Below are 57671 nucleotides of genomic sequence, written 5' to 3' on the forward strand. Positions count from 1 at the left end.
TCCACGGCACCAAGGTCAGCGACATCGTCGCCGAGGCAGGGTTGAGCCAACCGTCTTTCTATCTTTATTTCGATTCCAAGGAGTCGACTTATGAGACCCTGGTAGAGGAGTTCCGGGAGAGTCTGCGGTTCGTTACGCTATCAAACCTGATCGCCCCCGATACTCAGAAGGCCGAGCTTGAAGAGCGGGTTGCGGTAAGTTTTCGGAGGTTTCTGGATTTTATGGCCAGCGATCGCTCCTTGACGGAGATCGGCTTTTTCCATCCTCCAGGCTGCTCGGTGACGAAACAGCAGATGGTCGACTGGGTTGCTGACAATATCCGAAAGGAGCAAGTCCACAGAATCTTCCGCAAGGACATCACCGCCGAAGAAATCGCCAAACTGTTGGTCGGCATTCTCGATCAGTTCGGCCGGATTGATGCCGATGAAGCAGAACGGCAGCGGCTGGCGGATGTTTGCGGCAAGCTCTTCTGTTCAGGGGCTGGCTCCTGAGCGGACGACCGAGATCCCGCTCCGCTGGCCACGCGTCGCGCCCGCAGGGCTATCAGCCTGCCGACATCTCCAATCTTGCCGCCGCCGTGGCTGCGTCGCCATTGTCGAGCGGATTTGGCAGCCCGAGTTCGTTTGTCAGCCATGCGCAGAATTGGCGCACTGAGCGTCTCGACTTGCTGCTGGACGGCACCACGAGATAGTGACCGTGATACTGGATATCGCTCGACTTGCCCTGCAAGAGCGCAACAAGTTGACCGCTTTCGAGCTCTCGCTCAACGAGCCGAAGCGATTCCAGCGCAACCCCGAGACCGTTAACGGCTGCAGAAATCGACATGTAGCTGCGTTCGAACCTGAAGCTTCTTCTGGCCGGTCCGCTGAGGCCGTTTGCGGCAAACCAATCCTCCCATTGAACGCGCTTCAGTTCGCTGTCTATGAGGTCGTAATCGAGAAGATCTGATACCAACCGGATGCGGCTTGCGATTTCCGGCGTACAAAGCGGACAGACAGTTTCGAGGCCAAGCGGAATGCTGATCAGGCCCTCGCCCTTCGGTGGCCCGTAAGAAATATCGATATCCATATCGTCGCCATGAAACCGGTAGGATAGCGACGATGACGATAACCGGATCTCCAGTTCAGGCAGGTCTTTTGCAAGCCGCGTCAACCGCGGTGTCAGCCATTGAGCCGCCATTCCCGGCGCGCAATGCAGCCGCAAAAGATTGGATGCACGTCCGTCGGCCAGTTCCATCCCTTCGCGCAGGTCGTCAAACGCACGGCCGACACGGGAATACAGCGATTGCCCGGTTGATGTCAGTTCTATTACCCGCCCGTGACGCTCGAAGAGGGCCGATCCGATCAGGTCCTCGAGCTTGCGGATGGCGTGGCTGACAGCGGAGGCGGAGATCGACAGCTCCTCCGCCGCCACTCGAAACGAACGGTTGCGCGCAACCGCCTCGAACGTTTGCAAAGAGGACACGGGAAGAATTGACATCAATCAGGCCTGAATGGCATTCACGTCCAGATGCAATAATGCCATTTGAAGTTCAATTCAATCGACCGCTCCTGAGACTGCCCGGTTCTCACCATCCGAGCTAACGGAGTGCGACGACTGTATCCGCGGCGACGTTTCGCAGCAGGATCGCGGGCGGCGGCGCAGCTGGAACAATTGCAATTCCGCTGTGGCAATCCGCCGCCGGCGGCAACATCAGGCACGGAAAAAAAACGAATACCCGTCATGATCCCGTGCCTTTCAGATCAGAACAGGACGGGTTCGTCGCCGTCCGGCTGTGCATAGCGGTTGATTTCCATGCCGCAGCTGACTTCGACGAACTTCGGGGCGTTCCATTTCATGTCAATGTCTCCTGTTTTGGCTGTCCCTCGCTTGCGCCGAGGGCAGGCTCGGACAATTGAAGGACATTTTGACACAGGTCCAGTAGCGCACCGATTGGCGAAACGCATTTTAGCAGGACTACACACTCGTGAAGAAATACTAACAGCCGTATGGTCGTCTTTTCTTTGACAGATTGTCGCAGGCAAAATAGGCAAAGCCAAGCTTGGGCCCGAGCTTTAAATTTTTATCAAGCTACGGAAGTCATTATGACACTCACTCGGAACGCCGCATTTGCGGACGGGCCCGCTGCCGCGCGTCGTGGCGGCGCCTGGCGCATTGCCGCGATACTTCTCTCGATCGTTCTCGCACTGTTCGGCATCGTGCTGTTCGGCGGCGGACTTTGGCTGATCTGGCTCGGTGGAAGCTGGTATTATGGCTTGGCAGGCGCTGGCCTGCTTGCGACGGCCTACCTCGTGCTGCAGCAGCGCATGGCCGCGCTGAAGCTCTATCTTGTCGTCTGGGTCCTGACCCTCATCTGGGCATTCTGGGAAGTAGGCTTTAACTTCTGGGCTCAGATCCCGCGCCTTGTCGCACCGACTGTCGTTCTGGTGTTGCTTCTCGCAATCCTCCCAGCCCTGCGTCCCCGCCGAACCTAAGGAACTTCCCATGACGAACTTACTCCGCGTCAGCCTCGCGGCTGCGATGGCGACGGCATTGGCAGGCACGGCGCTTGCCCAGGAAACGGCTGTAAAGCCGGCAGCACCCCAGCCGCCAGTCGGTGCCGATTGGCCGTTCTACGGCGGCGACGAGAACGCCAGCCGCTACAGCCCCCTCTCCCAGATCACACCGGAAAACGTCGGCAAGCTCGAGCGCGCCTTCGTTCTGCATACCGGTGACGTTCCAAGCCCCAAGGCCCGTTACTCGCCCGAGACGACGCCGCTCAAGATTGGCCGTTCGCTTATCATGTGCTCGGCCAAGAACATTCTGGTTTCCGCCGATGCGGCGACGGGCAAGGAAAACTGGCGTTATGATCCGGGCGTTCCGGATGCGGCTATCCCGCACGCCGCCGCCTGCCGCGGCATTGCCACCTATACCGCGCCGGAGCTTGCCGAAGACGCCGCCTGCAAGACGCGCGTCATCGAAGCGACACTCGATGCCCGCCTGATCGCGGTCGATCTGAAGACCGGTCAGCCTTGCCAGGATTTCGGCACCGGCGGCCAGGTCGATCTGTGGAACGGTATCGGCAAGCGCGTACCCGGCTGGTATGCAGTGACCGCGCCGCCGACCGTCGTGCGTGGCGTCGTCGTCACCGGTGCACAGGTCAAGGACGGCCAGGATGAAGATGCGCCATCGGGCGTCATGCGTGGCTTCAATGCCGTCACCGGCCAGCTTGCATGGGCCTGGGACATGGGCAACCCGGCAAACAAGAATGGTCCTGCCGAAGGCGAGACCTATACGCGTGGCACGCCGAACAACTGGGCGGCTGGCGTCGCCGATGAGAAACTCGGCTATGTTTACATCCCGACGGGCAATTCCTCGATCGACTATTACGGATCGAACCGCAAGGATTACGAAAACGAATTCTCCACCTCGCTTGTCGCACTCAATGCGGCCACCGGCGATGTCGTATGGCACTTCCAGACCATCCACCACGATGTCTGGGACTACGACCTCGGCAGCCAAGGCACACTGATTGACTTCCCCGGCGCGGACGGAAAGCCGGTTCCGGCCATCCTCCTGCCGACCAAGCAGGGCGATATCTATATTCTTGACCGTGCGACCGGCAAGCCGCTCATTCCGATCGGTGAAGCCAAGGGCCAGAAGGGCGGATCCGTAGAACCGGATTACATTGCAGACAGCCAGCCGACTTCGCTTTGGCATACGCTGCGCAAGGAGCCGCTGGTCGAATCGGACATGTGGGGTTTCACGCCGATCGACCAGATGATGTGCCGCATCCAGTTCCGCAGCGCCAATTACGAAGGCTACCTGACGCCGCCTTCGGCCGACAAGCCATGGATCCAGTATCCCGGCTACAACGGCGGCTCCGACTGGGGTTCGGTTGCCATCGACCCGGTCAACGGCGTCCTCATCGCCAACTACAACGACATCCCGAACCTCAACCAGCTCATCGAACGTCCGGAAGCAGATAAGATGGGCGTACGCCCGATCTATGCGCCAAAGACCGATGCGCCGGCACCGAAGTCGACCGGCGGCGAAGGCGGCGCGTCGATCTATCCGCAGATCAACGCGCCCTATGCGATCAAGGTCAATTCGGGATGGCGTAACTGGGGCACCGGCGTTCCCTGCTCGGCACCTCCTTACGGCGGCATCCGCGCCGTCGACATGAAGACCGGCGAGACCCTGTGGGATGAACCGCTGGGCACCGCCCGCCGCAACGGTCCGTTCGGTATTCCGTCCTACCTGCCGTTCACGATCGGCCTGCCGAACAATGGTGGCTCCGTCATCACCGCAGGCGGCCTGATCTTCATCGGTGCGGCCACGGACAATCTGTTCCGCGCCATCGACGTGAAGACGGGTGAAGTTCTCTGGCAGGACGTTCTTCCCGCCGGCGGCCAGGCAAACCCGATCACCTATGAGGTGGACGGCCAGCAGTATGTGCTGATCGCAGCATCGGGTCATGCCTTCATGGAAACCGGTCGCGGCGACGCACTCGTGGCTTACCGACTGCCCAAATAAGATTGCAAAGGGGCCGGGCCATCCGGCCCCTTTGTCTTGTCAGGACCGACAGAAAACCTCGCAATCGGATTGCGAGAGTTGGCCGGCGATCAAGAACTTCCTTGGCCGGCGCCGCAATAGACCTGTTTTATGGGTGACATCACATGTACAGACTTCGGTTTTGTCAAACCTGCAAAAGCCCATGAAGTCACTGAACCTGAACGCTACACAATATTTCGAGGCTGTCGCCCGCCTTGGCGGCGTCACACGCGCGGCCGAGGAATTGCAGGTTTCCCCGTCAGCGGTGAGCCAGCAGATCAGGCTTCTGGAGCAGCAACTGGGCGTGAAGCTTTTCACGCGCTCCAAACAGGTCCTGTCGCTGACCATCGACGGGGAACGTCTCTACCAGACGACCACGCGCGCGCTGCAATCGATCAAGGATGTGCATGGCGCGATCGTGCGTCAGCGTGAAAATCTCGGCCTCAGCATCCGCGTCAGCCCATCAGTTGGCGAAAAATGGCTGGCGCCCCGGCTCGCCTCGTTCGTCGACAGCCACCCCGACTGGCATATCCGTGTCGACGGCACGCCGAACTTTACCGATTTTGCCAACGAGATCGTCGATCTCGATATCCGCTATGGCCGCGGCAATTGGGACGGTGTCCATGTGGAGCATTTGCTGACGGATTACGTGGTTCCGATGTGTTCACCGGCATACCGGGACAGACTGGCGAAAATCTCATCGGATCCGATCGTCCAGCTTCAGAATGCAAGGCTTGTCGACAGTATCAAGGCCTATGTGCGCTGGGATCAGTGGCTGGAATTCAACCCGATCGAACATGTCGCAATGGCCTATTCGTACCATCTGGAGCGGTCGTCGATGTCCATCGAGGTCGGCAGGCAGGGCGGCGGCCTCATCCTGGAAAGCGCGACCCTTGCCCATGAAGAATTGAAACGCGGAGACCTCGTTCCGCTGTCAGCCGTGTTCTCCGCCATTCCGGTACGTGCCTACTGGATCGTCTGCCCCAGCCGCCACCTGTCGCGCCGGCCCGTGCGAACATTCATAGACTGGCTCTCAGCAGAAGCGCTGGTTCAGCAGGATGAGGTGAAGACGCTGCTGTGCTCAGCGGGCATCTCGATCCAGGCGCCTGATGTGCACAAGGCCTGATCCGTATCGCGGAGGATGCTGGGAGCTTTCAGGCTTCAACAGGAGAGGAATCGAAATCCAACCCGATTGCAGCAGCTGATCCAATGGCAAGGCTGCTGGTTGCCGCTCTCGAACTCATTTCCAACAGGCCATGGCAATGTCGCATCGTCGGCAGTGACGGTATGCGCCGGACATCGGCGGATGCCTGCGGAAACAGATCGACCATGTGGGCCTTGCCTGCCTGATCGTCGTGACCGGTGACGTGGAGGACATTGGCGCTGAATACCACCATGGGATATTCTTGTTTTATCTGACACTGAGTAATTTACACCAAAGGAATTAGTCGATCCGAACCAAGTAACGCTTTGTTTTCTTGGAAATTCCATTGCTTAAATGAATTTTTTAACGCTAAAACAGCAACAATTCACACTCACTTAATTATGCAAGCTTCCGATAAATTAAGCGGAACATGAAAGACTGAGGGCTCTTCGGAGGGATATGAAATCACTCTGCGCATGAATATGAAATTGAATATCAGACAGCGTGCCCAGGTATGATCAATTCGATCCTGACCCTCTTTCGCGTGAGGGGTGACGATCCCACCCTTGCAGTCGCCCAAAAAGCGGCGCTCTCCAAGCAGATCCCGCTCATGTATTTTATCCTTCTGGTAAATACATGGGGCGTGGCCATCACGCATATGCACGTTGCTCCGGCTTTCCTGACGATTGCCGTTCCCACGTTGATGACTGTCGTTTGCAGCATGCGGCTTCTTCAGTGGTGGTATCGAGCTGGCCGCACGGAAACGGATCCGACAAGGGCCATCGCCGATCTGCGTCGGACAAACCGGATTGCCTGGGTGCTTGCAGCCGTATTCGCCACTTGGGGCGTAGCGCTTGCACCTTACGGCGACAGTTTCATGCAAAGCCATGTGGCGTTCTATATGGGCATCACGGTCATTGGCTGCATTTTCTGTCTGACCCACCTCCTGTCTGCCGCGATCGCCGTCACTCTCGTCGTCAACATCGTGTTCATCGCCTATTTCGGGATGACCGGGAATGACATTTTCATCGCGATGGCCGTCGATGTCGGTCTCGTTTCGCTGGCGATGCTGATGGTCCTGTGGGTGCAATATCGGGATTTCACCAACCTGATTGTCTCTCGCAGGGAACTGGAGATGAAAAAGAATGCGCTGGAAAAGCGCGAACTGGATCTGATCGAGGAACAGAAGCAGACGCAGGCTCTGAGCGACGAGAACAAGAAGCTGGCCAATGTCGACAGCCTGACAAGCCTTGCAAACCGTCGGTTTTTCTTTGGCAAACTGGATGAAGCGATTGCCGCCAGCCAAGCGCAGGATGATCCTATCCATGTCGGCATCATCGATCTGGACGGTTTTAAGCCGGTCAATGATGCCTACGGGCATCGGATCGGCGACGAACTCCTGGTTCAGCTGGCTTTTCGCCTTTCGCATATCTGCCGCGGCAAGGCACTTGTGGCCCGCCTCGGCGGCGACGAATTTGCATTTTTACTCTTGGCAAAAAATCACGCCGCGGCTCAGGAACTTGCCGAGGAGATCTGTGAAGCCTGCCGGGAACCGTTTTCGATTGCCAATATAATCGTTCAGATCGGCGCCTCCGTCGGCATTGCAAGCAGCGACCTTTGTGACGATGCTGCAAATCATCTGTATGAGCATGCTGACTTTGCCCTTTATCAGGCAAAACGCGACGCTCCGGGCACTGCCGTCGCATTTTCAGATGAACATCACCGTAGCCTGTCGCGGGTCATGATCATCGAGCAGGCATTGCGTGATAGGTCCATCGATCGTGACATCGCACTGAACTTCCAGCCGATTTTCGACATTCAGCAGCAGTCGGTCACGGCGTTCGAAGCGCTGGCCCGGTGGCAGCACCCCGTGCTTGGCTTTGTATCTCCGGCGGAATTCATTCCAGCGGCAGAACGGCTGGGATACATCAACCATCTCAGTCGTCTGCTTCTCACGAAAGCCCTGCATGAAGCACAGACATGGCCAGACAATATCCGGCTTTCGTTCAATCTCTCGGCCAGAGATCTTTCCTCCAGCGAACACGCCATGCGCCTTCTGGCGATCATCGGCAATAGCGGCATCACACCTACTCGCATCGATCTGGAAATTACCGAAACTGCGATTTTGACAGATCTCATGCGCGCCCAAACGGTTGCGCAGGCATTCATATCGGCAGGTGTCGGCGTGTCTCTGGATGACTTTGGCACCGGATATTCCAGCCTGACGCATCTTCATTCGATGCCGCTGACGAAAATCAAGATCGACCGCAGCTTTGTCACCGGCATCGACCGTGACCCTGCAAGCGCGAAAATCGTCAAATCTCTCATCAGGATGGCGGATGATTTAAATCTCGAATGTATCATCGAGGGTGTCGAAACTGCCGGGGAGATGGATCAGGTTCGTGAACTCGGCGGACGTTTTGTGCAAGGCTACCACATCTCGAAACCGCTCGGCGCAGCAGACGCCCGCAAGCTGGTGCTTGCAACCGGACAATCAAATCATGCCGCAGCACGGTAATGGGCTATCCGGCTATTGGCCACCGTAGATCAATCCACATGATTTACATCTCATCGGCAAACGAACGCATTGGTATTTACGTATTCTACAATGTTGATCGCTAATTTTGCCAAATGTCATTTCGTGGGGGGATGACAGCTCTGATGACAGCACCACGCACGTGCCGTCATCCATAATCAAGGCGCTTCAATGCTTCAGCAGGTCACTGACGACGTTTCCACACAAGGTGATATTGCGGCTTTCGAGCAAGCTATGGCACGCGTCGCGATTTCCGCCGACGGAACGATCTTGCGCACCAACATGCTGTTTCTGGCATTGTTCGATTACCGCGCCTGGGATCTTGCCGGACGCAACCGAAGCATATTCCTCCCTTCAGAGGCCGATCCGAAAACCGAAGATGCAATCCGCCAGGTGCTTGAGGACGGCATCGAATTAAGAGGCGATATCAGAGCTGTCCGGCGCGATGGGGCCGAGCTCATCGTGGAGGCCTTTTTCCATCCGGTAAAGGATGCGACCGGCAATGTGCAAGAGGTCGTCATCTTGATGCGCGACATTACCGAACAGGCGCGACGTTTGGCGGATGAAGGCGGTCAGATCGCCGCGATCAACACCTCGCAGGCGGTCATCCATTTCGCCCTTAACGGCACGGTCATCGATGCCAATCAGCGTTTTCTGCAGGCTATGGGATATAGCCTCGCCGATATCATCGGTCGTCATCACAGCATATTTGTCGATGAGGAAGAGGCCGCATCGGCAGAATATCAGAACTTCTGGCAGGCGCTCGGTGAAGGCCGTTACAATGCCGGAGAGTTTCGTCGGCTTGGCAAGGGTGGGCGCCCGGTCTGGCTGCGCGCCACCTACAGTCCTGTCCTTGATGGCGACGGCCAGCCTTTCAAGGTCGTCAAATACGCAACCGACGTGACAGCGGAAAAGCTCAACCATGCGGACTACGAAGGCCAGATTGCGGCCATTCACAAGTCCCAGAGCGTCGTCACCTTCGACATGGACGGCACGATCCTGGATGCGAACGATAATTTCCTGCAGGCCGTCGGCTACAGCATGGAAGAAATTTCCGGGCGCCACCACCGCATGTTCGTTGACCCCTCCTATGCCCATGGACTGGAATACGAAGTATTCTGGAGCGATCTGGCGGACGGGCGCCATCGGTCGGGTGAGTTCAGGCGTATCGGCAAATCGGGCCGCGATGTATGGTTGCAGGCGACCTACAATCCCGTATTTGATCAGTATGGCAATCCGTTCAAGGTCGTCAAATATGCAACGGTGATCACCCGCGAAAAATTGCGCCAAGCGGATCATCAGGGCCAGATTGCCGCCATGCACAAGTCGCAGAGCGTCATATCCTTTGCACTCGATGGCACGATCATCGACGCCAACGACAACTTTCTCACCCTCACCGGCTACCGTCTGTCCGAGGTCCGCGGCCAGCATCACCGGATGTTCGTACCGGCCGAAGAAAGAGACAGTGCCGACTATCAGGAATTCTGGCGCCGCCTTGGTGCCGGCGAGCACCAAAGCGGCGAGTTCAAACGCATCTGCCGCAATGGCGCCGAAGTCTGGCTGCAGGCCAGCTACAACCCGATCTTCGACATGAACGGCCGGGTGTTCAAGATCGTCAAGAATGCCGTCGACGTCACCGCAGAAAAGCTCCGTCAGGGCGACCACGAAGGCCAGATTGCGGCGATCAGCCGTTCGCAATGCGTCGTCACCTTCGATATGGACGGCATCGTACTCGACGCCAATGACAACTTTCTCGATGCGATGGGCTATGCACTCGACGAAATCGTCGGCCAGCATCACAGCATTCTGGTCGAGCCGAGCTTTGTCGAAAGCGAACAATATCGGCTGTTCTGGAAGAACCTGCGCGACGGGACCTTCCTCTCGTCCAAGTTCCGCCGGACCGGCAAGGATGGAAGAGAGGTCTGGATACAGGCCTCCTACAATCCGATCCTCGATCTCAACGGCAAGCCGTTCAAGATCGTCAAGATCGCCACCGACATCACCGCCGATGTGGCGCTTGCAGCTGATCTTTCGAAGGCACGGCAGGAAGTTCTGCATGACGGCCTGACGGGGTTGCCGAACCGCATGGGTCTTGCCGATTTCATGCGCAAGAGCCTTCAGGCGATCGACGCGAAACTCTCGCTTCTTTACCTCGACCTCGACCATTTCAAACCGATCAACGACACCTTTGGCCATCATGTCGGCGACCACGTGCTTCGCGAGATTGCGGCACGGCTGAAGCTGACGCTGGAGGCAGATCAGATCGTCGCGCGAGTCGGTGGGGACGAGTTCGTCGTCGCGGCGCCTGATCTTACCCGTGAAGAGGCTGCAGCGCTTGCAACCCGGCTTATCAGCGTGGTGAAGGATCCGATCCGCCACGACAGCAGCAGCCTGACCGTGGGGCTTTCCATCGGCATTGCCCAGGCCCCGCACGACGCGCGAACAGAGGATGAGCTTCTACGCTTTGCCGACGTCGCCCTCTATCGCTCGAAAGGCGGCCAGAAGGGCACGTACAGCTTCTTCTCCGATCCCGATGATCAGAGAAAGGAAGAGGATCGCCATCTCTCGCATGAGATGCAGTTCGGCATCAAAGCCAATCAGTTCCGGCTGTTCTTCCAGCCACGCTTCAGAGCGGATGATGGCGTTCTTGACGCTGTCGAAACCCAGGTCGAATGGGATCATCCGGAACGCGGCAACCTGACCGCCGAACACTTCCTTCCTCTGGCGGAAGTGAGCGGGCTTATCGTACCGCTGGGCGACTGGACATTGCGCACAGCCTGCAATGCGGCGCTGGACTGGCCGCTGATTACCGTGTCGGTCGCGGTTTCGCCGGTGCAGTTCATGAGCGGAGACCTCCCCCGCGCCGTCAAGCTGGCGCTGCGTGAAACCGGCCTGCCGGCAAACCGACTTGAGATCCGCGTGGACAAGAGCATCGGGTCCTTCGATATCCCCAATCTGCGAGCAGAACTCGAGGCACTCAAGAAAATCGGCGTTCGCATCGTCGTCGCAGGTCAGCTTGTCGGCGAGGACGCGACAAGCGGTCGCGAATCCTGGCCGGTGGACTACGTTCTCATCGACGACCGGACCAGGGCCAGCCTTGAGCGGCAAAAGCATGAGAGCCTGAAGGAAATCGCCAAGATCGAGGCGGCTCTCGATGTTGCCGATGGCGGCCACTCTTCGTCGGATGCCCGCAAGCGTCTGAGCCTGTGGCTTGATCGAAATGCGAAGCTGCATGCTTTCCTGTCGACGCCGCCGCGCTCGGCCGAAGATGTTCCGGCTCTGCTTCCGAAAAAATCTGCCTAAGGGACTGCAACTTCATGGCTTGCTGCACGCCGTAAAATCCGAGGCACAGCAAAGGCCTGCGGATGTTTATCGCAAGCTTTTTCTCTTCGGTGCGGGCACACATATCGAGCCAGATCAACGACGTCTCGCGCGCCGCTAATCCTTGATGACGAGCATTGGGGTTGCGGATTCGGGATCCTTGATGATCGAGCAATCGATTGAAAACACGTCATGCAGAAGCTCAGGTCGGGCAACCGCATCGGGACGACCGGAGGCCACCAGCTTGCCGCCCTTCATCACCGCAATGTTGTCCGCATAACGAAAGGCCTGATTGAGATCGTGCAGGACGGCGACCACCGTCTTGCCCTGCGCTGCCAGACTGCGCGCAAAGCGCAGAACCTCGACCTGATGGTTGATGTCGAGAAAGGTCGTCGGCTCGTCAAGCAGGATGATCGGCGTCTGCTGCGCGACGATCATGGCGATCCACACCCGCTGGCGCTGGCCGCCCGAGAGATCCGCGACATAGCGGTCAGCGAGTTCGGTCACCTCCAGCTGTGCAAGTGCCGCCTCGATGGCGGCTGTGTCGCCGCCACCCAGACGACCCCAGATATCATTATGAGGACTGCGGCCATAGGCGACCAGCTGGCGCACGGTAATCCCGTCGGGAACCGGCAGAACCTGCGGCAGGAATGCAATGTTTCGGGCCAGCGCCTTGGCGCTGTAATCGCCCATGGGTATTCCGTCGATTGCAATGCTCCCCGTCACGGGAGGCAATATCCGCGTCAGGCTTTTCAGAAGCGTCGATTTTCCGCAGCCATTGGGACCGATAAGCGCGGTGAAGGCGCCTTTCGGAAAATCGAGCGACAGATTTTCGATGATCGGGACGGAGCCATATCGCAGCGTCAGATCAACGACGGAGATGGCGGGGTTCTGCTCCAACCGGTCTTGTGAATGATTGTTTGAAATCTGCATCTATCGAATCCGGAACAGGAGCCAGAGGAAATAAGGCGCGCCGATCACTGCCGTCAGAACGCCGACGGGTATTTCCATCGGCGGCGCAAGACCGCGGCCGAGTGTGTCGGCGAGCACGACGATGATGGCACCGGCAAGTGCCGCGGTCGGGATCAGCGTCAGATGCGCGCCGCCGACCAGCCGTCGGGCAAGATGCGGCGCCATTAGCCCCACGAAGGTGACCGGGCCGATAACCGACACCGAGATGCCGGTCAGCAGAACAGAAAGCGCAATGGCAAACAATCGCACAGGCCTCAACCCTACGCCCAAGCCCGTCGCCGCTTCATCTCCCAGCCCGATGAGATCAAGCGGCTTGGCCAGGAGAAACCCCGCACCGATCAGCGGAACGAGCAGCAGCGATGGCGCAAGATGTGTCCAGCCGCGTGCCCAGAGGCTGCCGGTCAGTGCGAGAAGCGCGGTGTTGATTTCCACCGGATAGGTCAGCAGCAGGAATTCCGTGACGCTGGCAAAGGTCAGGGAAACGGCGACGCCCGACAAGGCGAAGCGAACCGGGGAAAACGCCATTCCACTGTTATAGGCCGTCAGCAGCAAGGCACCGCCGGCGCCGCCAAGGCAGGCGATCAACGGCAACCAGCCCTGCGCGCCTGACTGTACGAGCAACAACACCACCGTTACGGCCAGACCCGCGCCCTGGGTGACACCCAGAATATCCGGCGAAGCCAGCGGATTGCGGATGACGCCCTGTATAAGCGTGCCGGCGGTACCAAGTGCTGCGCCGATGAGGATGGCGATCAGACTGCGCGGCAGACGATGCTGCCAGATCACAAAATCCGCAGCGTCGTGCAACCACGCCATTTTGACGGCAGCAAGCGGCGAGATCATCGTTACGCCGATACAAAGCGCGGCGAGAGAAGACGCTGCGAGCAGGAGTATCAGAGTGGCAATCACCGGCACCGCGCGCATCATCTCTGCCCCCGCGCCATCAGCAGGAAGAAAGGAGCGCCGATCAGCGCCGCGACAGCGCCTGCCGGCGTCTCGGCTGGAAATGCCACGGCCCGGCCAGCGATATCGGCAGCCAGCAACAGGATTGCCCCGACGGCAGCGGTCATCGGAACGAGTGGCCGGTAATCGGCGCCGACGAAGAGCCGTGCGATATTCGGCGCCATCAGGCCGATAAAGCCGATAGGCCCGGCGACAGCGACCGTTGCACCGGTCATGATGCAGCCGGCGACAAAAACGATTGCCCGCAGCAGTTTCAGCCGCACGCCAAGCGCATGCGCCGTCTCATTACCGAGATTGACGAGGTTGAGGCGCGACGCGACGACACTGGCCAGAAACAGTCCGGCAACGAACACCACGGCCATGATCTGCACTTCGGGGAAGCGGATATTGGACAGCGACCCCGCCAGCCAGTTCAGCATGCCCAGCGCCCTCTCCTCAGCCAGAAGCACGAGCAGCCTTGTGAGCCCGCCGCAGAGCGCAGCAACCGTAATGCCGGCCAGAATGAGCCGTCCTTTGGAGGCATCCATGGACCAGGCTGTACCGAGCAGAAAAACGAGAACCCAGGCAAAGGCACCGCCGAGAATGGTGGCGATCAGCGCATCGTGCCCAAAAGGCAGGGCAATCAGGCCGGTCGTCACGAAGGCGAGCCCGAGGCTTGCCCCGCCGGTGACGCCGAGCAGCGTCGGCGATGCCAGCCTGTTGCGCGTGATGCCCTGCATCAGCAGGCCACACAGCGCCAGCGTGCCACCGATCAACGCCGCCGCCAAAGCGCGTGGCAAACGGATATGCGCAACGATCCGTGCTGATGTTCCGGCACCCTGCCCGCCGTTGAAGACACCGGCCCACGCGTCGGCCGGGCTGATCGCGAATGTCGAGAAAGCCGACAGCGACCACCAGAACAGCCCGACGACCAACAGAATGGCCGCCCCGATGGAAACGAGGCGGCGATCAGCGCATGGGATCGGCATCGACATTGCCTTACACCTCAAGCATCATTCGACGGGCGTGAACTTGCCCTGCATGATCGCCAGCGTATCGCTCGCGATCTTTTCCGCCGAAAGAATGCCGCGATTGCGCGCCCAGACATTGGAATCGACGGCGACGACCTTGTCCTTGGAGGCACGCAACACGCTCCACAGGTCTTCCTTGCTCCACTTGTCGACGATGTTGGGATGGCGGTAGTTGCCGACGAACAGCCATTCCGGATCGAGGCTCAACAGCTGTTCGATGCCTGCAAATTCGGTCGGAGCACCCTTGTCGCGCATGGTCGGCACGGTTGCACCGAGGCTGATCAGCACGCTGCCGGCATAGGATTCCGGGCCATGGACGGAAAAGCTGTCTTCGCGGGCCGCACCGAACAGGATCGAGATACCCTTGGGCATCTGGGCGGCGATGCCGGCCATCAGTTCCTTGTGCTTGACAAGACGCGCTTCCATTTCCGGCGCCTTGCCCACTGCCTGTGCGATCAGTGCCGCAGATTTCAGGCTGCCCTGATAATCTTCGCCACGCGAAGACAGCAGAAGCGTCGGCGCAATGGCGCTCAATTCCTTGTAGACGGAGGCGTGCCGGTCGAGATCGGCAATGATAAGGTCAGGCTTGAGACCGGCAATCGCCTCGATGCTCGGCTGGCCGCGGGTGCCGACAGACGTCCAGGTGCCGATGATATCGCGCACTGCCTGCGGCAGGCGCTTGGCATCCTTGTCATCGGCAACACCGACAGGCGCGACACTGACCGCAGCCAGAGCATCTGCGAAGGAGAATTCGAGGACGACGATACGCTTTGGAACGTCAGGGATCGTGATCGTGTTGGTGCCGTCATTGACCGTAATCGGTGCGGCAAAAGCGACCGGTGCGATCAGAGAAAGGCCAAGAGCCAGGCAGGCCAGAATGCGCTTCAACGGAAGTCTCCTGATTAAGCAACAAATTCCTCCCGCACCCGACCTATGAAACTGGCGTATAATCGTCAACTTTAACCGGAGCTGCAAACCGGCTGCGACGACATTCCCACAGGCTCTGTCAGCCTGCCGACAGTTTGGCGCCGTAAAGTCGAGATATCCCGGCGGCGGTGTTGCATCCACTTGCCTTTTTCAGGGACATCGTGCGTCTCTTGATGCGATCTCCTGCAGACCACCGAACCGCGCGGCTTTTACGAGATCGTCAACCGGTTGAACATGGACGCGACGTTCTATGAGAGGAAACAGCGGCTTGCGGCTTTTGCTGGTCGAAGACGACAAGGATCTGGCGCTCTGGTTACAGCGCTCGTTGCAGCAGCGTGGGCTGTTCGTGGAATGGGAAGAGGACGGCATGCAGGCGGATCGCCGCATCGCCGCCGAAACCTTCGACGCCATCATCCTCGATCTGAACCTGCCCATGCTCGGCGGCGCGCGACTGCTCGACAAGATGCGTGACCGTGGCGATGCAACGCCATTGATCATCATCACCGCCAAGGATGACCTGCCCGACCGGATCGCCCTGCTTCATGCCGGCGCAGACGATTTTCTGGCAAAACCCTTCTCGGTGGAAGAATTGGAAGCACGTCTCGTCGCATTGGTGCGGCGCAGCCGCGGGCACGGGCGAGGCGTTTACGATTGCGGTTCGCTGAGCTTCAACCAGTCGCAACAGCTTTTTCTGCTCAACGGAACGCGTCTGGCGCTGAGCGCGCGCGAACACGCGGTGCTCACCATCCTGATCCAGCGCGTCGGCGAGCCGATTTCCAAACAGCAGATTCTCGACCGCCTCATCAGTTCAGACGAGGAGATGCAGCTGGAGACCGTCGAGGTCATGATGTATCGCCTGAGAAAGCGCCTCGAAAATTCCGATGTCCGCATCATTACGCTCCGGGGCCTTGGATATTTTCTCGAGGCGCTCGATGGCCAGGGGTAAGATAAAGGCAGAGGCAAGATCGGCTGGACGGTCTCTGCTGTTCACCGTGACGATGTGGGTTGCGCCTGCACTCGTTGCTCTCGTTGCCGGAACGGCCTTCATCACAGGTTCGACAGCGACCAACCTTGCCGATAGCGCCTATGACAGGTCTATTGCCGGTGCCCTGCGCGCCATCGATCTCAACATTTCCACCGAGAGCGGCGGCATCGGCGTGGAACTGCCCTACCCGCTGTTCGAGGCTTTCGAGGCGACCGCGTCCGGCGCCGTTTATTTCCGTGTCGCGACCGAAGACGGAATGGTGGAGATCGGCGACAGTTTTCTGCCGCGCCCTCGGGATTTTTCCGGCACCGGCTTTCATTTCTACAATGACGAATTCCTTGGCGCGCCGATCCGCATGGGAATTTTCAAACGGAAGCTGAAACAGCCTTTGTATGGCGCGGCGGAACCGCAGACGATCGTCCTGCAGGTTGCCGAAAGCATGCAATCGCGTGACGCGTTCCGGTTCGAGATCATCAAGAGCACGGCTGCCTTGAACCTTGCCTGCGTCTTCGCCGTCATCATTCTTCTGCTTGCCGGCCTCACCCGCGCCCTGTCACCGCTATCTGCCTTGAGGGCCGGGTTCGAACGGCGCGATCCGAACGACCTTTCACCCGTGGATGCTTCAGCACTTCCACGCGAAATCCGTCCGCTGGTCGATACATTCAATCGGCTGCTGGGTCGCCACACGGCGCAGGCCGAAGCACAGCGGCATCTGCTGGATGACGCCTCCCACCAGTTGAGAACACCGATCGCCGTCCTGCGAACGCAGATTGATTACGCGCTTCACACCAGCGCCGCCGAGGAAAGGATCTCCGTTCTTCAGGCCATGCGCAAAATCGTCGAGCGCGCATCGCGCACCACAACGCATTTCCTGACGATGGCGCGCATCCGCAATTTCGCCAGCGACACCGCTCCGGACACGCACAGGCCGGTCGATATCAAGGCATTGCTGACGGAACTCGCGCGTATGCGGCTGGCGGATGCGCGCCGGCAACGCGTTGACCTCGACCTCGATCTTCCCGACCAGGACGTTTACGCAAACGGCTCTGAAATCCTCATATTCGAAGCGCTTAGCAACCTTCTCGACAATGCGATTCGCCATTCTCCCAAGCAGGGAAACATTACCTTCCTGCTTGAGCCTTCAGATGGTCTCCTCCGCATCACCCTGATCGATCAGGGGCCGGGCATGAGCCAGGAGATGATCGACAGGATCGGCGAGCGCCATCTCGACCCGGCCCATCATCGCGAGGGCGCCGGCCTCGGCCTGGCCGTGGTCGTCGAGGTCGCACAGGCGCATGGCGGTGCCCTCACGCTCCGCAACCGGACAGAGGGCGGACTGGAAGCGGCGCTCACACTTCCGTCACCGGCAACTGCGGCAAAAAACCGCACATTGACAGCTTCCTGACAGCCATGATGCGTTATCCGTGCCCAAACTTGTTCAGATCGACGTTCTTTGGGAGGGGGCGGTGAGCATAAGATACCTTATCATCCTGGCCGCCGCCCTGCTCTGTTCGAGCCTTGCCGTCGCGGCCCCCGCCAATCCGGTCTGCATTGTGCCATCGGAACCGGATGGTGCCTTTCAGCTGACATGCGAGCTTGCGAAAGAAGCCATTGCGGCGACAGGCGACCTGCCACAGCCGATAGTGCTCGAGCGCATGCCAGGCGGTGTCGGCGCCATCGCATTCAACGTTTTCACCAGCACGCGCCGAGCAGAGCCGGGCAGCCTCGTGGCGTTTTCCGAAGGCTCGCTCTTCAACATTGCCCGTGGCAAATTCGGTCCGCATGACTGGACCGATGTCAGATGGTTGGCCGTGCTGGGTGTCGATTATGGCGCCGTTGCCGTTCAAGATCAGGCGCCGTGGCGCACGTTGCCGGATCTCGTCGAGGCCATCAGGGCCGCGCCCCGATCGATCGCGATCGGCGGCTCGGGCACGATCAATGGCCGCGACTGGATGCGTGCCGCCAGCCTCGCCAAGCTGGCGGGAGCCGATATCCGCACCATGCGTTTTGTCGCCTTCGAAGGCGGTGGAGACTGTATGGCGGCACTGGTCGGCGGCCATGTGCAGGTCTGCATGAACGATGCGGCGACAACGCAGAAGCGGATCGACCGGGGGCAGCCGGTGCGCCTGCTTGCCGTTTACGCCAGGGATCGGCTCGAAGGGAAACTGAGCGGCGTTCCAACCGCGCGGGAACAGGGGTTCGATATCGTCTGGCCGGTTGTTCGCGGTGTTTATATGGGGTCGGATGTCAGCGACGCGGATTACGCGTTCTGGGCGGATGCCTTCAGGAAGGCCTTGGCGCAGCCGGCTTATCAGAACCTGCTTGCCGACAATTATCTGCAACCGTCCCCCCTCATCGGTGATGAACTCATAAAATTCGTTCGCGAGCACGCGGCATCTGCGGCCAAAGAGCGGGAGCCACTCTAGCCTCACCTGCATCCATCGTCGGCCATCGCGTCGACACCGCCCCCAAATCCAACGAAAGCAACCGAGTATCCACCTGCCTTGGTGGATGCCACAGGAGGTCTTTTGCTTACAGTTCTTGCTTATTCGATGATCGCAACCTTTATGGCGCTCATCATGACCAACCGCATGTCGGCATTGATCGCCCTCATTACCGTTCCGATCGCATTCGCCATCATCGGCGGCTTTGGACCGCAGATCCCGGAGATGGCCATGGCAGGCGTCAAGGGAATTGCTCCGACCGCCGTTCTCCTGCTTTTCGCCATTCTCTATTTCGGACTGATGATCGATCTTGGACTGTTCGATCCGCTGATCCGGGTGGTGGTCCGCATCTGTCACGGTGATCCGCTGCGCATCATCGTCGGCACCGCGATCCTGTCGACGGTGATTTCACTCGACGGTGACGGCTCGACGACATTCCTGCTGGTGGTCAGCGCCATGATGCCGCTTCATCGCCGCATGGGTATCAACCCGCTGATCCTGCCGGCGGTCACGGTTCTGCCGAATGCCATCATCAACATCGCCCCCTGGGGCGGCCCCACCGCCCGCGTCATGGCGTCCCTGAAGGTCGATGCCAGCCAGGTCTTTCTGCCCCTCGTGCCGGCCATCATTCTCACCTGCATTTCAGCCATTCTGATTGCCGCCTATCTGGGCCTCAAGGAGCGCCGCCGGCTTGGTGTGATCACCATGAATGGCGAAGCCGAGGAAGAGGCCCGCAATGCTGCCGACGCGGCCATGCAGGCCGTGGTCTCGCGCACGCCGATGCTGCAGCTTTTCAACGGCTTGCTCACAGTCGCCATTCTCGTGCTGCTCGTCATGGACGTCCTGCCGCTCGGCCTGATTTTCATGGTCGGGTTCGCCATTGCCCTGACCGTCAATTTTCCGGGTATCAACGCACAACGCGAGCGTATCGAGGCGCATGCGGGCAGCGTGCTGATGGTCGTATCGGTGGTGTTTGGCGCCGGTGTCTTCACCGGCATCCTGTCGGGCACCGGCATGACCACGGCGCTTGCCGAAAGCGTCGTCAACGTCATCCCCACCGCTGCCGGCGAATATATTCCGCTGATCACCGCACTGCTGAGCGGGCCATTCACCTTCTTCCTGTCGAATGATGCCTTCTACTTCGGCGTCGTGCCCGTGCTCGCTCACGCCGCCGCCGCTTACGACATCCCGCCGGAAGTCATCGCCCGTGCATCGCTCATCGGCCAGCCGGTGCATATGCTAAGCCCACTTGTGCCGGCCGCCTATGTTCTGACAGGCCTGTCAAAAGTGGAATTCGGCGCGCACCAGCGCTTCACGCTCAAATGGGCAGCCCTTCTGGCGCTGATCATGCTGTTCGGTGCGGTTGTAACCGGCGCAGTGCCTATCTTCTGAGCGCATTCCTGCATCAGGACGGCGATGTCTCTTGAGATGCGGAGGCATCGCCGGATGCAGGTCTTCGGTCATGCCCTCGAAGTAATCAGCGCGGCTTCGCCAATGATCATCACGCCGCTTTACCACAAGCCTGCCAGCCCTCGGCAATTGACAACCGTCCGGCCATCGGACAGTTTGCGGACATGAATGAAATGGCTGACTGGTTGTCGGAAAATAGCCCGATCAGCCGCAAGAACGCGGCTGAGGCGGTATTCGATGAATTGCGCTCTGCAATTGTCTCCGGCCGTATCGAGGTCGGCACACGCCTGCCATCCGAAACGCATCTCGCAAAAAGTTATGGCGTAAGCCGTCCGGTCATCCGCGAGGCGCTGCGATCCCTGCAGACACTCGGCATGACGCAAACACGCACCGGCAGCGGCACGTTCGTGACCACGTCGGCGCCTTCAGCCAATCTCAGCTATAGCGGGTATTCCGCGCGCGACCTCATCGAGGCCCGCCCGTTCATCGAAGTGCCTGCCGCCGGCTGGGCCGCACTGCGCCGCAGCGCGCAGCAGGCAAGCAGCATGTTGCAACTGTGCGACGACATGGACGCCGAGGAAGACCCGCACCGGTGGGTCACGCTCGATTCGGAATTTCACATGCTGCTGGCAAAAGCATCCGGCAATGCCGTCTTCGAAAAGATCGTCACCGACGCCCGCGATGCCCTGATGCAGCAATCGGAACTGGTCAACATGATGGCCAGCCGCCGTCTGGCCTCCAATCGCGAGCATCGGGCCATTGCCATCGCCGTCGATGCAGGCTCGCAAGAGGATGCCTCGCGAGCCATGGAAATTCATCTGGGGCAGGTCAAGCAGGTTGTGACCGATATTATCGGGGCAAACCAGACGCTTCGTTGAGCTTCTCTACAGACGGCTGAACATTGGCCAGAACTTCCGGACGCAAAGCCTTGTCCAGCTGCTCGACGGTCAGATAACCGCGTTCAAGCACAACCTCGACAATCGTTCGACCGGTTGCGAGCGCCTCGCGGGCAACCTCGGTGGCGGCATAATAACCGATCAGCGGATTGAGTGCGGTTGCTAGGCCGAGCGACTGCTCCAGACGCAGGGCCATGATGCCCGGATTGGCCGTGATGCCATCGACGCAGCGTTCTGCGAGTATCCGGCAGGCCGAATCGAGATGGGCAATGCTGTCGCTAAGAGAGCGCACGATCACCGGTTCGAATGCGTTGAGCTGAAGCTGACCGGCTTCAGCCGCCATCGTGATGGTGATGTCATTGCCGATCACCGAGAATGCCACCTGATTGACAACTTCGGGGATCACCGGATTGACCTTGCCCGGCATGATGCTGGATCCCGCCTGCATTGGCGGCAGGTTGATCTCACCGATGCCGGCGCGCGGGCCGGATGACAAGAGACGCAGGTCATTGCAGGTCTTGGAGAGCTTTACGGCGACCCGCTTCAGAACACCGGAGAGATGCACGAATGCGCCCGGATCCTGCGTGGCCTCGATGAGGTCGGCCGCAGTGGTAAGCGGACGGCCTGTCAGGCGGACGAGGTGCTGGCAGGCCAGCGCCGCGTAGCCTGCAGGGGCGTTGAGGCCCGTGCCGATCGCAGTTGCGCCGAGGTTGATCTCGTGCAGCAGCGCTGCGGATTCCAGCAGACGCGCCCGGTCCTCACCAAGCATCACCGCAAACACGCGAAACTCCTGACCAAGCGTCATCGGTACGGCATCCTGCAGCTGCGTGCGGCCGACCTTCAGGATGGCATCGAATTCCTTTGCCTTGCGCTCGAAAGCCGCCTGCAGGAATTCCATCGACGCTGCCAGCTGATCGATGGCTTCGATCGTGCCAACATTGATGGCTGTCGGATAGGCGTCGTTGGTGGATTGGCTGAGGTTGACGTGGTCGTTCGGATGAAGGTGGCCGTAGTCACCCTTGGCGTGACCAAGCAGCTCGAGAGCACGGTTGGCGATGACTTCGTTGGCGTTCATGTTGGTGGATGTGCCGGCCCCGCCCTGAATGACATCGACCACGAACTGATCGTGCAAGGCGCCTGCCCGAATCTCCCGGCATGCGGCCACGATAGCATCGCGGCGCGCTTCATCGAGAAAACCGAGTTCATGATTGGCCTCGGCCGCCGCTTCCTTCACATAGGCCAATCCGCGAATGACATGCGCATACCGGCTGACCGTGATGCCGGTGATCGGAAAGTTGTCGACCGCCCTCGCCGTATGGACACCCCAATAGGCATCCTGTGGAATTTCCTTCGGACCCAGCAGGTCCTTCTCAATGCGTGTTGCCATCTCCGGCATCCTCCACCCTATTTAAATCTGTCATGCTGTATGACAGATTTAAATACCTACTCCTCTCCTTGCAAAACCGTCAAATGAATTTCATCAAACTTGACGAAACCATGATCCTGGCACTATGAAAGCAAAATCTGTATTACAGCATTACAGGCTTCACGACGAAACAAACGCATGATCGAACAACATCCGGCCTCACCGGCAAAGGATGTGGAAGCTCTAGGGAGGAGCGTTTCAGTGGATAAATCGATACAGGCCAAGGCTGAAAAAGGCATCGAGTTTGCCGAGGAGCTTGGTTACCAGAAGGCCCTCAAACCGCGCCAGATCCAGATGATCGCCATTGGCGGCGCCATCGGTACCGGCCTCTTTCTCGGCGCCGGCGGCCGTCTGGCCGCGGCCGGTCCCGCGCTCATCTTCGTTTACGCGATCTGCGGCTTCTTTGCGTTTCTGGTTCTGCGCGCGCTTGGCGAACTGATCATGCACCGCCCGACCTCGGGCTCGTTCGTATCCTACGCCCGTGAATTCTACGGCGAGAAAATGGCCTTCGCCGTCGGCTGGATGTACTGGCTGAACTGGGCGATGACCGCCGTGGCCGATGTCACCGCCGTCGCCCTCTACATGAACTTCTTCAAGCAGTACGTGCCCTTTCTTGTCGGCATCGACCAATGGGTGTTCGCGCTTGTCGCGCTGCTGGTCGTGCTGGCCATGAACATGCTGTCGGTCAAGGTGTTTGGCGAACTGGAATTCTGGTTCAGCCTCATCAAGGTTCTGGCGCTTTCAATCTTCCTGATCGTCGGCGTCTACTTCGTCATCTTCGGCACGCCGATCGAAGGCCATGTCACCGGCTTCAGCGTCATCACCGACAATGGCGGTTTTCTGCCCAACGGCATATTGCCCGCCTTCGTGATCATTCAGGGCGTGATCTTCGCCTATGCCTCGATCGAGCTGATCGGCACCACTGCCGGCGAAACCGAAGATCCGCGCAAGATCATGCCGCGCGCCATCCGCACCGTCGTCGCACGCCTGCTGGTGTTTTACGTCGGCTCGGTCGTGCTGCTTTCGCTGCTCCTGCCCTATAGCGCCTACAAGGCAGGCGAGAGCCCGTTCGTGACGTTCTTCGGCGCGATCGGCATTCAGGGCGCCGATGTCATCATGAACCTCGTGGTGCTGACGGCCGTCCTTTCGTCACTCAATGCCGGCCTCTATTCGACCGGACGCATCCTGCATTCGATGGCCGTGTCCGGCTCCGCTCCGGCGGCACTTGCCAAGATGAACAAGGCCGGCGTGCCTTATCGCGGCATCGCTGTCACCGCTGCAGTGACGGCCATCGGCATCGTCCTCAATGCCATCGTGCCCGCAATGGCTTTCGAGATCGCGCTTAACCTTGCGGCACTGGGCATCATCAGCGCCTGGGCCGTGATCGTGTTGTGCCAACTGAAGCTCTGGAGCCTTGCAAAGAAGGGCAAGATGCAGCGGCCGGATTTTGCCATGTTCGGCGCCCCCTATACCGGCATCATCACGCTTGTCTTCCTGTTCAGCGTGCTGGTGCTGATGGCACTGGATTATCCGGTCGGCAGCTGGACGATGGGCTCGCTGATCATAATCATCCCGGCCCTGATCATCGGCTGGTATCTGGCGCGTGACCGCATTACAGCAGTCGCAGCCGAAAACGCCGCCAAACAGACGGCCGTGACAGATGGGACCGCATTGTGATCGCATTCGAGAAAAAGCCGTTGGTGGCGATTGTCACCACCGGCGGCACCATTGCCAGCCAGCGGGACTCGGACGGCGTCAGCCGCCCGAGCCTCGATGGCGACAGCCTCATCGGCCTGATCCCGGATGCGGGCGTCGATCTGAAAGTCATCGATCTGATGGCAAAGGATTCGGCCAGCCTGACGCTTGCCGACATGCAGGCAATCAGCAATGCCGTCGGCCTGCTGATCAGGGACCCGCTCATCGATGGCATCGTCGTTCTGCATGGAACCGACGCCATGGAAGAGACGGCGCTGCTTTTGCAATTGCAGCACCAGTTGACCAAGCCGGTCGTTCTGACCGGCGCGCAGTTTACGGCCGATGACGAGCGCACGGACGGCCCGGCCAATCTGGCAGCAGCCGTGCGTGCCGCTGTCGATCATCCCAACACCAGACGCGGCGTGCTGGTCTGCTTTGGCGGAAAGATTCATCCGGCCTGGGGGCTTTACAAGCACGCCACCGATAACGGCGACGCCTTCCGGCAATCGATGCCGGTGCAAAACCCCATACTGCATCTGCCGGCAGATGTGAGCGCGGTACGGATCGATATCATCACCGTCTATCCGGGTGGTGACGGCACGTTTCTGGACCACAGCCTGGCAACGGGTGCGAAAGGCATCGTTCTGGCAGCACTGGGTTCCGGCAATGCCACATCGTCGGTGGTTGAAGCCTCAAAACGGTGCATTGCAAAACAGATCCCCGTCGTGACATCGAGCCGTGTTCCGCAGGGCGGGCTGACATCGACCTATGGCGGCGGCGGCGGCGGCCATGATCTTGCCCAGGCGGGTGCGGTGCTGTCGCACAATCTGCGCCCCGGTCAGGCGAGAATACTGCTCGCCAGCCTTGTTGCGGCAGGCGCGACCGGCGAGACCATCAGCGAAGCGTTTGCGCAGTCTGTCGCGTAACGCTTCATCTGGTACCGCTGCATGAAACTGAACGGGAATTTACCATTGGCAAGGCAAGCATAAGTTAGATTTATCCGCCGCTTGCTTCGCCGCACTCCGGCGCCTATCTCTGGCACTCCCTTATACAATCCGGAGTGTTTTCTTGGCCGCCTCCCCGAAATCGCCTTTCGCCAACCTTCCTGTCGCCCCCATCGCGCCAAAGAAGTCTGTCAGCGACACCCATCACGGCATTACCCGCACCGACGATTATGCCTGGCTGCGCGCCGACAACTGGCAGGCGATGTTCAAGGATCCGAGCCTGCTGGATCCGGAAATCCGCAAGCACCTCGAGGCCGAAAACACCTATATGGAAGCGGCACTCGGCGACACCGCCGATCTGCAGAAGGCCCTGTTTGCCGAAATGCGCGGCCGCATCAAGGAAGACGACAGTTCCGTACCGATGAAGGACGGACCGTTTGCCTATGGCTCGCTGTTCGTTACCGGCGGCGAGCAGCCGCACTATTTCCGCACGCCCCGCGATGGCGGTGAAAAGCAGACACTGCTTGATGGCGACAAGGAAGCGGCGAACAAGGATTATTTCCGCCTCGCCGGCATTGACCACACGACCGATCACGCCAGAGGTATCTGGGGTTACGACGACAAGGGTTCCGAATATTTCACCCTGCGCATCCGCGACCTTGGCACCGGTGAAGATCTGGACGACGTCATCGAAAACACGGCAGGCGGTGGCGTCTGGGCTCCCGATGGCAAGAGCTTCTTCTACACGCTGCAGGACGAGAACCACCGTCCGTCAAAAGTGTTTCACCATATCGTCGGCCAGAAACAGTCGGAAGACCGGCTGGTGTTCGAAGAGAAGGATCCCGGCTTTTTCATGGGCGTCGGCGGATCGCTGCTCGACGACTTCATCTATATCGACATCCACGACCATGAAACGTCCGAATACCGGCTGATCCCGACCTCCGATTTGACCGCCGAGCCAAAGCTGGTGGCGGAACGCGAAGAAGGTATCGAATATTCGATGACCGAAGGCGGTGACGTCTTCTACATCCTCACCAATGACGGTGACGCCAAGGATTTCAAGATCGTCGAGGCTCCGGCTTCCGAACCTGTCAAGGCCAACTGGAAGGAAGTCGTGCCGCATGAGCCGGGCCGGCTGATCATTTCGCATATGGCCTATGCACGCCATCTGATCTGGTTGCAGCGCATGCAGGGCCTGCCGCAGATCGTCATCCGCGACCGTATCTCTGGCGAAGAACATGCGATCGCCTTCGACGAGGAAGCCTATTCGCTCGGCCTGTCCGGTGCGGCCGAATACGAAACAGACACGATCCGTTTCTCCTATTCGTCGATGACGACGCCGACGCAGCTGTTTGACTACAACATGGTCACGCGTGAGCGCACGCTGCTGAAGACCCAGGAAATTCCGTCCGGTCACAACCCGGATGACTATGTCACCCGTCGTGTCATGGCACCCGCCCATGACGGCGAACTGGTGCCGGTTTCGCTTCTCTACAAGAAGGGCACGCCGCTCGACGGTTCATCGCCCTGCCTGCTTTACGGTTACGGCGCCTATGGCATGACCATCCCGGCCTCGTTCTCGACCAATGCCCTGTCGCTCGCCGACCGTGGCATCGTCTACGCCATCGCCCATATCCGCGGCGGCAAGGACAAGGGTTTTGCCTGGTACGAAGACGGCAAGATGGAGAACAAGCAGAACACCTTCAAGGACTTCATTGCCGCCGCCGATCATCTCGTGGCGACCGGGTTCACGGCCTATGACCGGATTATCGCGGAAGGTGGCTCTGCCGGCGGCATGCTGATGGGCGCAATCGCCAACATGGCACCGGAAAAGTTCGCCGGTATCATCGCCGCCGTGCCTTTCGTTGACGTTCTGACCACGATGCTCGACGACACACTGCCGCTGACCCCACCGGAATGGCCTGAATGGGGCAACCCGATCGATTCGGAAGAGGAATACCGCTGGATCGCGGCCTATTCGCCTTACGACAACGTCACCGGCCGCGCCTACCCGCCGATTCTGGCCATCTCCGGCCTCACCGATCCGCGCGTGACCTACTGGGAACCGACCAAATGGGTGGCGAAGCTGCGGGAAAACACGACCGGAACGGCGCCGATCCTGCTTAAAACCAACATGGCAGCCGGCCATGGCGGCAAATCGGGACGATTCCAGCGACTGGAAGAAATCGCCTTCGAATATGCATTCGCCATCAAGGTCGCCGGCAAGATGTAAGTTCATGGTTTTGGTGCGGCCGCCTGCCCTTTGGGCGGCTGCATCAGCTTGCCGATCTTTTCACGACGCTTTTTCTAATTTGTGCGCCGCACAATAATTCTTTTGAAACCATTCAAAAATCCGGAAAAACGGCGTAAAGCAGCGGTTTTTCATTTTCGCATCCGCTAAAACGCAAGCTCCGCGCAAGGTTCCCTTGTTAACTATTGGTTAACGGAACCAGAAACGGAACAGACCGCATGAAAATAGACAGCGGACTGAGCGGATATGGCTACTCCCATCGGTCATACGAGATTGACCGAACGACCGAGGAAGTCCCGCAGCGAGAAGTCGAAGCACGCCAACGCTCTGCATTTGCACTGACGGGCAGCAGTACACTTCTGTCGAGCTCTCTTGCCAGCGCACTGTGGGCTGTCGAAGGAAGCAGCGAATACGATGACGACAGCGATACTCCTCTCATGCAGACGGCCGCTCCGTCGATTGAATGGGTAGAGGGCGCCTATCAGGAATTCTCCGACTACAATTGATTTCGGTCGGATTGACAAGACTCACGAGGGCGAAGGTGTGTTGCGATTGGCGGATCGCAGCACACCTTTTCTTTTTGCCTCACGCCTGCGGCGACACTTCCACGGTCACATGGGATAGCCCCTCCATCGCCTTCAGCTTTTCCTTGTAAAAAGCCGGAGCGCGCGGGTTTTCCGCGGAGATTGCGATGATCGCGGCATGGTGACCGGGGCCAACCTGCCAGATATGCAGATCGGTGACACGATCACCTTCGTTCTCCATCCGTGTGCGGATTTCCTTCGACATCGCCTTTGCTTGCGGAAGCGCATCGAGAAGCACGCCGGACGTCACGCGCACCAGCCCCCACGACCAGCGGGCAATGACCAGACCACCGACGACACCCATGATCGGGTCGAGCCATGTCCAGCCGTAAAGATTGCCAAGGGCCAGCGCCACGATTGCCAGAACCGAGGTGAGCGCATCCGCCAGCACATGCAGATAGGCAGCGCGCAGATTGTTGTCCTTGCCGGCGTGAGCAACATGCCCATGATGCTGATGAGCATGCCCGTGATCATGGTGGTGGTCATGCGCATGATCGTGATCGTGATCGTGATCGTGGAGATGCGCATCGCCGTGATGGTGGCCATGATGCGCGTGATCATCCTTCAGCAACCACGCACTGACAAGATTGACGCCCAGACCAAGCGTGGCGACCAGAATGGCCTGACTGAAATCGATGGCGACCGGATTGGCGAGGCGCAGCACGCTTTCCCAGGCGATCAACAGCGCTATCAGGCCCAGTACGATGGCGCTGGCAAAACCGGCCAGGTCCCCGAGTTTGCCGGTGCCGAAGGTGAAATCGCGGTTGCGCGCCTGTTTTCGCGCCACGAGATAAGCGACGGCGGCAATTAGCATGGCGCCAGCATGCGTGGACATATGCCAGCCATCGGCCAGCAGCGCCATCGAACCATAAATCGTGCCGGCGATGATTTCCGCCACCATCATTGCCGTGGTGAGTGCGATGACCGCCCACACACGTCGCTCGTTGCGATCATGATCGCGACCGAGAAAGACGTGCTCGTGTTCCATTGCGTCCGTCGATAGGGACATGGCATTTTCCTTTTGCCTGAATAGCTGCGCCGCCGTCGAATTCCGTAATTTTCAGCGAATGTAGGTTCTGAGCGCTTCCGCCAGTTCATCAACGGCGGCGGCACGCTCCTTTTCGCTTTCGGCATGCAGGACGTGTTCGCGCAGATGATCTTCCATCACCTCGCCGGTCAGGCCCGAAAGGGCACCACGGATCGATGCCAGTTGCTGCAGGATCTGTCCGCAAGGAGCTTCCGCCTCAAGCGCCCGCTCGACGGCCTCCATCTGTCCCTTCATGCGCCGTACCCGCGCCAAAAGCTTTGCCTGTTCCCGAATGGTGTGCGACATGATGGCCTCATTACTATAGGGGGCTACCCTATATTGACAGTCGAACAGATGCAAGAAGGGCGCCGCTTGGCGCCCTTGCAGGGAAATCGTCAGAGATTGCTCAATGTCGTCAGCAGGACAGCCGCCAGTGTAATGCCACCGACCAGCAGCAGCGCGCGCACTCTTGCTCACACGAGACGGAAGGCGGGGCGATCAGACGATAGCCGATTGCGGCTGCCGACATTGAGTGCAGCTTGTTCAGCGCCGGAAGCGATTGCACCATCGGGCAGGCAGCAGACGGCGCCCGGCTGGTGATCACTTTCAAACATTGCAAAATGCACGGCCGAAGCCCGATCGCGAAAAATGCCGCCGACCAGTCCGTCCCGGTCCTGCACGATCCAGCACCCTTTCTTGTCGCGACCGACTGTGAAGCGGACGCCCGAAAATGTGGCCGGATTGTCATGCATCATTGCTTTGCCCATGGGAGAAGTTCCTTCCTGAAAAGGCATTCGGTTAAGGTGTTTCAAACAGTCGGCGTCGCTTTCGGACCCGATTGAACGCGCGGCGCTCTATTGCATCGAATGCAGAACCGCTGTGGCGAGGCCGGTCACGATCAGCACGACCGCGAGGCGCACAAACGCCTGCCAGTCGGTCTGACGGGCGGCCTCATCGGCAATCACAGCCGGAGCCCGACGGACAACATCACGACTCACGACCGGCGCAAGACGACGGCGCTGGTGATGGGGACGGGCCAGCTGATGGGAAAGCATTTTGCTGTTCATCGTTTCATACTCCATGTCCTGCACACCCTTTCAAAAATCCTGCAATTCGGCTTGCCTATGCATTTGCTGCGGTGTGCAGTCTGGAAGGTATGCGCCCAGTCATATGTTTTCGATTGGAGGGTCGCTGCGAAGATGTTGGCGTTTCATAGGAATGCGGGCAAACGCGATCGAGCCGGCCATTTGCCTCGCGTTCGGCTCAGGCAACGACCGGCGATCTGCATTCCTCGACAGGTGCTTCATGGCTGGCCAGCAACCGTTGCAACGCATCGCGCATCTCGGCGTCGATCCCGACCAGCGGCAGCCGCACGGCATCGGCACTGCCCCAGAGAATGGCACCGGCCGCCTTTATGGCGGACGCATCCCACTGGCCGCCGGTCGCCAGTAGCAGCGCCGCCATCTGCTGCGCGAACCGGGCGGACGCACCGGGAAATCCACGCCCCATTGCCGCCAGCAGAAAGGGGAACAGATTGCCGGCGGGCGACACGACACCATGCCCACCACAGGCGAGAAACGCGGGCACATCGACCTCGTCGCCGCAATAATGATGATACCGACGGCGCAAAACGGGATCGAGATGCACAAATGCCAAAAGACGCCCCGCGCCGTGGCGAATACCAACAATATTCTCCACGTCCATCAGCGCCGAGAGGAGCGTCGCCCCGCCTTCGATGACTGTCCGCTGCGGATCGTCATCGATGATGATCGGCAAGTGGGTGGCATCGGCAATGCTGCGCAAGTGATTGGCGACACCGGCCTTGGTCGGTTTTGAATAATAGGGAACGGTAACGAGCAGGCCATCGGCGCCGAGCTGTTGCGCGCGCTGCGTCAGTGCGATGCTGCGCGCAGTGCCGTAAGTACCGGTGGCAGCGATTACGGCAAGACGGCCTCCGGCTTGCTCTAGGCAGGTCGAAAGCACGATATCGCGCTCGGCATCAGTCAGCGAATATCCCTCACCGGTCACATCACAGACGATGACACCATCTACGCCCGCAAGCACCTGCCGGTCGATCGCGGTCATCAAACCGGCACGGTCAATCCCGGCACCATCGAATGGCGTTGCCAGCGCCGTCGCCGTTCTGATATTCGATAATCGCCCGCGCATCCGCATCTCCCGCTCCTGTTCAAGCGGCACGGCATAATCCTCATCCACATAGGAAAGCGAGACCATGTGGCAGAGAGCCGCATAGTTTTCCCATAGCCATCATGGGTCTTTGCAACCTCAAGACTGGGCGAAATAACCGGCATCTTTCCAGTCGAGATTGAGCGACGTCTTGCCTATGCCGGGATTGAATGTGTTGGTCGGATCAAGCTCGCGGTAGAATGCTTTCAGGCTTTCGGCCGCCTCATAAAGATGGCCAACATTGTGCTCGGCCGGATATTTGGCACCCCGCGCTTCCAGCAACGCCAGGATCTCGTGCTTGATCGCGTCGCAATCCTCGCCCTTTTTCACAAGATATTCCTGATGCAGGACGTGGCAGAAGAAGTGGCCGCAATACATGGTGAATTCGATCTTTTGCGAAATCTCCGACGGCAGTATCTCGAACCAGTCGAGCGTATTGCGCGGCAGCGCGATATCGAGCGCGACGATATCCTCCACCGTTTTTGGATGTACGGCACGATAGCGCACAATGGCGCCACCGACGGAGAAGCGGTTGAGCAGCGCCGCCTTGCCTTCCTTCTCGTCGCATTCGAAATAATCGCCGTTTGCCGAGGGAAAACGGGCGGCGAGATAGGCGCGCGCCTCGTCGATACCGGCATCGCCCATCTTCAGCAGGAGATGATGTTCGTAGCGGTCACGATAATCGTTCATGCGGCGCGGCAGATGGTTGGGCATTCGGTCGAAAACGAATTGCAGGATCCGGTCACTGACGGTACCGCCGAACCCGAGCTTTTCCGTCACGCCATCGAACCGGCTTTTCCACGCGAAGGCCAGCGGCACCTTGTCCGTGCCAAAGGCCTGAATATAGAGGAACAGATCCTTGCCGTAACGCCCGCTGGCATCATAGGCGGAACGGTGCATGTATTCACCGGCAATCGGCAGGTTTGCAAAACCTCCCAGAATGTCACGCCGGATGGTTTCGAGTTCGGCCGGATCGTTGCTGCCGATATAGAAGACCTGCGTCTCCTCTTCGGCAGCAAACGTATCGAGCCGCAGCGCAAAGACGGCCAGCTTGCCAGCCGAACCGGAAGCCTCGTAGAGACGCCGCGGATCGGCATTGAAGCGCGCCGGCGTGTCTGCCGAGATGTCGCGCACATGGTCGCAATATTCATGATCGGAGGCATGCAGGTTCGAGACCTCGACGATATCGCTTTCGTCGAACCGACCCTCGTCAAGCCGCCGCAGAATATCTTCAGGAGCTTCGCCCAGCGATATGCCGAGATTGTTGACCAGATGCAGTTCGCCATTCGCATCGACGCGGGCATAAAGCGCGAACTGCGTGAAGGCGGGACCGCGCCGGATAAGCGCACCACCGGAATTGTTGCACACGCCGCCGGTCACGGAGGCGCCGATGCAACTGGAACCGATCACCGAATGCGGCTCGCGACCGATCGGCCTCAGCGCCTTTTCCAGCTGGTCGAGCGTGACGCCCGGATGCGAAACCACCTGCTCTCCGCCATTGACGAGATCAAGCCGGCGAAGACGCAGCGTGTTGATGACCACGACCGGGCGGCCATACCCTTCCGGCACCGGTGTCGATCCGCCGGTCAAACCGGTATTGGCCGCCTGCATGATGATCACGACACCGGCCTGATGGCAGGCCTGCAAGGCCCGCCACATTTCCACCAGCGTGCCCGGCCGCACCACCGCGAAGGCGCCTCCTCCCCCGTAACGATAACCCTGCCGGAAACGCCGGGTTGCGGTGTCACCCGTCAGGCAATGCCGCTTTCCGACGGCATCGCGCAGTTTTTCAAGAAGATCATCCATCCGTTTCGGGCCTCCACCCCAGCACAGCGCGTGGCCTAATAACTGCTTACCATCGGCTGCGAAGCGTCCCCATCCTTGTAGCGGTTGGCGAGCGAGGTGAGGCTCGTCAGAAGAACCGTCAGATCGGCACCGACGGCCACGAAGGACGCTCCCTTTGCGATAAAGCGCCGGTTGAGTTCTTCATCGAAGGTGAGAATACCGGCCGGCTTGCCGGCGGCGATGATGGTTTCGATGGCCGCATCGATCGCCGACAGGACCTCGTCGCTTTTCAGCGGATAACCCATATCGGCGGAAAGATCGGCCGGGCCGATGAAGACACCATCGACACCATCGGTTCTGGCGATCGCCTCCAGGTTTTCCAGCGCCTCCTTCGTTTCCACCTGCACCAGCAGGCAAATTTCGTCGCTCGCCTTTGCGGCATAATCGGCAATCGTGCCGTAACGCGAGGCGCGGGCAACGATCGCTCCCATGCCGCGGTCGCCATTGGGAGGATAACGCACGGAGCGCACGCATTCCGCTGCCTCTTCCGGCGTGTTCACCATCGGGATCAGCAGTGTGCGGGCGCCGATATCGAGCAGTTGCTTGATCATCCACTTCGAACCGACCGGCGGCCGCACAACCGGCTCGACGGGCAAGCCATCGAGAACCTGCAACTGCCGCATGATGCTGCGCAGGTCGTTCGGCCCGTGTTCGCCATCGATCACCAGCCAGTCGAAACCGGTGCGTCCGACGATATCGGCAACCGTGGCCTCCCCGGTGGAAAGCCAAAGTCCGAACTGTTTCTGATGCTTGCCAATCGCTGTCTTGAACCCATTCTCGGTCATGTCGCTCCCATCAACTCCTCGAAATGCTGTTCATTCAACGCCTGAAAAGGCGATTTCTCAAGCCACGCCCAAGCCGATAATCGGCGGCTTGAACACGATCGTCTTCGGTCCCGAAACGCCGCCGTTTGCCATCGCATCGGTGATCAGTCTCGCCGCCGCCTCGCCCATCGCCCGCCTGGGCGATTTGCTCGTGGCGATCGGTGCCGGCAAACTATCCGTCAGATCCAGCCCGTTAAAGCCGGCAAGCACGATCTGCGATGGAACGGCAATGCCATGCTCCATGCACGCGAAAAGCCCGCCGGCCGCCATGTCATCATTGGAATAATAGATACAATCGATATCCGGTTTTGCCGCGATGAGGCGCGTCGTCAGCCGCTTGCCGAGTGCGATGGAGGAAAAGTCGTCATCGAGCTGCTCGGCGGCAAAAGCCAGACCCTGCGCTGCCAGAACCTTGGCAAAGGCCGATTTACGCTTCACCGCCCGCAGATCCTTTTCAAGCGCACTGCCGACATAGGCAATCTTTTTGCGCCCGGCTGCCAGAAGCGCCACGGCCATGTCGCGGCCGGCATCCCCATGCGACAGGCCGACATTAAAATCCACCGGCGTGCCATCGAGATCCATCAGCTGGATAACCGGGATATCGGCCAGTTTCAGCATACGCACGGTCTCTTCCGGCTGGTCGAGACCGGTCACGATGATCGCTGAGGGCTGCCACGACAACATGTCGCGAATGATGTCGCGCTCCTTGTCGGTGTCATAATCGGAAATGCCGAATACCGCCTGCATGCCCGAGCCTTCCAGCCCGGTGGTGATCCCGGAAAGCACTTCGGGGAACACGGTATTGGACATGCTCGGCACAACCACGGCGACAAGATTGGTGCGCTGGGAAGACAGGGAAAGCGCCAGCCGGTTGCCGACATAACTCAAGCTTTTCGCCGCCTGCCGCACACGTTCACCCGTTTCCGGCGCAACGTCGGAGGCGCCGCGCAGCGCCCGCGACGCCGTCATCTTGCTGACGCCGGCAAGAGCTGCAACTTCTTCCAGAGTGGATCTGCGCATGCCGGAAAGATCCTCGAAATTGTAGAGGCCGCGCGTCGGCGGCACAAACAGTCATAGGACTTTTATGCGCTGGAGAAAACTCTCTCCACTTGACATAAATGCACAAAATCGCCCATGTTACCGATACCGGTACCGTTATCATGGTGCCTGAACTTGTGTGGCTCCTGGGGAGGATACGCCGTGCAGGATGCTGGAAAGACGACATTTCCCGCCGGTCATTTGAATGGCTCGCGGCATCATCTTTTAGTTTCAAAATACCATGTCAGAGCCGGCGACAGCGTCGGTCCTGTCGATAATGCATCCAGACCACCACCATCATCCGCGCCGGCAATATCAAACTTATGTTCGATTGCGGGCTTGGCCAAATCGTTGCAAGCTGGCCCGATCCAGAAGTTGCATGGAGCGTGTGGAATGCAGCAATAGTCATCCGGCGGTTCGAAGTGAGGAGCGAACCATCGGACGGAAATATCAACGGCGTCACTGGGAGGAGAAGCCGGAATGCATGTGATGATTTTGGGTGCGGCAGGCATGGTCGGCCGCAAGTTGGTCGACAGGATAGCCGCCAGTCCGCAGGTGCTGGGTGCAGAGATCAGCCGGCTGACGCTTGTGGATGCCTTTCAGCCGCCGGTTCCGACCAGCCTACAGTCGATCACCACGGTGCAGACCGCCGATCTCGCCGATGCGACGATTGCCCCGACACTGATCGCCACACGCCCGGACCTGATCTTTCATCTCGCCGCCATCGTCTCGGGCGAAGCGGAAGCCGATTTCGACAAAGGTTATTCCGTCAATCTCGATGGCACACGCGCCCTGTTCGAAGCGATCCGCCATGAAGGTTTGAAACAGCCTTATGTGCCGCGTTTCGTCTTCGCCTCATCGATTGCCGTATTCGGCACACCTTTCCCCGACATCATCCCCGACGAGTTTTTCACCACGCCGCTGACCAGTTACGGCACACAGAAGGCGATCGCCGAACTGCTGCTCGCCGACTATTCGCGCCGTGGCATTTTCGACGGCATCGGCATTCGCCTGCCGACCATCTGCGTGCGGCCGGGCGCGCCGAACAAGGCGGCATCGGGCTTCTTTTCCAATATTCTGCGCGAGCCGCTGGTCGGCCAGCCGGCAATCCTGCCGGTCAGTGATCAGGTGCGTCACTGGTTTGCCAGCCCGCGCGCGGCTGTCGGCTTTTTCGTGCATGCGGCAACCATCGACACCGCCAAAATCGGCCCACGGCGAAACCTCACCATGCCGGGCCTTTCCGCTCTCGTGGCCGATGAGATCGAGGCGCTGCGCCGCTTTGCTGGCGACAAGGCGGTGGCGCTGATCCGCCGCGAACCGGATCCGGTTATCGAGCGCATCGTCGCCGGATGGGCGACGCAATTCGATGCTCGGCGGGCTTCGAGCCTCGGCTTCAAGGCGGAGGCGAGTTTCGACGAGATCGTGCAGGCGCATATCGAAGACGAACTGGAAGGCAGAGTTTTATGACGGCAGGGAATAAAAGCGGACAGATTGCGTTGGTAACGGGTGGCGGGACCGGTGTCGGGCGCGCCATTGCCAAGGCGCTCGGCGATGCCGGCTACAAGGTGGTCATCTCCGGCCGGCGCGAGGACGTGCTCAAATCCGCCGCGACGGAACTGGCAAACGAAACGGGCGCCGAGTTCATAGCAGTCACCGCCGACGTCGGAGATCCCAACTCGGTGCGGACCCTGTTCGACAGGATTTCGAACATCTATGGCAGGCTCGACCTTCTGGTGAACAATGCCGGCATCAACGTGCCCAACGTGCCCATGGAGGAACTGTCCTTCGAGGACTGGAACGCCATCGTCGCTGCCAACCTCACCGGGGCATTTCTTTGCACCCAGCAGGCGTTCCGGCTGATGAAGGCGCAGGCGCCGCGCGGCGGCCGTATCATCAACAACGGCTCGATCTCGGCCACCGCGCCGCGCCCCAATACAGCCCCCTATACGGCCACCAAACACGCCATCACCGGGCTGACCAAATCGACCGCCCTCGATGGCCGCCATTTCGACATCGCCTGCGGCCAGATCGATATCGGCAATGCCTCGACGGAGATGACCCGAAAAATGGCGAAGGGTGTGATGCAGGCAAACGGCGATATCGCCGTCGAGCCGACCATCGATGCCAGCCATATCGCCAATGCCGTCGTCTACATGGCAAGCCTGCCGCTCGAAGCCAATGTGCTGACGATGACCGTGATGGCGACAAAGATGCCGTTTGTCGGGCGCGGCTGAACCACAGTCGACCGATCGCATACGCAGAGACTAGAGACGGGACTTCATAACATACCCAGGGAGGGAGCATGGCAGACGTTCAATTCACCGATGTCCGCAAATCGTTCGGCGCATTTCCGGTCATCAAGGGTGTGGACATCGAGATCGCCGATGGCGAATTCGTCATCCTCGTCGGCCCCTCCGGCTGCGGAAAATCCACTCTGCTGCGCATGCTGGCAGGGCTTGAAAACATTTCCGGCGGCCAGATCAGCATCGGCGGCAAGGTGGTCAACACGCTGCCGCCCAAGGAACGCGACATCGCCATGGTGTTCCAGAACTACGCGCTCTATCCGCATATGACGGTGGAGCAGAACATGGCGTTTTCGCTGATGCTCAACAAGGCGCCGAAGGCGGAGGCCGACAAACGCGTCAAATATGCCGCCGGCATTCTGGGCCTCGACAAGCTGCTGGAGCGCTATCCGCGCCAGTTGTCCGGCGGCCAGCGCCAGCGTGTCGCCATGGGCCGCGCCATCGTGCGTGATCCAAAAGTGTTTCTGTTCGACGAACCGCTCTCCAACCTCGACGCCAAACTGCGCGTCGCCATGCGCGCCGAAATCAAGGAACTGCACCAGCGGCTGAAGACCACCACGGTCTATGTCACCCACGACCAGATCGAGGCGATGACCATGGCGGACAAGATCGTCGTCATGCATGACGGCGTGGTCGAGCAGATCGGCAGCCCGCTCGATCTGTATGACCAGCCGGCCAACCTGTTCGTTGCCGGCTTCATCGGCTCGCCGGCCATGAACATGATCAAGGGCAAGCTCGACCCGCAGGATCGCAGCCGCTTCATCGCCACCGACGGCACCGTTCTGCCGGTTGCCAACGCACCGGCCGAAGCGCTCGGCCGCGACCTGATCTACGGCCTGCGCCCGGAATATATAGCGCTCGATGCAAACGGCATCCCGGTCGAGATCGTGGTGATCGAACCGACCGGTTATGAGACGCATCTCATCGTGCGGCTGGGCGGCACGGAAGCCAATTGCGTGTTTCGCGAACGTGTCGGCGCCAAGCCGGGCGAAACGCTGCGCGTGTCGATCGATGCCACTCATGTTCACCTCTTCGATGTGGAAAGCGGAAAGAGATTGACCGACTGATACCGCGCGGATGGCCACGGGCAGGAAGAGGAGCCTTCCCGTTTCACCATCCTCGTCGGCGCATTCCGTAACCGAGAATGCAAGGGCCGCCATTCACCAAGCGGGACAGTGGATGCCGGGGGATTTTCGACCCGTGTTTTGGAGGAGGAATATCATGACGATCAGAAGACGTGACTTTCTCGCAGCAACCGCCGCCACTGCCGGTGTCGCGGGTTTGGGCATCCGCCCGTCATTCGCGCAGGCCGAACCGGCCTACAAGCCGGAAAGCGGCGCGAGCTTGAGGCTTTTGCGCTGGACGCCGTTCGTGAAGGGCGACGAAGAGGCATGGCTCGCCAATACCAAAAAATTCACCGAGGCCACCGGTGTCGAAGTCCGTGTCGACAAGGAAAGCTGGGAGGACATTCGCCCCAAGGCCGCCGTTGCCGCCAATGTCGGCTCCGGCCCGGATCTGGTGATGTGCTGGTTCGACGATGCCCACCAGTATCCGGACAAGCTGGTGGATCTCACCGAGCTCGCCAACTATCTCGGCGGCAAATACGGTGGCTGGTATGACGGCATGCGCGGCTATGCCGCCCGTGGCGACCAGTTCATCGCCATGCCGCTGGCCGCCATCGGCAATGCCGTCGTTTACCGCGACAGCCATGTGAAGGCGGCCGGATTCAACGAGTTCCCGAAGGATACGGCCGGTTTCCTCGAATTGTGCAAGGCGATGAAGGCCAAGGGCACGCCGGCCGGCTTCCCGCACGGCAAGGCCGTCGGCGACGGCAACAATTATGCGCATTGGCTGTTGTGGAGCCACGGCGCGCAGATGGTTGATGCTGATGGCAAGGTGACGATCAACAGCCCCGAAACGCTGGCCGCGATCAACTATGCCAAGGAACTCTACGCCACCTTCATTCCGGGCACGGAAAGCTGGCAGGACGTCAACAACAACCGCGCCTTCCTTGCCGGCCAGGTATCGCTGATCGCCAATGGCGTGTCTGTCTATTACACCGCCAAGGGCGACCCGAAACTGGCGGAGATCGCCGCCGATATCCGCACCACCAACTTTCCGATCGGCCCGGTCGGCAAGAGCGTGGAACTGCACCAGACCAGTTCGCTGCTGCTGTTCAAGCACACCAAATATCCTGAAGCGGCCAAGGCCTATATCAAGTTCATGATGGAGGCTGACCAGATGAACGCGTGGCTGACCGGCTCCAGCGCCTATTGCTGCCAGGCACTGAAATCCTTCGCCAAGAACCCGATCTGGACAGCGGACCCGATCCACGCGCCCTATTCGCGCGCGTCGGAAACCCTGCGGCCCAACGGTTATGCCGGCCCGCTCGGTTATGCCTCGGCCGCCACCATGGCCGATTATGTTCTGGTCGACATGTTTGCCGCCGCCGTCACCGGCCAGCGCTCGCCGGAAGACGCGATGAAGGAGGCCGAACGTCGGGCCAACCGTTATTACCGCGTCTGATCCGACCTTGTGACAGTCACGCGGCACGCCTTAACCGGCGTGCCGCCGTTCCCTATCAGGAGGTTTGTCATGGCGACGGTGATTACCAAGGAAACGCGAGGGCCGTTCACCTCGCTCTTGCAGAACAACAATGTGCTCGGCGCCCTGTTCATGCTGCCGGCAGCGATCTTTCTTTTGTGTTTTCTCACCTATCCGCTCGGCCTCGGCGTCTGGCTAGGCTTCACCGATACAAAGATCGGTCGTGACGGCATTTTCATCGGGCTGGAAAACTACCAGTTCCTGATGGAAGACGACGTGTTCTGGCTGTCGGTGTTCAACACCGTGCTCTACACCTTCGTCGCCTCGGTGCTGAAATTCGCACTTGGCCTCTGGCTGGCGCTGCTGCTCAACCAGCATCTGCCGTTCAAATCCTTTTTTCGCGCCGTCATTCTCCTCCCCTGGGTGGTGCCGACGGTTCTTTCGGCGCTGGCCTTCTGGTGGATCTATGATGCGCAGTTCTCGATTATCTCGTGGTCGCTGATGCAGATGGGCATGATCGACAGCCCGATCAATTTCCTCGGCGATGCCACCAATGCCCGCATTTCGGTGATCCTGGCCAATGTCTGGCGCGGCATCCCGTTCGTGGCAATCTCGCTTCTCGCAGGCCTGCAGACCATCCCCGCCTCGTTGCAGGAAGCCGCATCGCTCGATGGCGCCAGCGGCTGGCAGCGGTTCCGCTATGTGACGCTGCCGATGCTGACGCCGATCATCGCCGTGGTGATGACCTTTTCGGTGCTGTTCACCTTCACCGATTTCCAGCTGATCTACGTGCTGACCAAGGGCGGCCCGGTCAATGCCACGCATCTGATGGCGACCCTGTCCTTCCAGCGCGGCATTCCCGGCGGGCAACTGGGCGAAGGTGCAGCGATCGCCGTTGCCATGGTGCCCTTCCTGCTGGCCGCCATCATGTTCAGCTTTTTTGGCCTGCAACGCCGCAAATGGCAGCAGGGCGGACAGGATTGAGGGAAACGAACACATGACCACACAAACCACAACCACCCGCCCCACCGATGATGTGCTGACTGACAATGCCGAGGGCATGAGTTATCTCAACCGCCTGCCCCGGCGTATCGTCATGCTCTATCTGCCGATGGCGGTGTTCACCTTCGTGCTGCTTTTCCCGTTCTACTGGATGGCGATCACGGCGGTAAAACCCAATGACCAGCTGACCGATTACAACAATTACAGCCCGTTCTGGGTGGTCGGCGCCACGCTCGACCATATCAAATATCTGTTTTTCGAAACCTCCTATCCGGGCTGGCTGTGGAACACGATGCTGGTGGCGGTCGGCTCGACCGCGTTGTCGCTGGTCGCCTCCGTCCTCGGCGCCTATGCCATCGAGCGCATCCGGTTCACCGGTTCGCGGCAGGTGGGTCTCGTCATCTTTCTCGCCTACCTGATCCCGCCATCCATCCTGTTCATCCCGCTCGCCTTCATCGTCTTCAAGCTGGGCATCTATGACAGCCGGCTGGCGCTGATCTTCACTTATCCCACCTTCCTCATTCCCTTCTGCACCTGGCTGCTGATGGGTTACTTCCGCTCGATCCCGTTCGAGCTGGAGGAAAGCGCGCTGGTGGATGGCGCAAGCCGCTGGCAGATTCTCGTCAAGATCATCCTGCCGCTGGCGGTGCCGGGCCTGATCTCGGCCGGCATTTTTGCCTTCACGCTGTCATGGAACGAATTCATCTACGCGCTCACCTTCATCCAGTCGTCGGAAAACAAGACGATCCCGGTCGGCGTGTTAACCGAACTGGTGCGTGGCGACGTTTTTGAATGGGGTTCGCTTATGGCGGGCGCGCTGTTCGGGTCTCTGCCGGTGGTGATCCTCTACTCGTTCTTCGTCGACTATTACGTGTCGTCGATGACCGGGGCGGTGAAGGAGTAGCGAATAGCGAATAGCGAATAGCGAGAAATGTCGTCCCCTGATTGCCGCGCAAGAGGTCTCTCCTGCGCGGCATTCGTTTTTATCAGGCAGTCGGTGCCACGCAGCGGTCACCCGTGTCGTCAAAGACATGAAGGTGTCTCGGCGGAAATGACACGTGAACGCTCGGCCCCGCCGACAAGGCCGCACGATCCAGCGTGAACACCTTGAACGCCAGTCCATGCAAGGAGAGATGCAGGATGATGCCGAAACCGGTTGGCTCGACCAGATCGACACTGGCCGCCATGCCTGAGCCCTCGCCGCCCATCACCACATGTTCCGGCCGAATGCCGACGGTCACCTTGGCGCCATCGGCAACCGCCAAAGGTGCCGGCAGGGCGATGACGGTTCCATCCTTCAGCGTCACACTGCCGTTGGCATAGGTTGCGTCGAGAAAATTCATGCCCGGGGAGCCGATGAAACCGGCGACAAAGAGGTTGGCGGGACGGTCGTACAACTCCAGCGGAGCCCCCACCTGCTGGACCACCCCGCCATGCATGGCGACGATCCGGTCCGCCAGGGTCATTGCCTCGATCTGGTCGTGGGTGACGTAGATCGAGGTGGCCTTGAGGTCGCCATGCATTTTCTTGATTTCTGCGCGCATCTGCTCGCGCAGGCGGGCATCGAGGTTCGACAAAGGCTCATCGAACAGGAACGCCTTCGGTTGGCGCACGATGGCGCGGCCCATGGCGACGCGCTGACGCTGGCCACCGGAAAGCGCCTTAGGACGGCGCTCCAGCAGCGGTTCAAGACCGAGTTTTGCAGCGGCACCCGCCACCACGCTGGCGATCTTTTCCTTGGCGATCTTTCTGAGCTTGAGGCTGTAGCTCATGTTGCCGGCAACATTCATGTGCGGATAGAGCGCATAGGACTGGAACACCATGGCGATGTCGCGGTCCTTCGGATGAAGCTCGTTGACGCGCTTGCCGTCAATGCGCATCTCGCCATCGGTTACGCCCTCCAGCCCGGCGATCATGCGCAAAAGCGTGGACTTGCCGCAGCCGGACGGGCCGACCAGCACGACGAACTCGCCGTCCTTGATCTGCAGGTCGATGTCGTGCAGCACCTGCACGTGGCCATAGGCCTTCTTGACGTTCTGGATATCGATCGAAGCCATATGATTACCCCTTGACCGCGCCGGCCGTCAGGCCCTGGACGAGGTAGCGCTGGATGAGCAGGAAGAAGAGAGCGGCCGGGACGAGCGCGAGCACGCCTGCCGCCATCATCTGTCCAAAGTCCACCGAGAATTTGGAAACGAAGGTCAGCAACCCGACCGGGAAGGTGGCGGCATTGTTGCCGTTGATCAGCATCAGCGCGAACAGCAGTTCGCTCCATGCGGCGGTGAAAACGAAACCGAGTGTCGCGGCGATGCCGGGCAAAGTCAGCGGCAGGATGATTTCCCGGAACGCCGTGAACTTCGTGGCGCCATCGATCATCGCCGCTTCTTCGAGATCCTTTGGAATGCCGTCGAAGAAGGACTGCATCAGAAACGTCGCGAAGGGCACGTTGAAGGCGGTGTAGACGACAATCAGCCCCGTCAAACTGTTGGTGAGACCGAGCGGCGTCAAAATCTTGAAGATCGGCGCCACCAGCATGACCAGCGGAAACATCTGCGTCAGGAGCATCAGCCCGACGATCCAGTATTTGGCACGGAAGCTGAAGCGGGAAAGCGCGTAACCGGAGAGCGATGCGCAGATCGTCACGATGATGGCGGTGGAGCCTGAGACGATCAGGCTGTTCTTGAAAAATGTCGGAAAAGCGCTGTGCTGCAATACGAAGGAATAATGTTCCCATGTGGTCCGCGACGGCCACATGCGCACGCCTTCTGAATAGAGAAGGTCGTTCGGCGTCAGCGAAACCTTGAACAGCCAGTAGAGCGGAAAGAGCGCGAAAACGACGTAGGCGAGGATGGCCAGACGATGCGCGGTGGTCGGAAGAAGCGGCGTTCTCATGGTGTCACCCCTTGTTCAGCAATGTCTGCCGCAGCAGGATGATCAGCATCGAATAGGCCAGAAGCAGCACCAGCAGCACCAGCGCGATCGCCGAGGCATACCCGAAATCGAGCGCCTTGAAGGCCTGGGTGAAGATATAGCTGGCAACGATCTGGGTGCGGTCAGCAGGTCCGCCACCGGTCATGACGACGATCAGATCGGCAAAGTTGGAAATCCACACGGTGCGCAGCAGAACGGTGATGGCGATGGTCGGCGCCAGAAACGGCAGCGTGATCGACCAGAAACGCTGAAACCATGAGGCGCCATCGATGGAGGCCGCTTCATAAAGATCACGCGGGATCGATTGAAGTGCGGCCAGAAGCGTGATGGCGAAGAAGGGAATGCCCCACCAGACATTGGCGATGATCGGTCCCCACATCGCATATTGCGGATCGGACAGGATGTTGCCGGGCTGGCTCATCAGGCCGAGATCGAACAGCCAGTGCGGGATCGGCCCGATGACCGGATTGAACAGCCATGCCCAGTTGAGGCCGGCCAGAAACGACGGCACCGCCCATGGCAAAAACACCAATGCCTGAACGAGACCACGGCCCATGAACGGCTTGTCGAGCAGAAGCGCCAGAATGAGGCCGAAGGCAAATTGCAGGAAGACCGACGCGCCTGTCCACCACAGCGTGTTTTTCAAAGCGACATAAAACGCCTTGTCCTTCGACAGGGTTTCGAAATGCTCGAGCCCGATGAAACCGCCGGAAAACGGATTGAGCAGCTGGATATCGCGAAACGCATAGGAAATGCCGACGACCAGCGGCACCAGCATGACAACGATGATGAGGATCAGCGCCGGTGCGCTGTAAAGATAAGGCTCGGAGGCATCAGCAAGGCGCTTTTGCCACGGCCTGCGATCCTGGCGACGATCATAGACGTCGGCGGTCATGGACATCAGACAGTTTCCCGTTTGCGGCGCAAATCTGCGCCGTCATTGCATGAAGAAGAGCGATGTGGCGGCGCGGGTATTTTGCGCGCCGCCACGTAGAAAGTTACTTCTTGGAGAGGTTCTTCTGCTGTGCCTTGGTGAGGTAAGCCGCCCATTCGTCAGCCAGTTCCTTCGCCGTGATGTCGCCGAGCAGAGCCTGTTGCGAGGTCTTGATCGCCAGCGAATCCTTGAAGAAGGCGAATTCCTGCAGGAAGGTCGGCATCACGGTCGGAACGGTGTCCTTGTCGGCCAGTTCCTCGAACCAGCCCTTGAACTGGTCACCGGCGTAGAACGGATCCTTTTCAGCCGCCGTATAGGCCGGCAGCGCGCCGATCTTCTTGTTCCACTCGATATTGCCTTCCGGGCTCTGCAGCGTTTCGATCAGCTTCCAGGACAGGTCCTTGTTTTCGCTCTTGGCGAACATCGACCAGCCGGCATAACCGATCGTCGGGAAGGATTTCCCCGTCGGGCCCTTCGGCAGCGGTGCAACGCCAAAATCTTCCGGCTTCATACGCTCGGCCACGGCGATCAGCGCATCCGGGTCCTGATCGAGGAAGGCGCAGGTACCGGAATAAAACCCGGCAACGACTTCGTTAAAGCCCCAGTTGACACTGTCCTTCGGGGCCAGACCCTTCTTGTAAAGGTCGACCATCCACTCGATACCCTTTGCCCAGCCTTCGCTGTTCATGGTCGAAGTGCCGTCCTCGGTGAAATACTTGTTGTCGCCGGCCATGGAGGCGGCAAAGATCATCCAACCGTTCAGGCCACCCGGCCCGCCGCGCATGCAGTAACCGTATTTGCCCGGCAGCTTGGAAACGGCTTCCGATGCCTTGGTGAACTCGTCCATGGTCTTTGGCGGTGCGGAAACGCCAGCTTCGCTCAGCAGCTTCTTGTTGTAGAACATGGCGCGCAGGTAGAAGCCGTAGGGCAACATATAGGCGGTGTTCTTGACGTCACGGCCGAGTTCCAGCGCGCGCGGTGTCAGCGCCTTGGTGTGCTCCCACTTGGCCAGATAAGGCTCAAGGCTTTCGAGCATGCCGTTATTGCCGTAGAGCGAAAGCCAGGTATCCGGCATTTCCATCACGTCGGGCGTATCGCCGGCCGACACCATGGTGGCGAATTTCTGGAACGCCTCGTTCCAGGGCAGCGAGATGATCTCCACCTTTGCGCCCGGATTTGCGGCCTCGAACTTGTCGACCAGCGATTTCAGCGTCTGCGTGCGCTCCGGGCTGGTGATCACTTCCACCAGCTTGAGCGTGGTATCGGCCATGGCGGTCCCCGCCATCATGGTCGCGATGAATGCAGCCGTTATGATTGTTTTCATTGTCCTGCTCCCAGTTGTTTATTGGTTGATGCGCTAGGTGGCGATGGCAATCGCCTCCTGAATATCGCTCCACAAAGCCTCGGTTCCCTCGAGGCCGACATGGAGGCGTACGGACCGCGCATGGATGCCAAAAGTATGCGCGGAATTCGGCTGGGCCTTCTGCTGCAGCACCACTTCGCCCGGAACGATCAGGCTTTCGTGGCCACCCCAGCTGACGCCGAGCTTGAAGAGTTTCAGGTGATCGGCAAAGGCGCGGATATCGACGCCTTCCTTGAAGATGAAGGAAAACAGGCCGGACGTGCCGTTAAGGCCGGCCGGGAGTCGGTTCGCAAGGCCCGGATGGCAGACCGTTTCCACTACATCGAGTTCCTGCAGGCGCCGCGCGATGGTGAGCGCCGCATCCTGATGCGCCTTCATGCGCAAGGGCAGCGTGCGCATGCCGCGGATCAGCAGCCAAGCATCGAAGGGGGAAAGCTTGCCGCCGAGATAGGGATAGGCCTCCGCCTTCACCCGCGCGATCATTTCCTTTGAACCGGCAACCACACCGGCAACGACATCGCTATGGCCGCCGAGATATTTCGAGGCCGAATGAATGACGAGATCGACGCCAAGCGTGATCGGTCGCTGGAAGACGGGGCTGGCCCAGCTGTTGTCGATCATCGACACGGCACCATGCTTTTTCGCAAGCGCCGCCAGCGCACCAACATCATGCGCTTCCATAACCCAGCTTGTCGGGCTTTCGAGATAAAGCAGTTTCGCACCGGGCAGAGCCTTGTCGACCGCTTGCTCATCGCGACCATCGACATAGGTAACCTCCACCTTCATCCGCTTCAGCAGCGTGCCGAACAGGCGAAAGGCGTCGGGATAAACGTGCTTGACCGCGACGATGCGGTCACCGGGCTCGACAAAGCTCAGGACCGAAGACGAGATCGCCGACATGCCGCTGGCAAACCCGAGCGCGTCTTCGGCACCCTCCAGCTTGGCCAGCATTTCTTCGAACATGCGCACTGTCGGGTTGAGGCCACGCGTATAGATCGGCCGCACCTTTTCGCCGCGATAGGACGCGATCATCTCGTCGTAATCGGAGAAGGTGAAAAGCGAGGTCTGAAAGATCGGCGGCACCACAGCATCGGCAAAGTTGCCATCGTCATGGGCGGTGATCAGCGAGGCAAACGCCGACGGATCGAGCATTTCGTTCATTTGGACATTTCCTTGATGTCTTCCTCGACGACAGCGAGGATTTTTAATGTTTCGCGCCGCGCGCCTTCGGGATCCCGGGCGGCGATGGCGTCGAAAAGCAAGCGATGGAACGGAAAGGAGCGGCGGGCAAAATCCTTGCGATCAAAGGGTGATGACCAGAAATGCTCGAAACTTTCACGCATCTGTTCGAGAAGCTGCCGGAACAGCGGGTTGTGCGTGGCGTCATAAACAGCCAGATGAAAAGCCAGATCTTCCGGGCCGGACGAACCCTGTTCCAGATGGACCGTTTCCATCTTCACCAGCTTGTCCTCGATGATTGCCAGATCATCAGCGGTGCGCATTTGCGCGGCCACCATGCCGGCCTCGCATTCGATGCCGCGGCGAACCTGCAGCGTCTGCAAAAGCACGTCACGCAGGCGTGTCGTATCCAGCGACAGCGGCATATGTACGGTATCGGGAGAGATCGGCCGCAGGAGATAGGTGCCACTGCCCTTGCGGGTCTCGATGACGCCAAGCGCCTGAAAATGACTGATGACCTCGCGGATAGTCGAGCGCCCGACCGCCAGAGCGCCCATCAGTTCACGCTCCGCCGGCAAACGGTCTCCCGCCTTGAGCCTGGCATCGGCGACATATTGGGCAAGTGCTGCCGTGACCTGCTTTGCGCGGTCAACACTCGGCAAAGGCCGAAGCGTATCGGACAGTTTTGGCTTCATGCCACCTCCAGTTTCCCCGCCGACCGCGCTTTACACAGCGTCCAAATTGGTCTGACATCTTAGCAAATCACTTGGGAGCGTGGCTGTCAATCGGGTGTGACAGTGGACATGCATTGCAGGCGCGCCCTTAGCATCCGTATTTGTAGGCCGTAGTTTTTTCTGGAATCGACCGCGCAGCACGATCCCGCCCAATCGCGCCATGATAGACATGCCTTTCCGTCTGGCGGATTTGCCGATCGCCTTGATGTTTATGCCACCAAGCTAACGCCTAGGCAGAAAACATGATTTGAAATCGCAGCCGGCGCGCAAAATAGCTTTGTAGAAAAATAGATGCACTATGGATGACCGACGCAGACCTGACCGCGATCTGCATCGGTTTGAATGGCGGGCACATCAACGCATCGGCGATCGAATCGATGCCGAAATCATTCGCAAGAAACCGTACCCACAGACGCGGTATGCCTGATCGCTTTTGCCGGCCCGCAAGTCACGCTTCAGCACAAGGTCTGAAAAGCGATCCACCTTCAGACCGGATTGATCAGGCCGAAAACCTTGTCGAAATTTCCGGTGGCCTCTGCGGTGCGCTGGGGCATGACGCGGCCGACCAGTACTTCCGATGGTGTCGGCTGGCTGCAAAGCAGCTCTACGGATTCCGTGACGAAATCGGCGAGCGGCATGGCGCGCGGATTTTCCGATTGGCCCGGTGTCAATTCCGTCGCCACCAATGGCGGCGCGATCTCCACCACTGCCACATTTGTGCTGCGCAATTCATGTCGCAGGCTTGTGGACCAGGAATGGATCGCGGCCTTGCTGGCACTGTAGGTCAACGTGTCGGCACGTGGCACGAAGGCCAGGCCGGACGATACGGTGACAACCGCCGCCTCATCACGCGTGCGCAGATGCTCAAGCAGGGCTGCCGTCAGACGGATCGGCGCCAGAAGATTGGTGGATATGGTCTTTTCGACGATGTCGAGATCGTAGCTCTCGGCTAGCACCTTTTCGCTGACCATGATGCCGGCATTATGGATGACGACGTTGAGATCAGGATGATGTTCGGTGATATCCGCCGCGAACTGCTTGATCGCCAGCGGGTCGGTTACATCCAGTTCGTAGCCCAGCATGCCGGGATTGGCATACAGCGTTTCCTTGAGACGCGTATCATCGCGCCCGGTGATGATGACCTTCGCGCCTTCTGCCATCAAGGCCTTGGCAAGCCCCCTGCCAATACCCGAATTGCCGCCGGTGATGAGAATTGTTGCTTTCGAGAAATCCATTTTTCTGCCTCCAGATCGCTTCGGTTTCAGAGATAATCCCAATACTATCTTTTGGTAAGTAGGCACCTTTTAGTAAGTGAAAGATTTTTTCGTGCCCGGCCGGCTATACTATTTGGGGCGCAGCCAACGCATGTGAATGGCTGCAATTTTGGTCAACGTCCCGCTTAATCATCGCGCAATAGTGGCAATGGCTGCGAACTGACGACCGCCACAGACGCATCCATTTAATCTATCACCATGATTTTGATGTGAAATTACAGTTTCATGAAAACTGGCATGAAATCTGCCTACCTTCTTGAGTGACTGGGCAAAAGCTCGGCAAATCAAAAAAGAGGGAACAGCATGACGAAAGAATTGGAGACGAAGCGTTTCGGCATCGACATTTTCACCATGCGTCGGCTGGCGCCGTTCATCGGCGCCGCCACCTTTGCATTGCTGTCGGCAAACACCGTGCTTGCGGCCGGCACATTGCGCATCGGCATGACGGCTTCCGACATTCCGCTCACCACCGGCCAGACCGACCAGGGCGGCGAAGGCCAGCGTTTCATGGGGTATACGGTCTATAACTCGATGATCGAATGGGATCTTTCCAGCGCTGAAAAACCTTCCAGCCTGATCCCGAGCCTTGCGACCAGTTGGGCTGTCGATGGCACCGACAAGACGAAATGGACATTCAAGCTGCGTGAGGGCGTGAAATTTCACGATGGCAGCACGTTCGATGCGGCAGCTGTCGTCTGGAATTTCGACAAGCTGCTGAAGACGGATGCCCCGCAGTTCGACAAACGCCAGGCGGCGCAGGGCAAGTCCCGCATTCCGGCTGTCGTATCCTACAAGGCGGTCGATCAGCTGACGGTGGAAATCGTCACCAACACCCCAGATGCCACCCTGCCCTACCAGTTGAGCTGGATCCTGATGTCGTCGCCGGCCAATTGGGAAGCCCAGGGCAAGAACTGGGATACGGTTGCGCAAAAGCCTTCCGGCACCGGCCCATGGAAAATGGAAAGCGGTTTTACGCCGCGCGAACGCGCCGAACTCACCCCCAACAAGGAATATTGGGACAAGGCACGCGTACCGAAACTCGACAAGCTGGTGCTGATCCCGCTTCCCGAGCCGAATACCCGCGTGGCCGCCCTGCGTTCAGGCCAAGTGGACTGGATCGAGGCGCCTGCCCCGGACTCGGTCAAATCGCTCAAGGATGCCGGTTATTCGATCGTCACCAATTCCTACCCGCATAACTGGACTTGGCACCTGTCGCGCGTCGAAGGTTCGCCGTGGAATGATGTTCGCGTGCGCAAAGCCGCCAATCTGGCGGTTGATCGCGAGGGTCTGAACGAATTGCTGGGCGGTCTCTCCATTCCGGCTCAGGGTTACATGCCGCCCGGCCATCAATGGTTCGGCAAGCCGACATTCAAGCTGGAATACAATGTCGAGGAAGCCAAGAAGCTGATGGCCGAAGCCGGTTACGGGCCGGACAAGCGCATCAAGACCAAGGCTGTGATCTCGTCCTCCGGCTCCGGCCAGATGCTGCCGCTGCAGATGAACGAATACATCCAGCAGACGCTGGCCGAAATCGGCATCGACGTCGAATACGAGGTGATGGACTGGAACACCGTCATCAACGTCTGGCGCGCCGGTGCCAAGGATGCCAGTGCCAAGGAAGCCACGGCCGTCAACTACAGCTACTTCATCCAGGACCCGTTCACCGCAATGATCCGCCAGTCGGAATGCCGGCTGGCACCGCCGACAGGGACCAACTGGGGTTATTACTGCGACAAGGACATGGACGCACTGTTCGCTCAGGTGCGCAACACGTTCGACGCCGAGGAGCAGGACAAGGTGATGCAGAAGATCCACGAAAAATACGTGGACGATGCCCTGTTCCTGATGGTGACGCATGATGTCAATCCGCGTGCGATGACCACCAAGGTCAAGGGTTTCGTGCAGGCACAGAACTGGTTCCAGGATTTTTCGCCGGTCACCGTCGATCCCTGATCAGCCAGATGGCGCGCGGTTTTCCGCGCGCCATTCCATGATGCCCGATCAAGACCCATTCGTGAGGACACCATGCTGCTTTATGCCCTCAAACGCCTGCTGCACGTCATTCCGGTGACGATCGGCGTCAGCATCGTCTGTTTCATGCTGATCCACATTGCCCCCGGCGACCCGCTCGCCGCCATCCTGCCCTCCGATGCTTCCGCTGAAATGCAGACGCAGATGCGCGCGTTCTATGGGCTCGACCGACCATTGCCCGTGCAATATCTTCTATGGGCATGGCACGCCCTGCAGGGTGACCTCGGCACGTCGATCGCGTCCGGCCGACCGGTCCTGAACGAAATCCTCAGCGCCTCCGTCAATTCCATCATTCTCGCCGTCTTTGCGGCAATGATCGGCTTCGTCTTCGGTGCCACACTGGGCTTCCTCGCCGGCATCTATCGCGGTGGCTGGATCGATCGTATCGCCTCGGCATTCTCCATGCTGGGCGTTAGCGTGCCGCATTACTGGCTCGGCATGGTGCTGGTCATCGCCTTTTCGGTCACGCTCGGCTGGCTGCCGGCCATGGGCGGCGGGCCTGAAGGATCGGCGGGGCGCGGTTTCAGCTGGGATTACCTTCGCTTTCTCATTCTGCCGGCAGTCACCATGTCGGTCATCCCGATGGGCATCATCGCCCGCACCATCCGCTCGCTGGTCGCCGACATTCTCGCGCAGGATTTCACTCAGGCGCTGGCCGCCAAGGGACTGATGTCGAGGCAGATCCTTCGCCATGTGGTGCGCAATGCAGCCCCGACGGCACTTTCCGTGATGGGTCTGCAACTTGGTTATCTGCTCGGCGGCTCGATCCTCATAGAAACCGTGTTTTCGTGGCCGGGAACCGGCTTTCTTCTGAACGGTGCGATCTTCACCCGCGACCTGCCGATCCTGCAGGGTACGATCCTCGTGCTCGCGATGTTCTTCGTTTTCCTCAACCTCGTGGTCGACGTGCTGCAAAGCGCCATCGATCCCCGCATCCAGAGGAGCTGATCATGGCCGTCATCACTGCCGATATTGCACCCTCTGTGCAGACGATCGCAAAGTCGCCGGGCTTCTGGAGCGGCGTTGTCAGACGCGTCTGTCGCGATCCCGTCGCCGTCATCGCACTCAGCATTCTGCTGATCCTCGTGCTGATGGCGATATTTGCTCCCTATATCGCGCCCTACGACCCCGCCAAGGGCAGCGTCATCCGCCGTCTGAAACCGATCGGAACGCCGGGCTACATTCTCGGCACAGACGAACTCGGCCGCGACATGCTCTCGCGTCTCATCTACGGCGCACGCCTGTCGCTGATCATGGGTGTCATTCCCGTGCCGATCGCCTTCCTCATCGGCTCGACCATCGGCATCATCGCCGGTTATGCCGGCGGCCTGACAAACACGCTGATCATGCGGCTGGTCGATGTGTTTTATGCCTTCCCCTCCGTGCTGTTGGCCGTGGCGCTGTCCGGCGCACTAGGCTCCGGCCTCACCAATGCGCTGGTGTCGCTCACCGTCGTTTTCATTCCGCAGATCGCGCGGGTGGCGGAAAGCGTGACGACGCAGGTGAGAAAGCTGGATTACGTCGATGCGGCGCGCGCATCCGGCGCGCCGGCGCTGACCATTATCCGCGTCCACATTCTCGGCAATGTGCTGGGACCGATTTTCGTGTTCGCCACCAGCCTGATCTCGGTCTCGATGATCCTCGCCTCCGGCCTATCCTTTCTCGGCCTTGGCGTGCGCCCGCCGGATGCCGAATGGGGCCTGATGCTCAACACGCTTCGAACCGCCATCTACAACAACCCCTTCGTGGCAGCACTTCCCGGCGTGATGATCTTCATCACCTCCATCTGTTTCAATCTTTTCTCCGACGGGCTGCGCTCAGCCATGGACGTGAAGTCATGATCAGTATCGTTGAAGAACCGGCCTATGACCTGCCCGTTGGCGAACGTGGAGGACCGGCGCAGCCGCTGGTTTCCGCACGCGGGCTTTTGAAACATTTTCCCGTAAAGGGAAGCGGGTTTCTCAAGCCGAAAAAAGTGGTGCGCGCTGTCGATGGTGTCGATTTCGATATCCTGAAGGGAGAAACCCTTGGCGTCGTCGGCGAAAGCGGCTGCGGCAAGTCGACGACGGCGCGGCTGCTGATGCAACTGATCATGCCCGATCAGGGCGATATCCTGTTCGACGGCGAAAAGGTCGGCGGCGCGCTGTCATTGTCGGAATACCGGCAGCAGGTGCAGATGGTGTTTCAGGACAGCTACGCCTCGCTCAATCCGCGGCTGACCATAGAGGAATCCATCGCCTTTGCGCCACGCGTGCACGGCATCCCCGCTGCCAAAGCCATCGATCGGGCACACGATCTTCTCTACCGCGTCGGTCTAGAACCCTCCCGTTTTGCCGGCAGATACCCGCATGAACTGTCGGGCGGCCAGCGCCAGCGTGTCAATATTGCCCGTGCACTGGCGCTGCGACCACGCCTCGTCATCCTCGATGAAGCGGTCTCGGCGCTCGACAAATCCGTCGAGGCACAGGTTCTCAATCTGCTGCTCGATCTGAAACGCGATTTTGGCCTGACCTATCTGTTCATCTCCCACGACCTGAACGTCGTGCGCTTCATGTGCGACCGGGTGATGGTGATGTATCTCGGCAAGGTCGCGGAACTCGGCTCCCGCGACGCGATCTTCGAGCATACGCGCCACCCCTATTCATCGGCACTTCTCGCCTCGATGCCAAAGATGGATCCGGCCGAACGGACGCAAGAACCACCGCTCTCGGGCGATCCGCCCAACCCGATCGATCCGCCCTCGGGCTGTCGTTTCCACACACGCTGTTCGTTCGCCGAAAGTGTGTGCAGCGATATGCCACCGCCGCTGACGGATATTTCGAAAGACCAGTCCACCGCCTGTCTTATGTCCCTGCCCGGCTCGGCTCACAGCCGCGCACCCGCATTGATGGAGGCCTGACATGGAAGCCATGATCCATTCATCCGAACCGATGATCGACATCGAAAACCTGTCCGTGACCTTCCATCGCGGTCGCAAACCGGTGAAAGCCGTCAATGGCGTCAGCCTTTCGGTGCGCCCCGGCGAGGTTGTTGCACTTCTCGGCGAATCTGGCTCAGGCAAGAGCGTCACCATGCGCTCGCTGCTGCGGCTGCATCCGAATGGAACGACAGTCGATGGCTCGATGACAGTGTCCGGCCGCGATGTGATGGGCCTTTCCAACCGGGACCTAGGGCAATTGCGTGGGGCCGTGGTGTCGATGGTGTTTCAGGAACCCCGGCTGGCACTCGATCCGGTCTATACAGTCGGGCGACAGATCGAGGAAACCATCCTGCGGCATGAAAAAGTGTCCCGCGCGCAAGCCGCCGCACGTGCGCTTGCTCTGTTCCAGAAGGTGCGCATTCCCTCCCCGGAACGCCGTCTCCAAAACTATCCGCATGAAATGTCCGGCGGCATGCTGCAGCGTGCGATGATCGCCATGGCGCTCGCCTGCAATCCCAAAGTTCTGCTCGCTGACGAACCGACGACAGCGCTCGATGCCACCGTACAGATCCAGATCCTGCTGCTGATCCGGGAATTGCAGGAGGAATACGGGCTCTCGGTCATTTTCGTCACCCACGACATCGGCGTCGCAGCCGAAGTCGCCGATCGGATCGCCGTGATGTATGCCGGCCGCATCGTCGAGGAAGGCAAGGTTGGCGATATCATTCGCGATCCAAAGCATCCCTATACGAAGGGGCTTCTCGGTGCCCGCGTCGAGCTGGCCCATGGTCGTGATCGGCTGATCACCATCCCCGGCTCGCCGCCGGATCTGGCCGACATGCCGCCCGGCTGCGCCTTTGCTCCACGCTGTCCGCAGGCGGAAGAGATTTGCCGCAGCCATGTGCCGGCGCTGGCGGCCACCGGCGACACCGGCAAGGTTGCCTGTGTGCGATATGCCTGAACACATGCGCGAACCATGAAACCCATCGTCCTGATCAATCCCAACACGTCCAGCGCCACGACCGCCATGATGACCGCGATCGCAAGAAAATATGCGTCAGGCATTCCGGTAACGGGAAAAACGGCGTCCCGCGGTGTGCCGATGATCCTAGACGAGGCCGCGCTTGATGCCGCAGCCGAAGGTGTCGTCGAGATGGGCCGGCAGGCCGAGGCTGATGGTGCCGCCGGAATTATCGTCAGTGCCTTCGGCGATCCGGGGCTTGAGGCACTCGCACACATCTGCCCTATCCCGGTCGTCGGCATCTGCGAGGCCAGCATGCTGGAGGCATCGCGCGGCAACAGGCGTTTTGGCATCGCGACGGTGACACCCGATCTTGTCGCGAGTTTTGCGGCAAAGGCGGAAGCGCTTGGGCTGCGACATCTGTTCACCGGCACGCGATTGACCGAGGGCGACCCGATACAGTTGACGGCGGATCCGGCAATGTTGCGCGATGCCCTTCAGGAGACGGCGCGCAGCTGTTTCGAAAAGGATGGCGCCGAGGCGGTCATTATCGGCGGCGGTCCCTTGGGGGAAGCGGCGGAACATATCCAGCAAAGCCTTTCCGCCCCTGTGATTGCACCGATCCGCTCCGCCGTCACATTGCTTCTGTCGCGCCTGAGTGCGGAGCAATCCCGATGACACTCTCGGGCAAAAGCTTCGCTTTTTCTGTTGCAAGCCCGTCCGCAGCGGTCGTAAACCTCAGCGCAGACGATGTGGCGGAGCACCGGGTGCCCAAGGACAAATCCTTCCTGTTTCGCGTGCGGCAAGCGCTGCCGGACCTACACCCCGCCGAAAAGCGGCTGGGCGAGTTCGTCTGCGATTTTCCGGGCGAACTGGCGAGTTATTCCGCCCAGGAACTGGCTGCGCTCGCGCATGTTTCCAAGGCGACCGTCACCCGCTTCATTCAGCGGCTCGGTTATGAAAACTACGAGGAAGCCCGCCGCCACGCCCGCGCCGAAAGGCAGACCGGTTCACGCCTGTTCCTGACGACGGCCGCCGATGCGTCCACCACCCAATCGGTGAAGACACATATCTCTCAAGGTGTCGCCAATCTCGAAGCCACGTTCATGGCAATCTCCGACGCACAGATAGACGGCGCTGCTTCGGCGATGATGCACGCACGCAAGGTCTGGGTGCTGGGCTTTCGCAGCAGCCATCCCTTTGCCTCCTATCTGCAATGGCAGTTGACGCAGGTGCTCGAGGACATCATCGCCATACCCGGCGCCGGAGAGACGCTGGGCGAACATCTGGTCAGCCTGCGGGAAGATGATGTCGTGGTGTTTTTCGCCATGCGTCGGCGGATCGCACAGCTCGATTCCATTCTGGCGCATGTGCGCAAATCGAAAGCCAGGCTCATCTACATCACCGATGAAAGCGCGCCTTTCGAAACCGGCGCGACATGGCATTTCCCCTGCCAGACGCTGGCGCCGGGGCCATTGTTCAACCATACGGCGGTAATGGCGCTCTGCCATCTGCTGATCACGCGATGCCTGGAACAGGCCGGCGTCGAGGGGCGCAAACGATTGCGGCAGATCGAGACCTTGAACGAAAGCCTCGACGAACTCTGACGAGAAGTCAGCTGCCTATGCCAAGCCGCTTGTAGAAAGTCCGCAAGGTTCGGGCGTCGCGTTTCACGATCGTAATCACATCGCCGCGCTCGGCAAGCGCATTGAGCTCGCGAATCGCCAGTGCATGCTCGACGCCCAATATCCGAGCAAAACTGCGGCTGTCACTCGCAATGCCGAGATCGGCAGCAACCATGATTGCCGCCTGAATCGAGGACAGCGCAGGGTCCCCCTCCTGCGCTGTCGCGACAAGCGCCAGGAAGCGTTTGGCCTCCGGCGCGTCGTCGGTCACGCTGCCTGCCGCTTGCGGAAGGACACCATGATAGACTTCGAGGTCGGTGTGTCGCTCTCATCGCCGGCACTGCCGAGCGGAACCAGCACGTTCAGTTCCGGATAATAACCGGCAATGCTGCCGCGCGGGATATCATAGGGCACGAAGCGGAAGTTTTCAGCGACGCGGTCGATACCGTCATTGCTTTCCGTCACGACGTCGACCCGGTCACCGGCAGCGGCGCTCATCGCTTCCAGATCGGCAGGGTGAATGAAGATCACCTGACGCTCGCCGTAAACGCCGCGATAGCGGTCATCGAGGCCGTAAACCGTGGTGTTGTACTGGTCATGCGAACGGAAAGTCTGGAGGGCGAAATTGCCGCCACCCTTGTTCGCCCGCTGATGAACGGTTTCGGCCGGCAGCGCGACGTTCGAGAATGTCGCCTTGCCCTTTGCCGTGTTCCATTCGCGATGGGCTGCGGCATTGCGCAGGTGGAAACCGCGCGGCTTGCGCAGACGCTCATTGTAGTTTTCGAAGCCGGGAATGGTGGCTTCGATATGGTCGCGAATGCGGTCGTTGTTCTGTGCCAGTTCAGCCCAATCGACCACCGCATTGCCGACAGTCGCTTCGGCTATGCCGGCAACAATGGCGACTTCCG

General features: G+C 59.6%; 53 protein-coding genes and 1 pseudogene (1 of these 54 running past the window's edge). 28 read left to right on the forward strand and 26 right to left on the reverse strand.

Annotated elements, in window-relative coordinates; genetic code table 11:
• Window positions 1-491 (forward strand): TetR/AcrR family transcriptional regulator (locus EDF70_RS12765; protein ID WP_132273831.1); only part of this gene is annotated, 491 nt, incomplete at its 5' end.
• A 52-nt stretch (window positions 492-543) separates the two neighbouring features.
• Here EDF70_RS12765 and EDF70_RS12770 read toward each other — a convergent pair.
• The 3 genes and pseudogenes from EDF70_RS12770 to pqqA all read right to left on the reverse strand — a co-directional run bounded on the left by EDF70_RS12770 (window position 544) and on the right by pqqA (window position 1838).
• Window positions 544-1479: a LysR substrate-binding domain-containing protein gene (locus tag EDF70_RS12770; protein ID WP_132273833.1), complete on the reverse strand. Its 936-nt coding sequence runs from the start codon at window positions 1477-1479 to the stop codon at window positions 544-546.
• Between the two features lie 84 nt (window positions 1480-1563).
• Window positions 1564-1724, reverse strand: a pseudogene (locus EDF70_RS30710) (pyrroloquinoline quinone biosynthesis protein B); the annotation flags it as partial.
• An 18-nt stretch (window positions 1725-1742) separates the two neighbouring features.
• Window positions 1743-1838 (reverse strand): pyrroloquinoline quinone precursor peptide PqqA, encoded by a 96-nt coding sequence (gene pqqA / locus EDF70_RS12775; protein ID WP_132273835.1) that lies wholly within the window; start codon window positions 1836-1838, stop codon window positions 1743-1745.
• A 246-nt stretch (window positions 1839-2084) separates the two neighbouring features.
• On the opposite strand from pqqA, the gene EDF70_RS12780 reads away from it, so the two are divergent.
• The 3 genes from EDF70_RS12780 to EDF70_RS12790 all read left to right on the forward strand — a co-directional run bounded on the left by EDF70_RS12780 (window position 2085) and on the right by EDF70_RS12790 (window position 5659).
• Window positions 2085-2474, forward strand: a complete 390-nt coding sequence (locus EDF70_RS12780) for a glucose dehydrogenase (RefSeq protein ID WP_132273837.1) — start codon at window positions 2085-2087, stop codon at window positions 2472-2474.
• Between the two features lie 10 nt (window positions 2475-2484).
• A complete protein-coding gene (locus EDF70_RS12785) occupies window positions 2485-4515 on the forward strand; it encodes a pyrroloquinoline quinone-dependent dehydrogenase (protein WP_132273840.1) in 2031 nt (676 codons plus the stop codon).
• Window positions 4516-4696: 181 nt separating this feature from the next.
• Window positions 4697-5659 (forward strand): LysR substrate-binding domain-containing protein, encoded by a 963-nt coding sequence (locus EDF70_RS12790; protein WP_132273843.1) that lies wholly within the window; start codon window positions 4697-4699, stop codon window positions 5657-5659.
• A gap of 28 nt (window positions 5660-5687) precedes the next feature.
• Here the strand turns inward: EDF70_RS12790 and EDF70_RS12795 are convergent, their stop codons facing one another.
• Window positions 5688-5930, reverse strand: a complete 243-nt coding sequence (locus EDF70_RS12795) for a hypothetical protein (RefSeq protein ID WP_132273845.1) — start codon at window positions 5928-5930, stop codon at window positions 5688-5690.
• Between the two features lie 882 nt (window positions 5931-6812).
• On the opposite strand from EDF70_RS12795, the gene EDF70_RS12800 reads away from it, so the two are divergent.
• The gene (locus tag EDF70_RS12800) at window positions 6813-8195 is read left to right on the forward strand and encodes an EAL domain-containing protein (protein ID WP_245519196.1); all 1383 of its coding nucleotides are present in this window, start codon (window positions 6813-6815) and stop codon (window positions 8193-8195) included.
• A gap of 189 nt (window positions 8196-8384) precedes the next feature.
• Entirely contained in the window at window positions 8385-11516 is a 3132-nt protein-coding gene (locus EDF70_RS12805; RefSeq protein ID WP_132273848.1) for a bifunctional diguanylate cyclase/phosphodiesterase, read from the forward strand.
• Between the two features lie 135 nt (window positions 11517-11651).
• Here the strand turns inward: EDF70_RS12805 and EDF70_RS12810 are convergent, their stop codons facing one another.
• The 4 genes from EDF70_RS12810 to EDF70_RS12825 are packed head-to-tail and all read right to left on the reverse strand — an operon-like array spanning window position 11652 to window position 15367.
• Window positions 11652-12467: an ATP-binding cassette domain-containing protein gene (locus tag EDF70_RS12810; RefSeq protein WP_132273851.1), complete on the reverse strand. Its 816-nt coding sequence runs from the start codon at window positions 12465-12467 to the stop codon at window positions 11652-11654.
• The gene (locus EDF70_RS12815; protein ID WP_132273854.1) at window positions 12468-13433 is read right to left on the reverse strand and encodes an iron chelate uptake ABC transporter family permease subunit; all 966 of its coding nucleotides are present in this window, start codon (window positions 13431-13433) and stop codon (window positions 12468-12470) included.
• Window positions 13430-14443: an iron chelate uptake ABC transporter family permease subunit gene (locus EDF70_RS12820; protein WP_207908249.1), complete on the reverse strand. Its 1014-nt coding sequence runs from the start codon at window positions 14441-14443 to the stop codon at window positions 13430-13432. Before EDF70_RS12820 ends, EDF70_RS12815 begins: the two co-directional genes overlap by 4 nt.
• Before the next feature lie 18 nt (window positions 14444-14461).
• Window positions 14462-15367 carry a Fe(3+) dicitrate ABC transporter substrate-binding protein gene (locus EDF70_RS12825; protein ID WP_132273856.1) on the reverse strand — a complete coding sequence of 302 codons (906 nt, stop codon included), beginning with the start codon at window positions 15365-15367 and terminating at the stop codon, window positions 14462-14464.
• A 307-nt stretch (window positions 15368-15674) separates the two neighbouring features.
• On the opposite strand from EDF70_RS12825, the gene EDF70_RS12830 reads away from it, so the two are divergent.
• The 5 genes from EDF70_RS12830 to EDF70_RS12850 all read left to right on the forward strand — a co-directional run bounded on the left by EDF70_RS12830 (window position 15675) and on the right by EDF70_RS12850 (window position 21123).
• Entirely contained in the window at window positions 15675-16352 is a 678-nt protein-coding gene (locus EDF70_RS12830; protein ID WP_132273859.1) for a response regulator, read from the forward strand.
• Window positions 16339-17796 carry a sensor histidine kinase gene (locus EDF70_RS12835; protein ID WP_165932018.1) on the forward strand — a complete coding sequence of 486 codons (1458 nt, stop codon included), beginning with the start codon at window positions 16339-16341 and terminating at the stop codon, window positions 17794-17796. The genes EDF70_RS12830 and EDF70_RS12835 overlap by 14 nt, the downstream gene beginning before the upstream one ends.
• Window positions 17797-17857: 61 nt before the next feature.
• Window positions 17858-18817, forward strand: a complete 960-nt coding sequence (locus EDF70_RS12840; RefSeq protein ID WP_132273864.1) for a tripartite tricarboxylate transporter substrate-binding protein — start codon at window positions 17858-17860, stop codon at window positions 18815-18817.
• Between the two features lie 102 nt (window positions 18818-18919).
• Window positions 18920-20227, forward strand: a complete 1308-nt coding sequence (locus EDF70_RS12845) for a citrate:proton symporter (protein WP_132273866.1) — start codon at window positions 18920-18922, stop codon at window positions 20225-20227.
• Window positions 20228-20409: 182 nt separating this feature from the next.
• Window positions 20410-21123 carry a FadR/GntR family transcriptional regulator gene (locus EDF70_RS12850; RefSeq protein ID WP_132273869.1) on the forward strand — a complete coding sequence of 238 codons (714 nt, stop codon included), beginning with the start codon at window positions 20410-20412 and terminating at the stop codon, window positions 21121-21123.
• Here the strand turns inward: EDF70_RS12850 and EDF70_RS12855 are convergent.
• On the reverse strand, window positions 21095-22537 hold the full coding sequence (locus EDF70_RS12855; RefSeq protein WP_132273872.1) for an aspartate ammonia-lyase: 1443 nt from the start codon (window positions 22535-22537) through the stop codon (window positions 21095-21097). The two genes, EDF70_RS12850 and EDF70_RS12855, sit on opposite strands and share 29 nt — an antisense overlap.
• A gap of 231 nt (window positions 22538-22768) precedes the next feature.
• Here EDF70_RS12855 and EDF70_RS12860 point away from each other — a divergent pair, with 231 nt between their 5' ends.
• From EDF70_RS12860 to EDF70_RS12875, 4 genes are all read left to right on the forward strand, one after another.
• Window positions 22769-24244 (forward strand): amino acid permease, encoded by a 1476-nt coding sequence (locus EDF70_RS12860; RefSeq protein ID WP_245519157.1) that lies wholly within the window; start codon window positions 22769-22771, stop codon window positions 24242-24244.
• Entirely contained in the window at window positions 24241-25188 is a 948-nt protein-coding gene (locus EDF70_RS12865; protein ID WP_245519158.1) for an asparaginase, read from the forward strand. The genes EDF70_RS12860 and EDF70_RS12865 overlap by 4 nt, the downstream gene beginning before the upstream one ends.
• Window positions 25189-25330: 142 nt before the next feature.
• Complete coding sequence (locus EDF70_RS12870; RefSeq protein ID WP_132273877.1) at window positions 25331-27439, forward strand: S9 family peptidase; 2109 nt, start codon at window positions 25331-25333, stop codon at window positions 27437-27439.
• 236 nt (window positions 27440-27675) lie between these two features.
• Window positions 27676-27963, forward strand: coding sequence for a hypothetical protein (locus tag EDF70_RS12875; protein ID WP_132273879.1), 288 nt, complete (start codon window positions 27676-27678; stop codon window positions 27961-27963).
• A gap of 79 nt (window positions 27964-28042) precedes the next feature.
• Here EDF70_RS12875 and dmeF read toward each other — a convergent pair whose 3' ends face one another.
• The 8 genes from dmeF to EDF70_RS12915 all read right to left on the reverse strand — a co-directional run bounded on the left by dmeF (window position 28043) and on the right by EDF70_RS12915 (window position 34944).
• Entirely contained in the window at window positions 28043-29050 is a 1008-nt protein-coding gene (gene dmeF / locus EDF70_RS12880) for a CDF family Co(II)/Ni(II) efflux transporter DmeF (RefSeq protein WP_132273881.1), read from the reverse strand.
• Between the two features lie 51 nt (window positions 29051-29101).
• Window positions 29102-29374, reverse strand: a complete 273-nt coding sequence (dmeR, locus tag EDF70_RS12885; RefSeq protein WP_132273884.1) for a Ni(II)/Co(II)-sensing transcriptional repressor DmeR — start codon at window positions 29372-29374, stop codon at window positions 29102-29104.
• Window positions 29375-29541: 167 nt separating this feature from the next.
• Complete coding sequence (locus EDF70_RS12890; protein WP_245519159.1) at window positions 29542-29835, reverse strand: hypothetical protein; 294 nt, start codon at window positions 29833-29835, stop codon at window positions 29542-29544.
• Window positions 29836-29922: 87 nt separating this feature from the next.
• Window positions 29923-30135, reverse strand: a complete 213-nt coding sequence (locus tag EDF70_RS12895; RefSeq protein ID WP_132273887.1) for a hypothetical protein — start codon at window positions 30133-30135, stop codon at window positions 29923-29925.
• A gap of 196 nt (window positions 30136-30331) precedes the next feature.
• Window positions 30332-31303: a dihydrodipicolinate synthase family protein gene (locus EDF70_RS12900; RefSeq protein WP_132273890.1), complete on the reverse strand. Its 972-nt coding sequence runs from the start codon at window positions 31301-31303 to the stop codon at window positions 30332-30334.
• Window positions 31304-31354: 51 nt separating this feature from the next.
• Window positions 31355-33061 (reverse strand): D-lactate dehydrogenase, encoded by a 1707-nt coding sequence (dld, locus tag EDF70_RS12905; RefSeq protein ID WP_132273892.1) that lies wholly within the window; start codon window positions 33059-33061, stop codon window positions 31355-31357.
• 35 nt (window positions 33062-33096) lie between these two features.
• Entirely contained in the window at window positions 33097-33885 is a 789-nt protein-coding gene (locus EDF70_RS12910) for an HpcH/HpaI aldolase/citrate lyase family protein (protein WP_132273895.1), read from the reverse strand.
• 57 nt (window positions 33886-33942) lie between these two features.
• Complete coding sequence (locus EDF70_RS12915) at window positions 33943-34944, reverse strand: LacI family DNA-binding transcriptional regulator (RefSeq protein ID WP_132273897.1); 1002 nt, start codon at window positions 34942-34944, stop codon at window positions 33943-33945.
• Between the two features lie 498 nt (window positions 34945-35442).
• On the opposite strand from EDF70_RS12915, the gene denD reads away from it, so the two are divergent.
• From denD to EDF70_RS12945, 6 genes are all read left to right on the forward strand, one after another.
• Window positions 35443-36429 (forward strand): D-erythronate dehydrogenase, encoded by a 987-nt coding sequence (gene denD / locus EDF70_RS12920; RefSeq protein ID WP_132273900.1) that lies wholly within the window; start codon window positions 35443-35445, stop codon window positions 36427-36429.
• Window positions 36426-37196, forward strand: a complete 771-nt coding sequence (locus EDF70_RS12925; protein ID WP_132273903.1) for an SDR family oxidoreductase — start codon at window positions 36426-36428, stop codon at window positions 37194-37196. The genes denD and EDF70_RS12925 overlap by 4 nt, the downstream gene beginning before the upstream one ends.
• Window positions 37197-37264: 68 nt before the next feature.
• The gene (gene ugpC / locus EDF70_RS12930) at window positions 37265-38332 is read left to right on the forward strand and encodes a sn-glycerol-3-phosphate ABC transporter ATP-binding protein UgpC (protein WP_132273905.1); all 1068 of its coding nucleotides are present in this window, start codon (window positions 37265-37267) and stop codon (window positions 38330-38332) included.
• A 154-nt stretch (window positions 38333-38486) separates the two neighbouring features.
• Window positions 38487-39791, forward strand: a complete 1305-nt coding sequence (locus EDF70_RS12935; protein WP_132273908.1) for an ABC transporter substrate-binding protein — start codon at window positions 38487-38489, stop codon at window positions 39789-39791.
• A 69-nt stretch (window positions 39792-39860) separates the two neighbouring features.
• Entirely contained in the window at window positions 39861-40793 is a 933-nt protein-coding gene (locus EDF70_RS12940; RefSeq protein WP_132273911.1) for a sugar ABC transporter permease, read from the forward strand.
• Window positions 40794-40806: 13 nt separating this feature from the next.
• Window positions 40807-41715: a carbohydrate ABC transporter permease gene (locus tag EDF70_RS12945; protein WP_132273914.1), complete on the forward strand. Its 909-nt coding sequence runs from the start codon at window positions 40807-40809 to the stop codon at window positions 41713-41715.
• 82 nt (window positions 41716-41797) lie between these two features.
• Here EDF70_RS12945 and ugpC (EDF70_RS12950) read toward each other — a convergent pair whose 3' ends face one another.
• The 7 genes from ugpC (EDF70_RS12950) to EDF70_RS12980 all read right to left on the reverse strand — a co-directional run bounded on the left by ugpC (EDF70_RS12950) (window position 41798) and on the right by EDF70_RS12980 (window position 49187).
• Window positions 41798-42868, reverse strand: coding sequence for a sn-glycerol-3-phosphate ABC transporter ATP-binding protein UgpC (gene ugpC / locus EDF70_RS12950; protein ID WP_132273916.1), 1071 nt, complete (start codon window positions 42866-42868; stop codon window positions 41798-41800).
• A 4-nt stretch (window positions 42869-42872) separates the two neighbouring features.
• Complete coding sequence (locus EDF70_RS12955) at window positions 42873-43703, reverse strand: carbohydrate ABC transporter permease (protein ID WP_132273919.1); 831 nt, start codon at window positions 43701-43703, stop codon at window positions 42873-42875.
• Between the two features lie 4 nt (window positions 43704-43707).
• Window positions 43708-44643 (reverse strand): sugar ABC transporter permease, encoded by a 936-nt coding sequence (locus tag EDF70_RS12960; RefSeq protein WP_132273922.1) that lies wholly within the window; start codon window positions 44641-44643, stop codon window positions 43708-43710.
• A gap of 97 nt (window positions 44644-44740) precedes the next feature.
• The gene (locus tag EDF70_RS12965; protein ID WP_132273924.1) at window positions 44741-46000 is read right to left on the reverse strand and encodes a sugar ABC transporter substrate-binding protein; all 1260 of its coding nucleotides are present in this window, start codon (window positions 45998-46000) and stop codon (window positions 44741-44743) included.
• 33 nt (window positions 46001-46033) lie between these two features.
• Complete coding sequence (locus tag EDF70_RS12970; RefSeq protein ID WP_132273926.1) at window positions 46034-47200, reverse strand: PLP-dependent transferase; 1167 nt, start codon at window positions 47198-47200, stop codon at window positions 46034-46036.
• On the reverse strand, window positions 47197-47913 hold the full coding sequence (locus EDF70_RS12975) for a FadR/GntR family transcriptional regulator (protein WP_132273928.1): 717 nt from the start codon (window positions 47911-47913) through the stop codon (window positions 47197-47199). The genes EDF70_RS12970 and EDF70_RS12975 overlap by 4 nt, the downstream gene beginning before the upstream one ends.
• Window positions 47914-48437: 524 nt before the next feature.
• Complete coding sequence (locus EDF70_RS12980; protein WP_132273931.1) at window positions 48438-49187, reverse strand: SDR family NAD(P)-dependent oxidoreductase; 750 nt, start codon at window positions 49185-49187, stop codon at window positions 48438-48440.
• A gap of 390 nt (window positions 49188-49577) precedes the next feature.
• Here EDF70_RS12980 and EDF70_RS12985 point away from each other — a divergent pair, with 390 nt between their 5' ends.
• From EDF70_RS12985 to EDF70_RS13015, 7 genes are all read left to right on the forward strand, one after another.
• Complete coding sequence (locus EDF70_RS12985) at window positions 49578-51179, forward strand: ABC transporter substrate-binding protein (protein ID WP_132275773.1); 1602 nt, start codon at window positions 49578-49580, stop codon at window positions 51177-51179.
• A gap of 72 nt (window positions 51180-51251) precedes the next feature.
• Complete coding sequence (locus tag EDF70_RS12990) at window positions 51252-52205, forward strand: ABC transporter permease (protein ID WP_132273933.1); 954 nt, start codon at window positions 51252-51254, stop codon at window positions 52203-52205.
• Window positions 52206-52207: 2 nt separating this feature from the next.
• Window positions 52208-53098, forward strand: a complete 891-nt coding sequence (locus EDF70_RS12995; protein ID WP_132273936.1) for an ABC transporter permease — start codon at window positions 52208-52210, stop codon at window positions 53096-53098.
• Window positions 53095-54156, forward strand: a complete 1062-nt coding sequence (locus EDF70_RS13000; RefSeq protein ID WP_132273939.1) for an ABC transporter ATP-binding protein — start codon at window positions 53095-53097, stop codon at window positions 54154-54156. The genes EDF70_RS12995 and EDF70_RS13000 overlap by 4 nt, the downstream gene beginning before the upstream one ends.
• 10 nt (window positions 54157-54166) lie before the next feature.
• The gene (locus tag EDF70_RS13005; protein WP_245519197.1) at window positions 54167-55138 is read left to right on the forward strand and encodes an ABC transporter ATP-binding protein; all 972 of its coding nucleotides are present in this window, start codon (window positions 54167-54169) and stop codon (window positions 55136-55138) included.
• Between the two features lie 15 nt (window positions 55139-55153).
• Complete coding sequence (locus EDF70_RS13010; protein WP_132273942.1) at window positions 55154-55816, forward strand: aspartate/glutamate racemase family protein; 663 nt, start codon at window positions 55154-55156, stop codon at window positions 55814-55816.
• Window positions 55817-55905: 89 nt separating this feature from the next.
• Window positions 55906-56745, forward strand: a complete 840-nt coding sequence (locus EDF70_RS13015; RefSeq protein WP_132275779.1) for a MurR/RpiR family transcriptional regulator — start codon at window positions 55906-55908, stop codon at window positions 56743-56745.
• Between the two features lie 7 nt (window positions 56746-56752).
• Here EDF70_RS13015 and EDF70_RS13020 read toward each other — a convergent pair whose 3' ends face one another.
• Both EDF70_RS13020 and EDF70_RS13025 read right to left on the reverse strand, forming a co-directional pair.
• Window positions 56753-57034, reverse strand: a complete 282-nt coding sequence (locus EDF70_RS13020) for a hypothetical protein (protein ID WP_132273944.1) — start codon at window positions 57032-57034, stop codon at window positions 56753-56755.
• Window positions 57031-57671, reverse strand: partial view of an FdhF/YdeP family oxidoreductase gene (locus tag EDF70_RS13025; RefSeq protein WP_132273947.1) — the 3' portion only. 1654 nt of this gene lie beyond the right edge of the window; the window shows 641 of its 2295 coding nt (coding positions 1655-2295); its start codon lies beyond the right edge, outside the window; its stop codon occupies window positions 57031-57033. Before EDF70_RS13025 ends, EDF70_RS13020 begins: the two co-directional genes overlap by 4 nt.

Origin of the sequence: Neorhizobium sp. JUb45, assembly GCF_004343585.1 — a bacterium.
GTDB lineage: Bacteria > Pseudomonadota > Alphaproteobacteria > Rhizobiales > Rhizobiaceae > Neorhizobium.

What these genes read in the sequence shown, in the direction of transcription:
- EDF70_RS12770 (WP_132273833.1), bottom strand. Translation starts at nt 1,479, where the DNA reads ATGTCAATTCTTCCCGTGTCCTCTTTGCAAACGTTCGAGGCGGTTGCG.
- pqqA (WP_132273835.1), bottom strand. Translation starts at nt 1,838, where the DNA reads ATGAAATGGAACGCCCCGAAGTTCGTCGAAGTCAGCTGCGGCATGGAA.
- EDF70_RS12780 (WP_132273837.1), top strand. Translation starts at nt 2,085, where the DNA reads ATGACACTCACTCGGAACGCCGCATTTGCGGACGGGCCCGCTGCCGCG.
- EDF70_RS12785 (WP_132273840.1), top strand. Translation starts at nt 2,485, where the DNA reads ATGACGAACTTACTCCGCGTCAGCCTCGCGGCTGCGATGGCGACGGCA.
- EDF70_RS12790 (WP_132273843.1), top strand. Translation starts at nt 4,697, where the DNA reads ATGAAGTCACTGAACCTGAACGCTACACAATATTTCGAGGCTGTCGCC.
- EDF70_RS12795 (WP_132273845.1), bottom strand. Translation starts at nt 5,930, where the DNA reads ATGGTGGTATTCAGCGCCAATGTCCTCCACGTCACCGGTCACGACGAT.
- EDF70_RS12800 (WP_245519196.1), top strand. Translation starts at nt 6,813, where the DNA reads ATGAAAAAGAATGCGCTGGAAAAGCGCGAACTGGATCTGATCGAGGAA.
- EDF70_RS12805 (WP_132273848.1), top strand. Translation starts at nt 8,385, where the DNA reads ATGCTTCAGCAGGTCACTGACGACGTTTCCACACAAGGTGATATTGCG.
- EDF70_RS12810 (WP_132273851.1), bottom strand. Translation starts at nt 12,467, where the DNA reads ATGCAGATTTCAAACAATCATTCACAAGACCGGTTGGAGCAGAACCCC.
- EDF70_RS12815 (WP_132273854.1), bottom strand. Translation starts at nt 13,433, where the DNA reads ATGATGCGCGCGGTGCCGGTGATTGCCACTCTGATACTCCTGCTCGCA.
- EDF70_RS12820 (WP_207908249.1), bottom strand. Translation starts at nt 14,443, where the DNA reads ATGTCGATGCCGATCCCATGCGCTGATCGCCGCCTCGTTTCCATCGGG.
- EDF70_RS12835 (WP_165932018.1), top strand. Translation starts at nt 16,339, where the DNA reads ATGGCCAGGGGTAAGATAAAGGCAGAGGCAAGATCGGCTGGACGGTCT.
- EDF70_RS12850 (WP_132273869.1), top strand. Translation starts at nt 20,410, where the DNA reads ATGAATGAAATGGCTGACTGGTTGTCGGAAAATAGCCCGATCAGCCGC.
- EDF70_RS12855 (WP_132273872.1), bottom strand. Translation starts at nt 22,537, where the DNA reads ATGCCGGAGATGGCAACACGCATTGAGAAGGACCTGCTGGGTCCGAAG.
- EDF70_RS12875 (WP_132273879.1), top strand. Translation starts at nt 27,676, where the DNA reads ATGAAAATAGACAGCGGACTGAGCGGATATGGCTACTCCCATCGGTCA.
- dmeF (WP_132273881.1), bottom strand. Translation starts at nt 29,050, where the DNA reads ATGTCCCTATCGACGGACGCAATGGAACACGAGCACGTCTTTCTCGGT.
- dmeR (WP_132273884.1), bottom strand. Translation starts at nt 29,374, where the DNA reads ATGTCGCACACCATTCGGGAACAGGCAAAGCTTTTGGCGCGGGTACGG.
- EDF70_RS12890 (WP_245519159.1), bottom strand. Translation starts at nt 29,835, where the DNA reads ATGGGCAAAGCAATGATGCATGACAATCCGGCCACATTTTCGGGCGTC.
- EDF70_RS12895 (WP_132273887.1), bottom strand. Translation starts at nt 30,135, where the DNA reads ATGAACAGCAAAATGCTTTCCCATCAGCTGGCCCGTCCCCATCACCAG.
- EDF70_RS12900 (WP_132273890.1), bottom strand. Translation starts at nt 31,303, where the DNA reads ATGGTCTCGCTTTCCTATGTGGATGAGGATTATGCCGTGCCGCTTGAA.
- dld (WP_132273892.1), bottom strand. Translation starts at nt 33,061, where the DNA reads ATGGATGATCTTCTTGAAAAACTGCGCGATGCCGTCGGAAAGCGGCAT.
- EDF70_RS12910 (WP_132273895.1), bottom strand. Translation starts at nt 33,885, where the DNA reads ATGACCGAGAATGGGTTCAAGACAGCGATTGGCAAGCATCAGAAACAG.
- EDF70_RS12915 (WP_132273897.1), bottom strand. Translation starts at nt 34,944, where the DNA reads ATGCGCAGATCCACTCTGGAAGAAGTTGCAGCTCTTGCCGGCGTCAGC.
- denD (WP_132273900.1), top strand. Translation starts at nt 35,443, where the DNA reads ATGCATGTGATGATTTTGGGTGCGGCAGGCATGGTCGGCCGCAAGTTG.
- EDF70_RS12925 (WP_132273903.1), top strand. Translation starts at nt 36,426, where the DNA reads ATGACGGCAGGGAATAAAAGCGGACAGATTGCGTTGGTAACGGGTGGC.
- ugpC (WP_132273905.1), top strand. Translation starts at nt 37,265, where the DNA reads ATGGCAGACGTTCAATTCACCGATGTCCGCAAATCGTTCGGCGCATTT.
- EDF70_RS12935 (WP_132273908.1), top strand. Translation starts at nt 38,487, where the DNA reads ATGACGATCAGAAGACGTGACTTTCTCGCAGCAACCGCCGCCACTGCC.
- EDF70_RS12940 (WP_132273911.1), top strand. Translation starts at nt 39,861, where the DNA reads ATGGCGACGGTGATTACCAAGGAAACGCGAGGGCCGTTCACCTCGCTC.
- EDF70_RS12945 (WP_132273914.1), top strand. Translation starts at nt 40,807, where the DNA reads ATGACCACACAAACCACAACCACCCGCCCCACCGATGATGTGCTGACT.
- ugpC (WP_132273916.1), bottom strand. Translation starts at nt 42,868, where the DNA reads ATGGCTTCGATCGATATCCAGAACGTCAAGAAGGCCTATGGCCACGTG.
- EDF70_RS12955 (WP_132273919.1), bottom strand. Translation starts at nt 43,703, where the DNA reads ATGAGAACGCCGCTTCTTCCGACCACCGCGCATCGTCTGGCCATCCTC.
- EDF70_RS12960 (WP_132273922.1), bottom strand. Translation starts at nt 44,643, where the DNA reads ATGTCCATGACCGCCGACGTCTATGATCGTCGCCAGGATCGCAGGCCG.
- EDF70_RS12965 (WP_132273924.1), bottom strand. Translation starts at nt 46,000, where the DNA reads ATGAAAACAATCATAACGGCTGCATTCATCGCGACCATGATGGCGGGG.
- EDF70_RS12970 (WP_132273926.1), bottom strand. Translation starts at nt 47,200, where the DNA reads ATGAACGAAATGCTCGATCCGTCGGCGTTTGCCTCGCTGATCACCGCC.
- EDF70_RS12975 (WP_132273928.1), bottom strand. Translation starts at nt 47,913, where the DNA reads ATGAAGCCAAAACTGTCCGATACGCTTCGGCCTTTGCCGAGTGTTGAC.
- EDF70_RS12980 (WP_132273931.1), bottom strand. Translation starts at nt 49,187, where the DNA reads ATGGATTTCTCGAAAGCAACAATTCTCATCACCGGCGGCAATTCGGGT.
- EDF70_RS12985 (WP_132275773.1), top strand. Translation starts at nt 49,578, where the DNA reads ATGCGTCGGCTGGCGCCGTTCATCGGCGCCGCCACCTTTGCATTGCTG.
- EDF70_RS12990 (WP_132273933.1), top strand. Translation starts at nt 51,252, where the DNA reads ATGCTGCTTTATGCCCTCAAACGCCTGCTGCACGTCATTCCGGTGACG.
- EDF70_RS12995 (WP_132273936.1), top strand. Translation starts at nt 52,208, where the DNA reads ATGGCCGTCATCACTGCCGATATTGCACCCTCTGTGCAGACGATCGCA.
- EDF70_RS13000 (WP_132273939.1), top strand. Translation starts at nt 53,095, where the DNA reads ATGATCAGTATCGTTGAAGAACCGGCCTATGACCTGCCCGTTGGCGAA.
- EDF70_RS13005 (WP_245519197.1), top strand. Translation starts at nt 54,167, where the DNA reads ATGATCCATTCATCCGAACCGATGATCGACATCGAAAACCTGTCCGTG.
- EDF70_RS13010 (WP_132273942.1), top strand. Translation starts at nt 55,154, where the DNA reads ATGAAACCCATCGTCCTGATCAATCCCAACACGTCCAGCGCCACGACC.